Origin of the sequence: Pelagibacterium lacus (assembly GCF_003345525.1) — a bacterium.
GTDB lineage: Bacteria > Pseudomonadota > Alphaproteobacteria > Rhizobiales > Devosiaceae > Pelagibacterium > Pelagibacterium lacus.
Map to the genome: position 1 here is coordinate 1 of NZ_QQNH01000019.1, position 48,970 is coordinate 48,970.

The following is a 48,970-nucleotide window of genomic DNA, read 5'->3' on the forward strand; positions in this document are numbered from 1 at the left end:
CGCGCGACCCACTTCCTAAGCTTCTTGCAACTCGCCGCAGCAATGCTGTGGATGCGATGAATGTCGATTCAGCCTAGACGTTTCGGCCGTTAGGCCGGAACGGTGGTGCCGATATCGAAGGTCGCGATCTCGTTGGCGAAGGCCAGCTTGGCGTCCACCGAGCCGCGCTCGATATCGGCCGCCCGGGCGACCAGCGCGCGGAAATCGACGATGGCCGTATTGGCTTCGGCCACCGGCAGGGGTTCGCCTTCATAGCGCGCCGCGAAGCGCGCCGCCACCCGGCCCAGAAGCGCCAATATGGCGGCATTGTCGCGGTCCTTGCGGGCCAGGCCCTGCGCCATTTTGTGGAATTCCAGATAGGTCCTCACACCGCCATTCTGATCGTCAAGCCATGCACGAAGGTCTTGCACGCTGGTTCTCCTGTTGCTTTGTATCGTGACGGGCACGGAAAAACGGGCTGTATATCAAAAGTGAGACGCCGAGGGAAGGGCCGGCCGGGCCGATAGGGTTCGCTGCGCCCGGATTGCACCTTTGCCCCCGACCGTTCGACGGCCCTTCGCCCCTGTCGGCCTCTCGCCGCCCGGGCAGGTCACTCCCGCGCCGGCAGAAGAATCGGCAGGATTTTCCGCCCTTCCCGCCGCTGCCAATCCGCAATCCGCCCGGTGCCCGCTGCTTTCCTGCGACACAAACACCGCTTCCGGCGCTGCAATTCCCATTGACAAGTGTTCGGGCTTGGAGCAATGTCTCAAAAATGAGACAGATACGGATTTCCGATGATCGTGCAGAGCCCGCCGCCTTCGCGCCGACGGTGGTGGATGCGGATGCGCGCGTCGTCGCCAATGATTGGGTGAATGCCGAGTACAAGCTGCTTGTGCTCGATGCGGGGCCGGGCGCCGCCGCGGCGCGGGCCGGGCAGTTCTTTAATATCGAATGCCCGGCGACCGGCGAGGACCAGCCCTTCTTCCGCCGCCCCATGAGCACCTATGCCGCCGATCCGGCCACCGGACAGGTCGAATTCCTCTACAAGGTCACCGGCGCCGGCACGCGCGGTCTGGCGACGCTGGTGTCCGGAGGCAGCGTGCGCATTCTCGGCCCGCTCGGGGTTGGCTTTTCGCTGCCCCGGGGTGTGCGGTCCATCGTCGTCCTGGGGCGCGGGGTCGGCCTTGCCACCCTCGCCCCGCTGGCCGAGCTGGCCCGCGCCCGAGGGGTGGCCGTCACCGCCATCGTCAGCGCGCGCAGCCCCGAACACCTCCTCTCCGTCGCCCGCTTCGAGGCGGCCGGAGCGCGGGTCGAAATCGTGCTCGACAGCGACGGCAGCAGCGCGCCCGCCAATGTCGAGGCCCTGTTGCGGCGCCTCCATGCCGAGGGGCGTGCCGATGGCTTTTACACCTGCGGCTCCAACCGCCTGATGGTGCTGATGCAGAGGCTCGCGGCCGAGCTGGGCGTGTTCGGCGAGGTCGCCATGGAGCAACAGATGGCCTGCGGGCTGGGCATGTGCTTTTGCTGCGTGCGCAATTTCAACGTTGGGGGCGAAACCGTCGCCAAGCGTGTATGCTGGGACGGTCCGGTCTTTCCGCTGGCGGAGGCGACGTCATGGTAGATCTTGCAACCGATCTGGGGCGCGGCCTCGTCCTCGCCAATCCGGTGATGCCCGCGTCCGGCACCTTTGCCGAAGGGCTCGCCAAGGTGGTAGATCTCAACGCCATCGGCGCCCTGGTCACCAAGACCATCACCGCCGAGCTGCGCGGGGGCAATCCGGTGCCGCGCGTTTCCGAGGTGGGCAATGGCATGCTCAACTCCATCGGCATCCCCTCCAAGGGCATCGACTATTTCCTCGCCGAGACCCTGCCGTTCTTCCGCCAGTTCTCCAGTCCGCTGATCGTCTCGGTTTCCGCGCCCAGCGTCGAGGCCTTCGCCCGCGCCGCCGAACGGCTCAACGCGGACGGCATCGCCGGCATCGAGGCCAATATCTCCTGTCCCAATATCGAGGAGGACGGCAAGGCCTTCGCCATGCGCCCCTCGACCACCGAACAGGCCATCGCCGCCATGCGCCGGGTCACCGACCTGCCGCTCTGGGCCAAGCTCACCCCCAATACCGGCGACATCGCCGCCGTGGCGCGCGCCGCCGAGGCGGCGGGGGCCGATGCGCTGGTGGTCGCCAACACCATTCTGGCCATGGCCATCGATATCGAGACCATGCGCCCCACCCTGGGCAATGTCATGGGCGGGCTGTCCGGCCCGGCCATCAAGCCCATCACCCTGCGCATGACCTATCAATGCGCCCGCGCCGTTTCCATTCCGGTCATCGGCTGCGGCGGCATTTCCACCGCCAGCGACGCCGTCGAATATCTCCTGGCCGGGGCCGGCGCCGTGCAGGTGGGCACCGCCACCTTCCTGCGCCCCCACGCCATGACCGAGGTGATCGCCGGCATCGCCGCCTATTGCGAGCGCAAGGGCATTGCCCGCATGGCCGATTTCGCCGGGGCGCTCGATACCGGCATGCGCGAACCGGACGTGATGGAGGCGGCACAATGAGCATTGCGGCGTCCATCGGAGACAGCCACTGGGCCCTGGTCGAGGACGAGGCCGAACTGGCCGAGGCCATTTTCGCCCGCCTTGCCGAGGAGACCGGCGACGGGGTCGGCATCACCCGCGAATGCTATTCGGACCGCGAGGACGCGGCGCTGGGCATTTTCTCGGAAGTCGCCCTCGCCCATGGCTGCGTCATCGATACCGATCCGGCCGGCAATCTCGTCGTCCGCCTTCCCGGCGATGACGGCACCCGTCCGGCCCATTATATCGGCTCGCACGCCGATTCCGTGCCCCAGGGCGGCAATTACGATGGGGCCGCCGGCATCGTCGCCGGACTGCTGTGCCTCATCCGCATCCAGCGCGCCGGGCGCGACCTCACCACCCCCGTGCGGGTGCTGATGCTGCGCGGCGAGGAGAGCGCCTTTTACGGCCGGGCCAATATCGGCTCGCGCGCCCTGTTCGGCCTCATCGACGACAAGGACCTCGCCGCCCGTTCGCGCGGCAAGGGCCGCACGCTGGCCGAGGCCATGGAAGCGACCGGCATCGATACCGGCCCGATCCGCGAGGGCGCGATGCTGTTCGACCGGGACAGGGCCGTCAGCTATCTCGAACTCCATATCGAGCAGGGCCCGGTGATGGTCGACCGCGACCTGCCCGCCGCGGTCGTTTCGGGCATTCGCGGCAATCTGCGCCATCGCCGCGTCGTCTGCCGCGGCGAGGCCGGCCATTCGGGCACCATTCCCCGCTGGCTGCGCAAGGACGCCGTCTTCGCCTTCGCCGAACTCATCGGGCGGCTTGACGAGCACTGGCGCGTGCTGCTCGAACGCGGCCTCGACCTCGTCGTCACCACCGGCATCGTGGGGACCGATCCTGATGAGCATGCCATCAGCCGCATCCCCGGCGAGGTGATGTTCTCCTTCGAGGTGCGCAGCCAGAGCCATGACACCCTCGAGGGCTTCTACGAGCTTTTCCGGTCCGAGTGCCGGGCGGTCGGGCAGCAGCGCGGCGTCGTCTTCGAGTTCGACGACCGGGTCTACACACAACCTGCGCGCATGAATGCTAATTACATAGAACTTTTGACCGCATCAGCCGCACAAAGTGGCCTCGAAACACAAACATTGGCGTCCGGAGCGGGCCATGACGCCGCCGTCTTCGCCAATGCCGGCATCCCCTCGGGCATGGTTTTCGTCCGCAATTCCAACGGTTCCCACAATCCCCACGAGGCCATGGAGATCGCCGACCTCATCGCGGGCACCGAAATCCTCCACAGGGCCGTCACCTCAAGCAACTGATTTCAATATCCTTTCGGTTGAGAACCGGAAAATCGTACGGCTCTTTGTTGACTGGACTTCGGACACAAGGGTATAGCGGGACGGTTGCACTGGAGCTCGACCATTTCGGCGGCGCTGGACCCCTTGTCCGGCGGCCGTGATTTCGCGCGACCGCATGACAAGAGATGAAGGACCCCCCTCTTATGAGCACATTGCGCCTCGGCGACGACAAGAAGGCCATCGCCCGCCAGACCGCCCGTATGATGTTGGAAATCAACGCGATTCACTTCAACGCCGAGCATCCATTCGTCTTCACGTCCGGTTGGGCCAGCCCGGTTTATGTCGATTGCCGCAAGCTGATCTCCTACCCCCGCCTGCGCTCTGCGCTGATGGATCTGGCCGCCCACACCATCGCCACCGAGATCGGTTACGAATCGATCGACGTGATCACCGGCGGCGAGACCGCCGGCATTCCCTTCGCCGCCTGGATCTCCGACAAGCTGATGCTGCCCATGCAGTATGTGCGCAAGAAAGCCAAGGGGTTCGGCCGGAATGCTCAGATCGAGGGTGAAGTCGTCACCGGCGCCCGTACCCTGCTGGTCGAGGACCTCGCCACCGATGGCCGCTCCAAGGTGATGTTCGCCGACGCCCTGCGCAAGGCCGGCGCCCAGGTCGACCACTGCTTCGTGGTGTTCTTCTACGACATCTTCCCCAAGAGCCACGACCTGATGAAGGAGCTGGGAATCGAGCTCCACTACCTCGCCACGTGGTGGGATATCCTCGATGCGGCCAAGGAATCCGGTCATTTCGACACCCGGACGCTCGACGAGGTCGAGAGCTTCCTTAACGATCCCGCCACCTGGTCCTCGGCCCATGGCGGCATTTCCGAATTCGCACCGGCCAGCCAGGGCTGACCCGGCACCACCGCAGAGTGTACAAGGGGCTGCCCGGCGGGCGGCCCCTTTTTTCATGGCCTACGGCGCCAGCATGCGCGGCAGGAACATAGAGATATCAGGCAGATAGCTGATCACCAGCAGCGCAAGCAGGTTGGCGACGATAAAGGGGACGATGCCAGAGATGATCTTGGAAACCGATTCTCCCAGCGTCGACGATGCCACGAAGATATCGAGCCCGAAGGGCGGGGTAATCATGCCGATACAGGTGTTGAGACAGACGATGATGCCGAAATGGATCGGGTCGATGCCAAAGCTCAGCGCCACCGGGAACAGCGCCGGAACGAGGATCAGCATGGTCGAATTGGGATCGATGAACATGCCGGCCACGAGGAACAACAGGTTCACGATCAAAAGGAACACGATCCAGTTGGCATCGATCGCCCTGAGGAAATCGATCACCAGCGTCGGCAGTTGCGCCAGCGTGATGAAATAGGCCACGATCGATCCCATGGCCAGGAGCACGAAAATCGTGCCGGTGGTGATCGCGGCGCCAGTCGCAACCTTCAGGATGTCGCGCCATTTCATGTGGCGATAGATGAACACCTCGACGATCAGCGCATAGACCACGCTGACCGCCGCTGCTTCGGTCGGAGTGAAAACCCCCGAATAGATGCCGCCCAGCATGACCACCGGCAGGCCCAGGGCCCATACGCTGCGGCCCACGACCCTGATCCTCTCCTTCCACGGCATCCGCTCATCGCCGGTCAACCCGTTGCGATACGCATAGATCAGCACATAGGCGGCAAAGACCAGGGCGAGGAAAATCCCCACCACGAGGCCAGCGGCAAATAGCGATGCCACCGAGGTCCCGGTGAGCCAGGCATAGATGATCAGCGTGATCGAAGGCGGGATCAGCAAGGCCACTTCGGCCGAGGACACGATCAACCCGAGCGAGAACTTGTCGGAATAGCCCTGCCGCTTGAGTTCGGGATAGACGATGCCGCCCAGGGCCGCGACCGTCGCCGGGGCCGAGCCCGAGACCGAACCGAATGCGGCGGCGGTTGCGACCGTGGTCAGGCCCATGCCGCCCCGGCGATGGCCGAGAAACGCACTGACGAGGCCCGTCAGATGCCGGGCGATGGAGCCTTTGGACATGATCTCGGCGGCAAAGATGAAGAAGGGGATCGCCAGCAGCGTCGAGTGGTTGATCCCGCCTACGATCCGCTGCCCGTAGATCAGGTCCGGTATGGTGGAATAGAAGAATTCCTTGGTCAGTATCCCCGGCAGCCCGAGAACGATGAGCATCTCGAAGCCGAGAAAGAGCAGCGCCATGGCGCCGATGAGAATGGCGGCGATCAACATCTCAGTGCGCGGCTCCGGAGGATTGTGACCAGCGCTGGATCAATCCGAAAAGACTGAGCGCATAGCGAAAGGCCAGGAGCAGAAATCCCACCGGCAATGCGTAATAGAGGACGGCCGCCGGGATCCGCAGCGTGGGACTGAACTGGCCGGTCCGGCCCACATTCTGCGCCATTTCGAAGCCGACCCAGGCGATATAGACCGTCAGCAGCACCCCGACGAGATCGATGGCCCGCCCGACCCAGACGCGGATAGCGGGGTTCAGCCGTTCGAGAAAGGTGGTCATGGCGATCTGCCGGCCTTCCTGCAGGGCCAGGCCAAGGGACAGGAACACCAGCCAAACCATCATGTAGCGCGCGCCTTCATCGACCCAGGCGACGTTGCGGGAAAAGCTCGGCATGATCTCGCGCACCAGCACGCCGCCGACCGTCAGCGCCACCATGGTGAGCATCAGCAACGCGAGGGCAATACGCTCGAAGGACGACAGGATTGCGATCGCCCGGCTCAATTTCGGATATGGAGTCATTGCAGAGGCCCATCCCCTGGAACTGGAAAGAACAAGGCGCCAGGGCCATCGACCCCGGCGCCAAAGTGCAAGCGGCGGCGCGCGCCCCGGCGTGGTCGGTGCTACTCGCCGACGATCTCGGCGTATTCGGCCTCGTAGATATCGACGATCTGCTGCCCCACATCGCCTGCCCCGGCGAGGTAGGCGTCGCGGGCCGGACCATACATCGCTGCGCGGAACGCGGACCGCTGCTCGTCGTCAAGCTCGTAGATGGTGATATTGCTGGCCCGGATGGCTTCGAGAGCAGTTTGCTGGGCGGCTTCCTTGAGCGCTTCAGTTTCCGGCCGCACTTCCTCGAAAGCCTCCATGATCACCGTCTGATAGTCCTCCGGCAAGGAGTCCCACCAGCCCTGGTTGAACATCACGATATCCTCATTGGCGCCGTGCTCGGAGACCAGGAGATATTTCTGCACTTCCTGGTACTTCATGGTCGCGATGGTATCGAGTGCGTTTTCCTGGCCATCGATAACGCCGGTCTGCAGGGCAGTGTAAAGTTCGCCGAACGGCAATGCGATCGCCGATGCGCCGACGGCATTGAACTGCTCGATCAGCACCTGCGAATCCATTACGCGGAAGCTCTGGCCGGCAAAGTCCTCAAGAGCAGCGATATCCTCGTTGGAGGTCATCGACTTGCGGCCATTGGGCCAGATGGCGATGGCCTTCAGCCCCAAGGGGGCGAAGCTGTCCAGGACGGCCTGGCCGAACGGGCCACTCCGCAGGGCATTCGCCGCGTCCAGATCCGCCGGGTAGAGGAAGGGGACGTCGAGAATGGAGACGGCGGGGTTGAACCCGGCGAGGAAAGCGGCCGGAGAAACCGTGCCTTCCATCAATCCAAGCTGTGTTCCCTCATTCATCTCGCGCGCCTGACCGAGCTGGCCAGCCGGGAAAAGCTGGAATATGACGGCGCCATCGGTGCGTTCGGAGACCAGATCGGCAACCATCTGCAAACCCTGATGGCGGGGTTGCTGATCGGATTCCAGATGGCCGATCCGGGCAACGAATTCCTGCGCCGAGACCGGAAGAGCGCCGATAAGAACGGAGACGGCGACGGCCGAAGCCAGCATGACACGACGGTTCATGGAGTTCCCCCTTTGTGGTGACACCAAAGCTTTCTCTACATGAGAAGACACTCGTGTCGTAAGGCCTGTCAAGAACGTTCGCAAGAGAGGCGGGCCGGCATATGCGCGCAGCCTTCGCGGCACATTATGGCGCTGGGTGGGAAAGCGCCAGCGTCATCATGGCCGGCTCTGATGCGCCTGCCCGTTTCAGACAGGCCTCTATATGGATGACGATCTCGGCGCTCTCACTGTCGAGACAGACAATCACCAGGCCTGCCGGTTCGGCCACGGTTCGCCCTGCCCTCTCCGCCGTCGCCAGCGCCGACGTGTTGCTGTCGGATATGCCGATATGGCACCCCGTGACCCCCTCGAGGGCCATAAGGCGATCGGCGATGCCCGCCGCATCCTCCGGCCGATCGACAAACCGTCCGACTGCCACATGTCGTCCTGGCGCTTCTCCGCGGCCAACCGGGAATGACCCCACGCAGCGCGCATTATTGCGGTATGACGCCATAACCCGTCGGGTCCAGGGAGTGGGTGCGTTGAGCCTGTCGATATATGCCGGGGAGGCCGCCACATCTGCATTCTCAAGGACATAGAGAGTGAAAAAGCGCGGCTTCGCGCGTTCATTGTTCCAGCGCTGGCCGCTCAGAAATCCCGGGATGGACAGGCGTTCCGGCATATGTTCCTGCCGATGCCAGGCGATGAAGTCCTCCTCTGCGCCAGGCGCGACATCGTTCCAGATCGCCACAAAGCCCAGACCGGCAATAGTCATCCTCAACCTCGATCGCGCGATAGACGGCCCTTCCGGCTTTACGCCAAATGAAACGCCTTTCGCAATTCCCCCTTCGCGGGGAGTTGCCGGGATTGGTGCTGCGGATTATTCATGATCATGTCGGCGTCGGTTCGAGGCGATGGCCGGAACTGCGAGTTGCCGATGAACGCCTATACGATCGATGACCTCAAAACCCTGGCCCAGCGCCGCGTCCCGCGCATGTTCTTCGACTATGCGGATTCCGGTTCGTGGACGGAAGCAACGTATCGCGCCAATGAGGCGGATTTTCAAAAGCTGCTGTTTCGTCAGCGCGTCGCCGTCGACATGACCAACCGCACGCTCGCCTCGACCATGATCGGCGAGGACGTCTCCATGCCGGTGGCCATCGCTCCCACCGGCTTTGGCGGCATGCAACATCCCGATGGCGAGATGCTTGGGGCAAAGGTAGCCCGTGCCTTCGGCATTCCCTTTACCCTTTCGACCATGAGCATCTGCTCGATCGAGGACGTTTCGGAAGCCATAGGCGGCGCGCCGTTCTGGTTCCAGCTCTATGTCATGCGCGATCGCGATTTCATGCACAACCTGATCGACCGGGCCAAGGCGGCCGGGTGTTCGGCCCTGGTGTTGACGCTCGATCTCCAGATTCTCGGCCAGCGCCACAAGGACCTGCGCAACGGCCTCTCGGCGCCGCCGAAAATCAATGCCAATACGTTCTGGCAGCTCGCTTCACGCCCGCGCTGGTGCCTTTCCATGCTTGGCACAAGGCGGCATACCTTTCGCAATATCGTCGGCCATGCCAAATCCGTGGCCGACCTCTCCTCCCTCTCCTCCTGGACGGCCGAACAGTTCGACCCGCAGCTTAGCTGGCAGGACATCGCGTGGATCAAGGAGCGCTGGGGCGGAAAGCTGATCCTCAAGGGCATCATGGATGCGGAGGATGCACGCCTCGCCGCCGCGTCGGGCGCCGATGCGCTGATCGTCTCCAATCATGGGGGCCGCCAGCTCGACGGGGCGCCCTCCTCCATCGCCGCCCTGCCGGCCATTGTCGAGGCTGTGGGCGAAAAGATCGAGGTGCATATGGATGGCGGCATCCGCTCGGGCCAGGATGTGATGCGGGCCCTCAGCCTGGGCGCCAAGGGTGTCTATATCGGCCGCTCCTGGCTCTATGGCGTTGGTGCAGGCGGCGAAGCAGGCGTCAGGACCGTCCTCGACATCATCCGCAAGGAACTCGACCTCACCATGGCCTTTTGCGGCGAACGCGACATCCGTAATGTCGGCCGCCACAACCTCGTCAATCCGGACGTGCTCAAGTTGTGAACGACATAGTCAAACGGCGCCCCGGAAGGCGCCGTTCGAAAGCTCAGTGGCCGGGGACCGGCTCGGCACCCACCGGCTCCTGAGGCGGACGCCGGATGAAGAATGCCGCCACGATCGCGAACAGCGAAATGACAGCGCCGCACAGGAAGGCAAGCTGGATGCCCTGGGACATGGCCGGGATGGCCGGAACTCCCTCGGACACCAGATCGGCCGTGCGCAACGTCATCAGCGAGACGAACAGCGCAATGCCGGCCGCGCCCGCCACCTGCTGAATGGTGCCGATCACCGCGCTGCCGTGCGAATAGAGCTTGCGCGGCAGGGAGCCGAGGCTCGAGGTGAACAAGGGCGTGAACATCAGCGACAGCCCGATGCTGAGCACCACGTGCAGCCCAAGCAGGAACGGGATGGCCGTGTTCTGATTGAGCGTGGTCATGGTCCAAAGCACGGCCGAAACCAGCGTCGTGCCCGGCACGAGCAGGACGGTGGGGCCGAAGCGATCGAACAGCCGCCCGACGAAAGGCGCCATCAGCCCCATGACCAGCCCGCCCGGCAGTAGCAACAATCCGGTCTGGGAGGCATCGAGCCCCAGAACATTCTGCATGTAGATGGGCAACAGGATAAGCGACCCGAACATGGCCATCATGGAAATGCCCATCATCAAGACGCTGATCGAGAAGATCCGCGCCTTGAAGGTCCTCAGGTCGAGCAGCGCGGCATCCCGCTTTTGCAGCGAGAACTGGCGGGCGATGAACAAGCCCAGCGCTACCACGCCGACGACAACCGGCAGCCACGACGGGAAGGGCATGGCCCCGCCCGCATGGGAAGCCTCACCGCCCAGGCTGGACAGGCCATAAACCAACCCCCCAAAGCCGAGCGCCGACAGGAGGACCGACAACAGGTCGAGCGGCGCCTTGGTGGGCGTGGTGACATTCTGAATCCGGGCCGCGCCCAGAGCCAGGGCCGCGAGGGCAATGGGGAGAACCAGGTAGAACATCCAGCGCCATTCGAGATGCTCGAGGATGAAGCCGCCAATGGTCGGGCCGAGCGCAGGCGCGACCGAGATGACGATCGAGATGTTGCCCATGGTGCGGCCACGGGACTGCGGCGGCACCAGGTTCATGACTGTGGTCATCAGCAGCGGCATCATCACCGCCGTACCGCAGGCCTGCACGATGCGGCCGACCAGCAGCACCTCAAAACCCGGCGCAAAGCCCGAGAGCAAGGTGCCGGCGCTGAACAGCGACATGGCAAGGATAAATACGGGGCGCGTATTTAGCCTCTGCAGCAGATAACCGGTGATCGGGATCACCACGGCCATGGTCAGCATGAAAGCGGAGGTCATCCACTGCGCCGACCCGGCGGAGATATCGAGATCGTGCATCAGGTGCGGAATGGCTACGCTCATGATGGTTTCGTTGAGGATCACCACGAATGCCGATACCAGCAACAGGCCGATGACCAGCCGATTGCGGGCCGAGTGATCTGGCTCGCCCAAAGGCGTATGGGGCGCGGAGGCGCCGTTCACATCTGTCGGTGACATTGGATATCTCTTGGTCTGGCGAACCCGCCGCTTCAGCAGGCCCGCGAAATTGGGTCGTGTTCTTTCTGCCTGTCGCCGCGCAAAGTCAACCCGATATCGGGCATGGACTTCATTCTTTGCGCGCGTGACCGAAAAAATTAAAAGGTTGCCCTCGCGGCGATATGGGCCTTCACTGCCTGATCCGGCCTTTGGGCCGGACAGACTTCAGGAGTAAAGCCGCTGCGCTGTCTTGGAGGAGGTGTAGCGGGCCACACCAAGGGAAGAGGTTCATCATGCATTTTTTTGGCCGCGGCGGGGCTTTGCTGTCCGCCGCTCTCCTTTCGTCCGTGCCCGTCTGGGCCCAGGACGTTCCGCAACCCGAAAATACGACAGCCATCGCCGATAACGAATCCGTGAGGGCTCAGGACTTCATGGTGGCATCGGCCCATCCCCTTGCCACGCAAGCCGGCTATGACGTGCTGGCGGCAGGGGGCAGCGCGGCAGACGCCGCCGTGGCAGTGCAGACCATGCTCGGACTTGTCGAGCCGCAAAGCTCAGGGCTTGGCGGCGGGGCTTTCCTAGTCTATTTCGATGCCCAAAGCGGCGCGGTCAGCACGTATGACGCCCGCGAGAAAGCGCCGCTCGCCGCCGACGGCACCTATTGGATCGGCGAGAACGGTGAGCCGATGGCCTTCATGGATGCGGTTATCGGTGGCCGCTCGGCCGGCGTTCCCGGCACGCCCATGCTGCTCGAGCGGCTGCATGCCGATCATGGCACCATGGACTGGGCCGATCTGTTGCTACCGGCCATCGATACTGCCGACAACGGCTTCCAGGTCTCCCAGCGCATGGCGGATTCGGTTGCCAATGCGCAGGGGCTGGATACCTTCGTCGAGGCTTCGGAATATTTCCTGCCCGGCGGGGAGCCGATCGCCGAAGGGTCGACCCTCACCAATCCGGCCTATGCCGATACGCTGCGCCTCTATGCCGAGGAGGGCTCCGCGCCCTTCTATACCGGCGAGATCGCCCAGGATATCGTCGCGGCGCTCAACACCAACATCAATCCCGGCATCCTCACCATGGAGGATTTCGAGGCCTATGACGTCGTCATGCGCGACCCGGTCTGCATGGATTATCGCGGCTATGAAATCTGCGGGATGGGACCGCCCTCCTCGGGGGCCCTGGCGGTGGGGCAGATTCTGGGCGTGCTCGAGCACTTCGACCTGCCGTCCATGGAGGATGGGGTGGAGTTCCGGCATCTGTTCGCCGAGGCCTCGCGCCTGGCCTTCGCCGATCGCGGGCTCTATCTGGGCGACAGCGATTTCGTCGACATTCCGGAAGGCTATCTCGACGAGGCCTATCTTGCCGAACGCAGCGCATTGATCGATCCGGACGCATCAATGGGCATCGCCGCTGCCGGTGTTCCTCCCGGATGGGATGAAGCCGCCCTCGCCTCCGACATCGAGCGCCCGCGGGCCGGGACGTCGCATTTCGTGATCGTCGACTCCGAGGGCAATGCGATTTCCGCGACAACCACCATCGAGAGCGGTTTCGGCAGCCGCGTGATGACGCGGGGCTTCCTGCTCAACAATGAGCTGACCGACTTCTCGTTCACCGCCGAGGCGAACGGCGCTCCGATTGCCAACCGTGTCGAGCCCGGCAAGCGCCCGCGCTCGTCCATGGCTCCGACCATCGTGCTTGAGGACGGACAGCCCATCCTGTTGACCGGTAGCCCCGGCGGCGCGGCGATCATCCACTATACCGCGCTGTCTCTGGTCGCCTTGCTCGACTGGAACATGGACCCGCAGGAGGCGATCGATCTTCGGCATGTGACCAATCTCAACGGGCGTACCAATGTCGAAGAAGGAGAAGGCGCGGAAGACCTGGCCGCCGGACTGGAAGCACTGGGCCATGAGGTGGCCATCACCAACCTCAATTCCGGGCTTCATGTCATCGCCATCACGCCCGATGGCCTGATCGGCGCTGCGGACAAGCGGCGCGAAGGCACGGCAATGGGCGAATAAACCGCTTGATACGAATACGATGCCGGCGGTTTCCGCCGGCATTTTGCGTTCAGGCCGGCAAGGTGCCGCCCAGGGCCAGGGTCAGTTCCCTGGCCGCTTGGGCGACCAGTTCTCCAAGATCGTGGGCCCGCTTCTCGGTGACCCGCACCGCGAGTCCCGAGACCGAAATCGCGCACAGGGCCTCGGCCTGCACATTGTGGACCACGGCGGCGACGCAGCGCAGGCCAATGACGTTTTCCTCGTCGTCAACGGCATAGCCCCGCTCGCGGATGACGGCGATGTCTCGGCGCAGCGCGGCAACCGAGGTGATCGAGCGTTCAGTGACCTTGCGCAAGCCGTATTGCCTGACAATGGCTTCGATATCGGCGTCGGGATAGCTGGCCAAAATGGCCTTGCCCATGCCTGAGCTGGCCATGGGCGCTCTGCCCCCAACCCGCGTGATAGCCCGCATGATCTCGCGGCTTTCGACCTGGGTGAGCACCACGACCTCACCATCATCCACCACGCCCAGATTGGCTGTTTCGCGCGTCTGGTCGCGGAGCCGGCGCAGGACAGGCAGCGCCGGCGCCACGAAGTTGCGATGGCGCACGAAGCTCGCCCCTATGGTGAACGCGCCCCGCCCCACATGCCACAGGCCATCCGAGCGATCGAATTCCACGAAGCGGCGCTGTTCGAGCGTGGTCAGCAGGCGATGGGTTGTGGAGACAGAGAGGCCGGTACGCCGGGCGAGATCGGTCAGGCGCTGCCCTTCCTCGTCTTCACCCAACACTTCGAGCAGCGCCATCGCCCGTTCCACCGACTGCACCGTTCCGCTGCGCTTTGCATCATCCGCCATCAAACCCTCCGATCCCGACAGCAATACTCAAAACAAGACGCCCGCGCCATTTTTAGGCACGGGCGTCCGAAATACGTTGATCGTCGTCGATCAGCGCTTGGAGGCCAGCTTTCCGACTTCCACCTTGGCAGGGACCCAATCGTCAAAGGACAGGTCGCGCTCGCCATGCTCGTCGCGGATGGAGGTCTGCAGTCCCATCCGGTTGAGCAGGCCAAGGAAGGGCTGCGGGGGCAGTTCTTCCACATTGACCATCTTGTGCACGTCCCAGGTGCCCTTGGCGACGAGGATCGCCGCGGCCACCGGCGGCACGCCGGCAGTGTAGGAAATCCCCTGGCTGCCGACTTCGGCATAGGCGTCTTCGTGATCGGCGACGTTGTAGATGAAGACCTCACGGTCCGCGCCGTCCTTCTTGCCCTTGACCAGATCGCCAATGCAGGTCTTGCCCGTATATTCCGGGGCCAGCGACGAGGGATCGGGCAACACGGCCTTCACCACCTTGAGCGGCACCACTTCGACGCCTTCGGCCGTCCTGACCGGCTGCTCGGACAGTAGGCCGAGATTTTTCAGAACCGTGAAGACGTTGATGTAGTGCTCGCCAAAGCCCATCCAGAAGCGGATATCGGGCACATCGAGATTACGCGAGAGCGAATGCAGTTCGTCATGCCCCGAGAGGTAGGACGTGCGTTCGCCCACCACCGGCAGATCGTCGGTGCGAGAAATCTCGAACATCTCATTGGTCTGCCACTGGCTGTTCTGCCACGTGTAGACCTTGCCGGTGAACTCGCGGAAGTTGATTTCGGGATCGAAATTGGTCGCGAAATACTTCCCGTGGCTGCCGGCATTGATGTCGATGATATCGATGGAGGAAACCTCGTCGAAATATTCATCGACCGCGAGGGCTGCATAGGCGTTGACCACGCCGGGATCGAACCCGGCGCCGAGCACGGCGGTGATCCCCGCCTTCTCGCAGCGTTCACGGCGCTTCCACTCGTAATTGCCGTACCAGGGCGGCGTTTCGCAGACCTTATCGGGGTCCTCGTGGATGGCCGTGTCGATATAGGCCGCACCGGTCTGGATGCAGGCTTCGAGCACGCTCATATTGATGAAGGCGGAGCCGACATTGATCACGATCTGGGATCGCGTCTTGGCGATCAGGGCCTTGGTCGCCTCGATATCGAGGGCATCCAGCTCATGGGCCTTGATGATGCCGGGCTTTTTCAGCGCCTTCTTGTCGAGGACGCTTTTGACGATGCTTTCGCACTTTTCGAGTGTGCGCGAGGCAATGTGGATATCCCCGAGCACGTCGTTGTTCTGTGCAGCCTTATGGGCGACGACCTGCGCCACACCTCCCGCACCGATAATCAGAACGTTCTTTTTCACTTCTCACGTATCACCTTTTCAGAGGTTGAACCAAGCTACGCGACGCTGTCGAAATCGGGATCTCACCCCAGGGTTACGACAGGCTCCGCGCGTAGTCCTCAAACGTGAACTCGCGAACGAGTTCCACCTGTCCGTCCAGGTGACGTACCGCGATAGACGGCATCTGGACCCCGTTGAACCAGTTCTTCTTGACCATGGTATAGCCGCCAGCATCGAGGAACGAGATACGGTCCCCTGCCTTAAGCTCGGTTTCGAACTGGAACTCTCCAAAAATGTCCCCGGCAAGACAGGTTTTACCGCAGACAATATAGGTGTGTGGCCCGGTGTTGGGGGCCACGCTGGTATACTCGCCGTAAGTCAGCAGATCGAGCATATGCGCTTCGGTCGAACTGTCAACGATAGCTACGTGCTTGCCGTTGTACACCGTGTCGAGCACGGTGACTTCCAGCGTCGTCGACTTGGTGACCGAAGCCTCGCCCGGCTCAAGATAGAGCTGGATGCCGTAGCGTTCGCTCATCGCCTTCAAGCGCTGCGCGAGCTTGTCGATCGGGTAATCGTCGCCGGTGAAGCGGATTCCGCCCCCGAGGCTAACCCATTCCAGCCCATGCAGAATGTCGGCGTAGCGCTCCTCGATGGTCTGCAGGAGCGTATCGAGGCTGTCATACTCGTCATTTTCGCAGTTGAAGTGGAACATCACCCCGGAAATGCGATCGAGGACCGGCCGGACGCGCTCCAGATCCCACTCGCCCAGCCGCGAAAACGGCCTTGCGGGGTCCGCAAGAATGAAATGCGAATGGGAAATGCCCGGATTGAGCCGCAATCCGATCTTCTTGCCCTGCGCCTCCGCCTTGTCGGCGTAGCGCTCGAGCTGGCTGACCGAATTGAAGATGATCTTGTCGCAGGCCTCGATCGCCTCGTCGATCTCGTGATCGGCCCAGGCCACCGAATAGGCATGGGTCTCCCCGCCGAATTTGTCGCGGCCGAGCTTGACTTCATAGAGCGATGAGGAGGTCGTGCCATCCATGTGCTCGCGCATGAGGTCGAAAACCGACCACGTGGCGAAGGCCTTGAGCGCAAGAACGCATTTAACGCCCGATGCCTGACGCAAATACGATATTTTTTCCAGGTTTCGGAGAAGTACCGATTTGTCGAGCAGATAATAGGGAGTCTGTAGCGTCAATTCTTGCGATCGAACCTCCTTGGTCCCTTTTCAAAAAGGGGCGCGGGCACAAAAAAACTCCGCCGGGCAATGGCGGAGACACATCATCTAAACACTGACTCGCCGGGATACAAGCCTCGGCGGGAAAAAATTATCCCTTTGTTCCCCAACGTTTGGCCCGGAGGCTCGGCTGGGCTAGAGAAGACCAATCACGGGAAGACAGCATGATGCGCACCATTTTCGTCATCGGGATCGGCACCGGAAATCCGGGACATATGACCGCGGACGGCATTGCAGCCCTGTGCAACGCCGATGTGGTGTTCGTGCCCACTAAGGGCGAGGAAAAGGCGCGCCTCGCCGCGGTCAGGCGCCAGATCATCGCGCGATATGGCGCAAAGCCGCGACTGGTCGAATTCGCGCTGCCGGTGCGGGACGAGACGGTGACGGACTATGCCGAGCGCGTCAGCGATTGGCACGAGGCGATTGCCGGCCAGTATCGCCATATGATCGCGGCCATGGGGGAAGGCGAAACCGGCGCGCTGCTCGTCTGGGGCGATCCGGGCCTCTACGATTCTACCCTGAGGATTCTCGAACGGGTCGCCGCCATGGGAGGACGGTTCACTCTGCGGGTCCTGCCGGGGATCACAGCCATCCAGGCCTTGACCGCGGCTTTTGCCATTCCGCTCAATACGGTCGGGAACCCGGTCCATATCACGACGGGACGGCTGCTTTCCCGGGGCTTTCCCGAGGGTGCGGACAGCGTCGTCGTTATGCTGGACGGCCGCAAGGCCTATGCGGCGCTCGATGCGAAGGACCTCTACATCTATTGGGCCGCCTATGTGGGGATGGACGAGGAAATCCTCATCGAAGGCCCGCTGGCCGAGACGCGCGACGCCATCACCGCCGCACGCGACGCAGCCAGGGCGCGGCATGGATGGGTGATGGATATCTATCTGCTGCGCAAGACCGTGTGACGGCGCCGCAGGGCCTATCTCCGGCTTCTGCGGCTTGGTAAGAGAAACCATGAACGCGCATCCCTTTTCCCCGCCCCTGCCGCGCGGCGCCTGTCCGACGCTGGAAACGCCCATGGCGGTCGCGGACGGGCTTCTCGCCCGCTTCCGCCCCGTCGAGGGGCTTTCCCCCCGGCAGGCCCGCGCGCTGGGCACGGCAGCCGAGGTCCATGGCAATGGGCTGATCGAAGTGACGGCGCGCGGCAACCTCCAGGTGCGGGGGCTGACGCCGGAGAGCGCCGCTGGATTTCGGGCGGATCTGGCGGCGGCAGGTATTGCCGCGCAACCGGCTCCAGCCATCGAGATATCGCCACTGGCGGGGGATGACCCCAAGGAGCGTACCGATCCCCGGCCACTGGCCCACGCCCTGCGCACGGTGTGCAACGCGGCGCTGGACGGCGCGCCGCTCTCGCCCAAGCTGTCGATCGTGCTGATCACCGGCGGTCAGGTGCTGCTCGATGGGCTCAAGGCCGATATCCGCCTTGTGGCGCACCAAGACCGCTGGGGGCTGGAACTGGGCGGCACGATGCTGGGCGCGCTGCCGGAGCGTGCCGTTCCCGCTGCGGTGGCGACGATTCTGGCGCTGCTGCAAAAGCACGGACCACGGGCCCGGGCGACCGATCTGGCGCCCGGTGAGGTCGTTCATATCCTCGGTGGGCTGGCGCCGCTCGCCCATGCCGATATCCGCCCTCCGAACGCCATGCCGGGGCCGCTCAGCCTCACATCCGGTTCCCCTGCCCTGCGCATCGGCCTGCCCTTCGGCCAGGTCCGCGGGCGGCACCTGGAGGAACTGGCGCAGATCATGGAGGCGTACGGGATAGCCGAAGCCCGCCCGGCGCCGGACAGGACGCTGATCCTGCTGGGCTTTTCCGCCGGAGCCTTGCGCGATCTGGCGCCGGCGCTCGCGGCGCGGGGCTGGTGGACGCGGCCCGAAGCGGCCGGCACGGGCCTCTCGATCTGCTCTGGCGCCGAGCGCGGACCGGACGGCATCATCCAGTCGGCCGAACTGGCCCAGGCGCTTTGCGCCGCCGCGCCCGGGCTGATCGACGGATCGTTCCACATCCATGTCGCGACCTGCGACAAGGGTTGCCCGCATGCGGGGCGGCCGGGCGTGGTGCTGGACGGCCAGCGGCTGCGGCTCTATCGCGATGCGACCAGAAAGCCGTTTGCAACGCTCGACCCGGGGGCTATGGAAGCGTCCATCCGTTCACTGGCCCGGCGAATCCGCGACCACCGCCAACCCGGCGAGTCGACGCTTTCGGTTCTGGGCCGACTGGGGGAATGATGACCGACTACGACTATATCCGGGACGGGACCGAAATCTATCGCCAGTCCTTTTCCATCATCCGGGCCGAGGCCGACCTCGGCCGGTTTTCCGAAGAGGAGGCCGACATCGCGGTGCGGATGATCCATGCCTGCGGCATGGTGGAAGCGGCGCAACACTTTCATTTTTCACAAGGATTCGTCACCGCTGCCCGCACGGCGCTGGAGCGCGGCAAGCCGATCTTCACCGATGCCGAGATGGTGGCGCGCGGTGTCACCCGGGCCCGCCTGCCGGGCGACAATGAAGTGATCTGCGAAGTGCACAACCCGGAAACCCCTTATCTTGCACAGGATTACGGGACGACCCGCTCGGCGGCGGCGCTCCATATCTGGCTGCCGCGCATGGAGGGCGCGGTGGTGGCGATCGGCAATGCGCCCACCGCCCTGTTCCACCTCCTCGAGCTATTGCGCGACGGCGCGCCCAGGCCGGCGGCGATCATCGGCATGCCGGTGGGCTTCGTCGGGGCGGCGGAGTCGAAACAGGCGCTCAGGGACAATTCCTATGGCGTTCCCTTCGCCATCGTCACGGGGCGGCTGGGGGGGAGCGCCATGACGGCGGCGGCGCTCAATGCGCTGGCGAGGCCGGGGATATGACGGCGTCCCGAGGCCGGCTGATCGGCGTGGGCACCGGCCCCGGCGACCCGGAATTGCTGACGTTGAAGGCGGTGCGGGCGATCGGGGAAGCCGATGTGATCGCGCATTTCCTCAAGCGCGGCCGGGCCGGCAATGCGCGGACAATCGTCGCGCCGCACTGGCGGCAGGAGGCGATCGAATTGCCGCTGGCCTATCCGGTAACGACGGAAATGGACCGGCATGGGGAAGACTACAAGACGCAGATCGGTGCGTTTTTCGACGATGCGGCGGCGCGGATTGCGATTCATCTCGATGCCGGCCGGTCGGTGGTGGTGCTGTCGGAGGGCGATCCCTTCTTTTACGGCTCCTACATGCACGTTCACGCGCGATTGGCCCCACATTACCAGACCGAAGTGGTGCCGGGGATAACTTCCTTGTCCGGATGCTGGTCGCAGGCCGGGGTGCCGCTGATGCAGGGGGACGATATTTTCACCGTATTGCCCGGAACGCTTGAGGTTTCGGTGCTTGCGGCGCGGCTGGCGGAGACCGATAGCGCGGTGATCATGAAGGTGGGGCGCAACCTGCCCAAGATTCGCCAAGCGCTTGTGGCGGCTGGGAAAATGGACGGCGCGATCTATGTGGAGCGCGGGACGATGGCCGATGCCGTGGTGCAGCGCCTGGCCGAGCGCGACGACGCCCCGGCCCCCTATTTCAGCCAGGTCCTGGTGCCGGGCTGGAAGGACCGGCCATGAGCGGCGTGCTGTATGTGATCGGGCTAGGGCCCGGAAATGAAAGGCAAATTACGCCCGAGGCGCGCGAGGCGATCGCGAAATCGAGCCATTTTTTCGGCTATAAACCCTATGTGGAGCGGCTCCAATTGCGGGCCGACCAGACCGCCGTGCCATCGGACAATCGCGAGGAGCTCGACCGGGCCGGAGCGGCGCTGACGCTGGCGGCGGAGGGCAAGACCGTGGCGGTGGTCTCGGGGGGCGACCCGGGAATTTTCGCAATGGCATCAGCGGTTTGCGAGGCGATCGACACGGGGCCCGAGGCCTGGAAAACCGTGGCGCTGCGGGTGGTGCCGGGGGTGACGGCGATGCTGGCGCTGGCGGCGAAAGTGGGGGCGCCGCTGGGGGCGGATTTTTGCACCATTTCGCTCTCGGACAACCTAAAGCCCTGGAATATAATCGAAAAACGCCTCAGGCTGGCGGCAGAGGCGGAATTCTCCATCGCGATCTACAATCCGATCTCCAAGGCGCGGCCCTGGCAATTGGATAAGGCTTTCAATATCTTACGCGAGATTCTGCCGGGCGAGATTCCGGTGGTCATCGGACAGGCCATCGGGCGTCCAAACGAGGCGATTGTGGTCACGACACTGGAAAAAGTCCGCGCACAACAGGCGAATATGGCCTCGACATTGCTGATTGGAACACGCTTGTGGCGTGTAATTAGCATTTATAACGCGCCATGTGTGGTCTACGCGCCGCGCTCCGTCCCGGGGGGTGAAAAATGAACGAACGCTGGCTGACCATAGTGGGGATCGGGGAGGACGGCCTCGACGGGCTGACCGACCTCACCAAGGCGCGAATCGCCGACGCGGAAGTGGTGTTCGGCGGGCAGCGGCATCTGGAGATGATCGCCGGGATGAACCTCGCCGAGCAGCGGCGCTGGCAATCGCCCATCGAGATTTCGGTGGAGGAGGTGGCGCGGCTGCGCGGGCGCAAGAAGGTGTGCGTGCTGGCCAGCGGCGACCCGTTCCATTTCGGCATCGGGGCGACGCTGGCGCGGCTGATCCCCGGACGGGAGATGCGGGTCATCACCTCCCCCTCTGCCTTCTCGCTGGCGGCGGCGCGGATGGGCTGGGCCTTGCAGGAGGTGACGGTGCTCTCGCTGCACGGGCGCCCCATCGAGCTGGTGCGGCGGCATCTGCATGAGGGGCGCAAGATATTGGCGCTGACCTCGGATGGCGAGGGGCCGGCGGAGATCGCGGCGCTGCTGGACGAGGCCGGGTTCGGACCGAGCGGGCTGACGGTGCTCGAAGCCTTGGGCGGACCGCGCGAGCGGGTGCGCGACACCACGGCCGCCGATTTCGACCTCGAAGGGGTTTCGCCCCTCAACGTGCTGGCCATCACGGTGCGGGCCGGGGCCGGCGCGCGCATGCTGCCGCTGACGCCGGGCCTGCCGGACGACTGGTTCGACCATGACGGGCAGATCACCAAGCGCGAGGTGCGCGCGCTGACGCTGGCGGCGCTGGCGCCACGGCGCGGGGAGACCCTGTGGGATATCGGCGCCGGCTCGGGCTCGGTGGCCATCGAATGGATGCTGATGGACCCTTCGCTCGCGGCCATCGCCATCGAGCACGTGCCCGAGCGGATCGACCGCATCGCCGAGAACGCGGCGCAACTGGGCGTGCCGGGGCTGACGATCCGGCGCGGCAAGGCCCCCGAGGCGCTGGACACACTGCCCGCCCCGGACGCGATCTTCATCGGCGGCGGGGGAATCGATGACGGGGTGGTGGACGCCGCGATCGAAGCGCTGAAGCCCGGCGGGCGGCTGGTGGCCAATGCGGTGACGCTGGAAATGGAAGCCCTGCTGGTGCTGTTGCAGCAGCAGATGGGCGGAAGCCTCACCCGCTTGCAGATCGCGCGGGCCGAAACGCTGGGCACGATGAGCGGGTGGCGCCCGGCCATGCCGATCACCCAATGGGCCTGGACCAAATGAGCGTCCATTTCATCGGCGCCGGCCCCGGCGCCGCCGACCTGATCACCGTGCGCGGACGCGACCTGCTGGCCCGGTGCCCGGTGTGCCTTTATGCCGGGTCCATCGTGCCCAAGGCGATGCTGGACTGGTGCCCGCCCGGGGCGCGGCTGGTCGACACCGCCCCGCTGTCGCTGGACGAGATCGAGGCCGAATATCTGGCGGCAGACGCCAATGGGTTGGAGGTGGCGCGGCTGCATTCGGGCGATCTCTCGATGTGGAGCGCGGTGGCCGAACAGATCCGGCGCCTCAAGGCGCATGGCATCGCCTATACGCTGACGCCGGGGGTGCCGGCCTTCGCGGCGGCGGCGGCGGCGCTGGGGGAAGAGCTCACCAAGCCGGGACTGGCGCAGAGCCTCGTCCTGACGCGGGTTTCCGGGCGGGCCTCGCCCATGCCGGAACGCGAAACGCTGGGGCGGTTCGGGGCGACTGGGGCGACGCTGGCCATCCATCTGGCCATCCATGCCATCGACCGGGTGGTGGACGAGCTGACCCCGCTCTATGGCCCTGATTGCCCGGTGGCCGTGGTCGCCTGGGCGAGCTGGGAGACGGAGCGCATCGTCCGGGGCACGCTGGGCGATATCGCGGCAAGGCTCGCGGCGGACCCGATCGAGCGCACGGCGATCATCTTCGTCGGCCCGACGCTGGACGCCGAGGGGTTCGAGAACAGCGCGCTCTACGACGCGGCCTATCAGCGGCGGTTCCGGGGCCGCGAATAGGCCGATTGCCTTTGTGGTGCGTTCCAGCGCACCATCGGGGCGACGATTCCGCAATCTTGCAGCGATGGCCCGATGACCGCCGAACCCCGATCCGCGCTAGAGTCCGATTTCGCTTCGTTGAATCGGAATCAGACTCCAAGTCTTTATTTTATCGTGAAATCGAACCGGAAAAGTCTGCAACTTTTCCTGATCTCACTCTAATGCGCACCAGACGCTTCCTGGTTTCCGAGTATGCCGTCCTCGTCGCGCTGGGGCTGGCCAGCCTGCTGGCGCTGGTGTTTTTCGACATCGCCGACAATGTGATGGAGGGCAATACGCGCGAGGCGGACATGGCGGTGCTCAACCTGTTCCGGGTGCCCGGCGACCCGTCGCAGATCATCGGGCCGGTGTGGCTGCACGAGGCGGTGCGCGACCTCACGGCGCTGGGCAGCGGCACGGTGCTGACCATCATCGTCACCATGGCGGCGCTGTGCCTCCTGCTGCTCAACCAGAGGCGCGGGGCGGTGCTGATCGTCGTCGCGACGCTGAGCGGGACGCTGCTCTCCAATACGCTCAAGCTCGGCTATGCCCGCGAGCGGCCCGATTTCGAAACCATTTATGCGACGCTCACCAACAGCTTCCCCTCGGGCCACGCCATGCTGAGCGCGGTGACCTTCCTGACGCTGGGCGCGCTGCTGGCCCGGTTCGCCGGGCCGTTGCGGCTCAAGATCTTCCTGTTCGCGGCGGCCATCGTGCTGACCCTCGCCATCGGCGCCAGCCGCATCTTTCTCGGCGTCCACTATCCCAGCGACGTGATGGCCGGATGGGCGCTGGGCGCCGCATGGGCCCTGATGTGGAGCGGGGTGGCCGCGTTCCTGCAACGGCGGCGGATGCTCTCCGGTCTGGGCAAGGGCCAAGATTAGGCTTGGCCAAGCTGGGGCAAATCGGACATGGTTGGCTCCTGACACGCAATCGGACCGGGAGCCCTGATGGCCGCCTACATATTGCGCCGCCTGTTGCTGATGATCCCGACGGTGCTGGGGATCATGGTGGTGAGTTTCCTCGTCGTCCAGTTCGCGCCGGGCGGGCCGGTGGAGCAGGCCATCGCCCGGTTCTCGGGCACCGAGGTTTCGGCGCTGTCGCGGGTGACCGGCTCGGCGCAGGGGGATTTTTCCGGCCAGAGCGGGGTCGACACCTCGGGGGCGAGCGCGGCGGGCAGCGGCAACGAGGTGCAATCGACCTATCGCGGGGCGCGCGGGCTCTCACCGCGCTTCATCGCCCAACTCGAGGCGCAATACGGCTTCGACCGGCCACCGGTCGAGCGGTTCTTCAAGATGATGGGCGACTATCTGCGCTTCGATTTCGGGCGATCGTATTTCCGCGACATCTCGGTGATCGACCTGGTCAAGGAAAAGATGCCGGTCTCGATCTCGCTGGGGCTGTGGATGACGCTGATCTCCTACGGGATATCGATCCCCCTCGGCATCGCCAAGGCGGTGCGGGACGGGTCGCGGTTCGACATCTGGACCTCGGGGGTGGTGATCGTCGGCTATGCCATACCGGGCTTCCTGTTCGCGATCCTTTTGATCGTCCTCTTCGCCGGGGGGAGCTTCTGGTCGCTGTTTCCCTTGCGCGGGCTGACCTCGCCCGGCTTTGCCGCCATGCCGTGGTATCAGCAGATCCTCGACTATGCCTGGCACATGACGCTGCCCATCGCCGCCATGGCGCTGGGGGCGTTCGCGACGACGACGCTGCTGACCAAGAATTCCTTCCTCGACGAAATCCGCAAGCAATATGTGGTGACGGCGCGCGCCAAGGGGCTGAGCGAGAACCGGGTGCTGTACGGCCATGTGTTCCGCAACGCCATGCTGATCATCATCGCCGGGTTTCCGGGCGCGTTCATCGGGGCGTTCTTCGGCGGGTCGCTGCTGATCGAGACCATTTTCTCGCTGGACGGGCTGGGGCTGTTGGGCTTCCAGTCGGTGGTGACGCGGGATTATCCGGTGGTGTTCGCCACGCTCTATATCTTCTCGCTGGTCGGGCTGGTGCTGGGGCTGGTATCCGACCTCACCTATATGTGGATCGATCCACGGATCGATTTCGAGACGCGGGGGGTCTAGGTGGCGCACTCGGCGATCAACCAGCGCAGGCTGGACAATTTCCGGCGCAACCGGCGGGGGCATGCCTCGTTCTGGATCTTCATCGTCCTCGTGGTGGTGACGCTCTTCGCCGAGGCGATCGCCAATGACCGGCCGCTGGTCGCCTATTACAAGGGCGAGGTGCTGTTTCCGGTGGTGGTCGACTATCCGGAGAGCAAGTTCGGGGGCTTTCTCGCCCAGACGCAATATCGCTCGGGCTTCATCCAGCGCGAGATCGAGGCCAATGGCTGGATGGTCTGGCCGCTGGTGCGCTATTCGCACCGCACGGTGGACGACGCCCTCCCCCGCCCCGCGCCCAGCCCGCCAAGCTGGATGATGCGCGCCGAGGACAATTGCGCGCGCTATCGCGAGGGGGTGGCCGATCCGGGCTGCACCTTCGGCAACATGCACATATTGGGCACCGACGACCAGGGGCGCGACGTCTTCGCGCGGCTGGTGCACGGGTTCCGCATCTCGGTGCTGTTCGGGCTGGTGCTGACGGTGCTCTCCTCGGTGGTGGGGGTGGTGGCGGGGGCCATCCAGGGCTATTTCGGCGGCTGGACCGACCTCATAGCCCAGCGGTTCATCGAAATCTGGACCTCGATCCCCTCGCTCTATCTGCTGCTGATCATCTCCAGCGTCATCGCGCCCAGCTTCTGGGTGCTGCTGGGGATATTGCTGCTGTTCTCCTGGGTGGCGCTGGTGGGCGTGGTGCGGGCGGAATTCCTGCGCGGACGCAATTTCGAATATGTGAACGCGGCGCGGGCGCTGGGGGTGGGCAATGTGACCATCATGTTCCGGCACCTCTTGCCCAATGCGATGATCGCGACGCTGACCTTCATGCCGTTCATCCTGGGGGGCTCGATCACCACGCTGACGGCGCTCGACTTCCTCGGCTTCGGCCTGCCGCCGGGCTCGCCCTCGCTGGGGGAATTGCTGGCCCAGGGCAAGAACAACCTGCAGGCCCCCTGGCTGGGGCTCACGGGCTTTGTGGTGATCTCGGCCATGCTGAGCCTTCTGGTCTTCGCCGGCGAAGCGGTGCGCGACGCCTTCGACCCGCGCAAGACGTTCGGGTGATGGGAATGGCGGGGAAAACCCACTATATTGCACAGCAGGACCCGATGGAGCGCGCGATGAACAAGATCGTTCTCCACCATTACCCGGTGGACAAACTGCCCGAAGACCTGCGGCGGCATTTTTCGCGCGGGGGATCGGTGACGCTCGAGGTGGTGGAGGAGAGGACTGACGAGCCCGAACAGAGCGTGGAAGAGCTCGTGCGGGCCATGCGTGCCCGCCATGCCGGGCGCTTGCGCAGCCAGGAGGATATCGTCGCGGAAATCCGCGCCCTTCGGGACGAATGGGACGACTGATTTGCCGTTCGAAAAAATCTATCTCGACAGCAATGTCTTCATCTCGGTTGCGGCCGGTGAAGTCAGCGGGATCGGTGCGGCTGTCGTCCAATTTGCTACGACTGCCGCGCCCAGCCCAAAGTTCGCGACCAGCGAGCTGGCCTTGTCGGAAGTGCTGGTGCATCCGTTTCGCTTCAATGACACCGTACTGGCGTCGCAATACCGATCGCTCATTGTGGGGCATAGCTGGATCGAGGCGCTGGCCGTCGAGCGCGAAATCCTCATCGAGGCGGCAGCGCTTCGCGCTCGCAATGGCTATCTCAAGCTGCCCGACGCCATCCATATCAGCACGGCGCTAGCGTGCGGATGCAGCCACATGCTGACCGACGACCGGCGGCTGCGGGACGCCTATGCGTCATGGTCCGGTGACGCCAGGCTGGCGATCATCCGGCCGACGCTGGAAACGCTCGATGCCATTCTGGCGTGGGTTCGCGCATGACAACTCCCCTGCTGGCGGTTGAGGATCTCGAGGTGGCGTTCCGGGTGGGGGAGCGGAGCGTTGCGGCGGTGAAGGGGGTGAGCTTTGCGGTGGCGCCGGGGGAGACGCTGGCGCTGGTGGGGGAATCGGGGTCGGGCAAATCGGTGACGGCACTGTCGGTCCTCAGGCTGCTGCCCTATCCGGCGGCGTCGCATCCGCGCGGGCGCGTGCTCTACAAGGGCGAGGACCTGCTGGCGGCGGACGAGAAGGCGCTGCGGCGGGTGCGGGGCAATGGCATCTCGATGATCTTCCAGGAGCCGATGACCTCGCTCAATCCGCTGCACACCATCGAAAAGCAGATCAGCGAGGTGCTGTCGATCCATCGGGGGCTGGGCCGGGCGGCGGCGCGGCGGCGGGTGCTCGACCTGCTCGAGGCGGTGGGGATCGACGCGCCGGAAACCCGGCTGGGCGCCTTTCCGCACCAGATATCCGGCGGGCAGCGCCAGCGGGTGATGATCGCCATGGCGCTGGCCTGCGAGCCGGACCTTCTGATCGCCGACGAGCCGACCACGGCGCTGGACGTCACGGTGCAGGCGCAAATCCTTACCCTCCTCAAGGAATTGCAGGCGCGGCTGGGCATGGCGATGATCTTCATCACCCATGATTTGGGGATCGTCCGGCGCATGGCCGACCGGGTCTGCGTGATGCAGAACGGGGAGATCGTCGAGCGCGGCACCACCGAAGCGCTGTTCGCCGCCCCGCAGCACGCCTATACGAAGCAATTGCTGTCGAGCCAGCTGAGCGACGCCGCGCCGCCGGCGGCGCGCGACGATGCCGAAACGGTGATGGCGATCGACGACCTCAAGGTATGGTTCCCCATCAAGCGCGGGCTGTTCAAGCGCGTGGTGGGCCATATCAAGGCCGTGGACGGGGTGAGCGTCACGGTGCGGGCCGGGGAGACGCTGGGGATCGTCGGGGAATCGGGATCGGGCAAGACGACGCTGGGGCTGGCAGCGCTGCGGCTGATCGCATCGGAAGGCCGGATCGTCTTTCTCGGCGAGGAGTTGCAGCGCAAGGGCTCGCGCGCCATGCGGCCCTATCGCGCCGACATGCAGGTGGTGTTCCAGGACCCCTATGGCTCGCTGTCGCCGCGCATGACGGTGGGCGACATCATCGCCGAGGGGCTTAGGGTGCATGACAAGGGCCTCTCGGACCGGGGGCGGGACGAGCGGGTGGTCACGGCCCTCACCGAAGTGGGGCTCGACCCGGAGACGCGGCACCGCTATCCGCATGAATTTTCCGGCGGGCAGCGCCAGCGCATCGCCATTGCACGGGCCCTGGTGCTGGAGCCCAAATTCCTCATCCTCGACGAGCCGACCTCGGCGCTCGACATGAGCGTGCAGGCGCAGATCGTCGATCTGTTGCGCGGCTTGCAGGCGCGGCACGGGCTCACCTATGTGTTCATCTCGCACAATCTGCGCGTGGTGCGCGCCATGGCCGGACGCGTGGTGGTGATGCAGGGAGGCAAGATCGTCGAACAGGGCCCGACGGCGGAGATTTTCGAGAAACCCAGCCATCCCTATACGCAAACCCTGCTCGCCGCGGCGCTCGATGACGGGTGAAGGCCGAATAAAGGAATGCGCCCCCCTCGCCTTTTTCGGCCAGCGGGATAAAATCGATACGAGTCCCGCCAGAGGATCCCAGGAGGACGCCATGAAACCCCTTGCCCTTGCCGCCGGCCTGCTGGCCGCTCTTGTCGCCACCCCGCTCATGGCGCAGGAGGCGGAGGGATGGCGCCACGCCATCAGCATCGACATGGAGCCGCGCTACGAAGCGGGGTTCACCATGTTCGACTATGTCAATCCCGACGCGCCCAAGGGCGGCACGGTGCGGCTGTCGGCGCTGGGCGCGTTCGATACGTTCAACCCCATCCTGCCGCAAGGCCAGGCGGGATCGGGGCTGGGGCTGGTCTATGAGACGCTGATGACCGACAGCCTCGACGAGACCTCGGTGAGCTATGGGCTGCTGGCGGAAGCGCTGCGGGTCGCGGAGGATTTTTCCGCGGTCACCTTCCGGCTCAACCCGCGCGCCCGCTGGGCCGATGGCGAGCCGGTGACGGCCGAGGACGTGCTGTGGAGCTTCGAGACGGTGACGGAAATCTCACCGATCTACGGCGAATATTATGCCTCGGTGGACGGGGCGGAGATCACCGGCGAGGGCGAGATCACCTTCCATTTCTCGGAGACGGGCAATCGCGAACTGCCCTTCATCATGGGCCAGCTTCTGGTGCTGCCCAAGCATTGGTGGGAGGGCACCAATGCGCGGGGCGAGCCGCGCGATATCGGCGCCTCGACGCTGGAAATGCCCATGGGCTCGGGCCCTTATGGGATGAGCAGCTTCGATGCGGGGCGCACCATCACCTATACGCGCGACCCCGATTACTGGGGGGCCGCGGAGCCGGTCAATGTGGGCACGGCCAATTTCGACGAATACCGGATCGAATATTTCCGCGACACCACGGTGATGTTCGAGGCCTTCAAGGCCGACCAGTTCGACTGGTGGACCGAAAACATCGCGCGGCGCTGGGCGACCAGCTATGATTTTCCCGCCGTCACCGACGGGCGGGTGGTGCTGGAGGAGTTCGAGAACGGCTTCAACCGGTCGGGGGTGATGTGGGGCTTCGTGCCCAATCAGCGGCTGGAGAAGTTCCAGGACCCCAATGTGCGCGCGGCGCTCAATTATGCGCTCGATTTCGAGGAGCTGAACCGCACGCTGTTCTACGAGCAGTATCAGCGGATCGATTCCTACTTCTTCGGCACCGAGCTGGCGGCCGGGGACGGCCCGCCCGAGGGGCTGGAACTGGCCATTCTCGAAGAGGTGCGGGACCTCGTGCCCGCTTCGGTGTTCACGGAGCGCTTCACCAATCCGGTGGGCGGCAGCGAGGACAGTTTGCGCGAAAACCTGCGCGAGGCGCTGCGCCTGTTCGGGGAAGCGGGCTATACGTTGGACGGCAACCGGCTGGTGGACGCCAACGGCACCCAGTTCGGCTTTGAAATCCTCTCCTATGACAATGTCATCGAGCCGCTGGTGCTGCACTGGGCCAACAATCTGGGGGCGATCGGGGCCAATGTGACGTTCCGGGTGGTCGATACGGCGCAATACACCAATCTGGTGCGCAGCTTCGACTATGACGTGATCTATACCCGCTGGGCGCAATCGCTGTCGCCGGGCAATGAGCAGCGCTATTTCTGGGGCTCCTCATCGGCCGAGGAGCAAGGGTCGCAGAACTATGCCGGCATCGCCGATCCCGGGGTGGACGCGCTGATCGACCGTATCGTGCGCGCACCGGACCGCGAGACGCTGGTGGCGGCGACCCATGCCCTCGACCGGGTGCTGCTGGCCATGCACAATGTGGTGCCCAGCTATACCATCACCTATGCAAGGACGGCGCGGTGGGACCGGTTCGACCATCCCGAGACGCTGCCCGAATTTGCCATCGGGTTCCCCGATATCTGGTGGTGGGACCAGGAGAAGGCCGCCGCGACCGGCGGCTCCAATCGATAATCCCGACGCGGCCCGGCCCCACCGGGCGGCGTTCCCCAAGTGAGTAGGACTGCATGATGGATCAAGACGTCCTCGTCATCGGCGCCGGGATCGTAGGCGTTGCAACGGCCATTCACCTGTTGCGGCGCGGCCGCAGCGTGCTGCTGATCGACAAGAACGCGCCGGGGCGGGAAACCTCGTTCGGCAATGCGGGGATCATCCAGCGCGAGGGGGTGCGGCCGCATGCGTTTCCGCGCGACCTGCGCACGCTGATGCAGGTGGGGCTGCACCTCTCGACCGCCGCGCGCTACGACCCCTTCGCCCTGCCCCGCGTCACCCCGGCCCTGCTGCGCTACTGGTGGGAATCCGAGCCGCATCACTATTCGCATGTGGTGCAGAGCTACGCGCCGCTGATCGGGCGCTCGATCATCGAGCATGAGGACCTGATCACCGCCTCGGGGGCCGAGGAGCTGGTGATCAAGAAGGGCTGGTATCTGACCTTCCGCACCGATGCGAAGCTGCGGAAAGAAGCGGAGAAGGCCAAGACCGACTATGAGCTCTACGGCATCAACCACCGGGTGGTGGACGGGGCCGAGCTGGCACAGATCGAGCCCGATTTCCAGGAAAGGCTGGCCGGGGCCATCCATTGGGAGGACCCCTGGACCATTCGCGACCCCGGCGCGCTGGTGACCAAATATTTCGAGCTGTTCATCGCCATGGGCGGACGCTTTCTCGGCGGGGAGGCCAAGGGGCTGGAACAGGATGGCGGCGGCTGGTCGGTTTCGGTGGACGGCACGCGGCACAAGGGGCGCGAGGTGGTGATCGCGCTGGGGCCGTGGGCACCGGAAATGCTCGAGCCGCTGGGCTATCGCCTGCCGCTGTTCGTCAAGCGCGGCTACCACATGCATTACGGCACCAAGGACGGGGCCACGCTCAACAACTGGCATATCGATGCCGAGATCGGCTATCTTATCGCGCCGATGCAGCGGGGCATCAGGCTGACCACGGGCGCCGAATTCGCCCTGCGCGACGCGGCGCCCAGCCCGATCCAGCTCGGACGGGCCGAACGGACGGCGCGGGGGCTGTTCCCGCTGGGCGAACCGCTCGATCCGCATCCCTGGAAGGGGGCGCGGCCCTGCACGCCGGACATGATGCCGATCATCGGCCCGGCGCCGCGGCATCGCGGGCTGTGGGTGGGGATCGGGCACGCCCATCACGGGTTCACCCTGGGCCCGGCCACCGGGCACCTCCTGGCGCAGGTGATGACCGGGGAACAGCCAGCCATCGATATCGCGCCGTTCGCGATGGATCGGTTCCTCGGCTCAAGGCGGCGGTAGGGGGTTTATCAGGGAACAAAGCCCAGGCTAGGGCGTTTGAGGGCCGGACGCAGGCGTTTTTCGCGCTATTCATTCAAAACATTTCAACGTCAGGGGATCATCAACCATGTCGCGCAATAGTTTGTACCTCTTGATCGGGGCGCTCGTCGTCGTGGTCATCGGCTTCGGCATCTATGCCTATCAGCAGGAAAGCCAGCCCGATGGGGTGGCGATCGAATTCAACGAGAACGGGGTTTCGGTGGAAGCCAATTGAGCCGGTGATTGCCCTCGGGCCTTCAAGCGCCTAAAGGAGCAGGCATCTTGATCCCGAGGATGCCATGCAAGACGCTCCGCTACCGCCCGCCCTGCCCCGCCATATCGTCGAGGACGGCGTGCGGCGGGCCTTCGTCGAGGATCTGGGACAGGCGGGCGACCTCACCACGCAGGCGACCATCGGCCCCGATGCCACGGCACGGGCAGAGATCGTCAGCCGCGCGGACGGGGTGGTGTGCGGCATCGACTTCGCGCAGGCGGCGTTCGCGCTGATCGGGCCGGGACTCGCGGTGGAGGTCGCCAGGGGCGACGGCGCGGCGGTCACGGCGGGCGATACGGTGCTCACCGCGGCTGGAAACGCGCGGGCGCTGCTGGCCGCCGAGCGGACGGCGCTCAATTTCATGACGCATCTGAGCGGCATCGCCACGCTCACCCGGGCCTTCGTGGCCGAGACGGCGGGACACGCCACCCGCATCTGCTGCACGCGCAAGACGACGCCCGGCCTGCGGGCGGCGGAGAAATACGCGGTGCGCTGCGGCGGCGGCTACAACCACCGCTTCGGGCTGTCGGATGCGATCCTCATCAAGGACAATCACATCGCGGTGGCCGGGGGCGTGGGAGCGGCGGTGGCGGGCGCACGGGCCTTTGCCGGGCATCTGGTGGCCATCGAGGTGGAGGTCGACACCCTCGACCAACTCGCCGAGGCGCTCGACGCCGGCGCGAGCGCGGTGCTGCTCGACAATATGGACGACGCCATGCTGGCCGAAGCGGTGGCCATCACCGGCGGCCGGGCAAAGCTCGAAGCCTCGGGCAATGTGACGCTGGAGCGGATCGCCGCGATCGCGGCCACGGGGGTCGACTATATCTCGACCAGCCGCATCACCATGGCAGCCACCCCGCTCGACCTGGGCCTCGACATCGTCCTCGACTGACGCGTTTTTGCCGCAGGCGTGTCGTACGCATTGCGCGACAAACGTCATTGATATATAGGCGCGGCATATTCTCGCTCAGCATATGGTTAAACGCACATGAACGTTCGTACCTTGTGCCTTTCGATCCTCCATTCCCGGGAGGCGAGCGGCTACGAGATCCGAAAACTCTGCACCGAGGGCAATGGCTCCTATTTTGTCGAAGCGAGCTTCGGGTCGATCTATCCGGCCCTGGCCAAGCTCGAGGAAGAGGAACTGGTCACCTCGCGGGTGGAGCACCAGCCGGGCAAGCCGAGCAAGAAGATCTACGCGATCACCGAAGCGGGGCGCATCGCCTTCATCGATGCGCTGCACGAGCCGCTGGGCGAGGACGTATTTCGCAGCCCCTTCCTGCTGTTCGCTCTGTTCGCCAACCTGGTCGATGCCGATCTGGTGGAAGAGCGGGTCAAGGCGCGGATCGCCGAACTGGACGTGCAGATCGCCGAATTGCGCCGCATGCAGGCCGAACTGGACGACCCGCACTGCCAGACCGAACACGACAGCCCTGCCAATGGCGCATGGGTGCTGCGCTACGGTTTGGCTTGCCTCGAGGTTGCGCGTGCGCAATTGCATTCCCACATGGACTCCCTCATTGCCACAGCGCGGCCGAGCCGCGGCGTAGCGCAAGCAGCTGAATAAAGGCGCGCTCGATGCGATTTCTTACTTCCTTTGGTTTGTCTTTCCTCATCCTCCTCGCCGCGGCCGGCTGGTTCGCCAGCGGCACGCTGGTCATGGGCGGCCAGGGCCCCGGCAATGGGGAAACCTCGATCATCACCCTCATCGAGGGCGAAGAGCACGGGCCGATCGCCACGGCGCTGAGCGATGCGGGAATGCTGGTCGAGCATTCCCCGGAAGAGGTCGAGCTGGCGCGCATGACGGTGGCCGAGCGCGTGGCCCAGAACGCCAATTCCGCCGCGCCCGAAGTGTCGGTGCGGACCCAGACCTTTTCGCTCCAGCCCATGCCGATCGAAGTGACCCTGCGCGGCCGCACCATGGCCAAGGCCAATGTCGCCGCCATGGCCGAGACGGCGGGCGTGGTCAATACGGTGCATGTGGCCAAGGGCCAGCGGGTGGAAATCGGCGACCTGCTCTGCACCATCGCGCCGGGCACACGGGCCGCCGCCGTGGCCCAGGCGGAAGCCAGCGTCGCCCAGGCCGAGGCCGGGCTGGCGCAGGCCCAGCTCGATTTCAACACCAATGCCGAACTGCGCGAGCGCGGGCTGGCCCCGGCCAACACCGCCGCGGCGGTCGAGGTGGCGCTCTCGGGCGCCCGCGCCCAGGTGAGCGCGGCCCAGGCGGCGCTCGACAATGCCCAAGCCGAGATGGACCGCACGCGGATCACCGCGGAAGTGGCCGGACTGGTGCAGGCGCCGATCGCCGTGCAGGGCTCGATGCTGGGCCAGGGCGGCACCTGCGCCACCATCGTCGAGCTGGACCCGATCGTCTTCTCCGGCTCGGTGGCCGAGGCCAATATCGGGCTGGCGCGCACCGGGCTCGAGGCCCATCTGCGGACCGTCAACGGGCAGACCGCCGAGGGCACGGTGACCTATGTGGCCGCTTCAGCCGATGACGCGACCCGCTCCTTCCCGGTGGAGATCGAATTCCCCAATGCCGATTTCTCGATCCGCGACGGCATCACCGCGCAGGCGACCGTCGAGATGGGCACCCTGCCCGGACATTTGCTGCCGCAATCGGTCTTGACCCTCAACGACGAGGGTGTGCTGGGCGTGCGGGCGGTGGAGGACGGCGTGGTCGCCTTCCACGCAGTGACCATCGTCTCGGACAGCCGTGACGGCGTCTGGGTGACGGGCCTGCCGCAAAGCATCGACATCATCACCATCGGGCAGGAATTCGTGACCGACGGACAAAGGGTCAGGGCCGGCGAAGCCGCGCCGGCCGAACAAGGCGAACCTGCATGACCAATTTCATCGAACGCATCCTGCGCATGCCGCGCGTCGTGATGACCGTCATGGCGCTGCTGCTCCTGGCCGGCGGGCTCTCCTACTCGGCGCTGCCCAAGGAAAGCTTCCCGGCCATCGACGTGCCCTATCTCTACGTCTCGATCAGCCAGACGGGGATTTCGCCGCGCGACGCCGAGAACCTGCTGGCCAAGCCCGCGGAAGAGGAACTGGCCGACCTCGACGGGCTGGTCAATATGAGCTCGACCTCGACCACCGGGCATGCCTCGGTGATCCTCGAATTCGACACCAATGTCGACGTCAACCAGGCGGTCGCCGATACGCGCGCCAGGCTCGACGCCATCAAGGCGGCGATCCCCGACGACGCCATGGACCCCACGGTCACGGAAATCGACATGGTCGGCTTCCCGATCCTCTCGGTGGCCGTCTACGGCAATGTGTCCGAGCGCGAGCTGGTGCGGCGGGCCGAGCAGCTCCAGACCGCGCTCGAAGGCATCGAGCCGGTGCGCGAGGTGACGCTTTCGGGCGCGCGCGACGAGGTGGCCGAGGTCAGCATCGACCTGTTGCGGCTCGAAGCCTACAACCTCACCGCCAGCCAGTTGTTCGACGCGCTGGCGCGCAACAACATGGTGATCCCCGGCGGCACGCTCAACACCGGCCAGGGCTCGTTCAACATCGAAGTGCCCGGACTGATCCAGAGCGCGCAGGACGTGTTCGAGCTGCCGATCAAGACCGATGGCAACACGGTGGTGACCTTCGGCGACGTGGCGAGCGTGACCCGCACGCTGGAGGACGCGACCGAATACACCAATGTGAACGGCTCCCCCGCCCTGATCCTGGGGGTGAGCAAGAAGGTCAACACCAATATCATCGAGGTGTCCGACCAGGCCCGCGCGGTGACCGAGCAGGTGGCGGCGCAATGGCCGGACGGGGTGGAATACAGCTTCTTCCTCGATCAGGCGGAAACCACCACCCATCTGTTCCGCTCGCTGGAAGCGGCGGTGATCACGGCGGTGGCGCTGGTGCTGATCACCTGCGTGGCGGTGCTGGGGGTACGGGCGGCCTTCATGATCGGCATGTCGATCCCGCTCTCGTTCATGATCGCCTTCCTCTACATGGAAATGACCGGCATGACGATCAACATGATGGTCATGTTCGGGCTGGTGATCGCCGTGGGCGTCCTGGTCGACGACCCCGTGGTGGTGGTCGAATATGCCGAGCGAAAATTGCAGGAGGGGGTTCCCAAGAAGGAAGCCTTCATCCAGGCGGTGCACAAGATGTTCGTGCCGGTGGCCGGCGCGACGGCGACGACGCTCGCCGCCTTCGTGCCGCTCCTGTTCTGGCCGGGCATCATCGGCAAGTTCATGAGCCACCTGCCCACCATCGTCATCGTGGTGATGTGCGCCTCGTTCGTCTCGGCGCTGATCTTCATGCCGGTGATCGGGGCGATCATCGCCTCCACCCATGTGGACCCCAAGGCCAAGGAAGCCGCCGACACGGTGATGTATCCCGAAAAGTTCCACCCCAAGAAGGTGCGGGGCGTGACGGGAATCTATGTGCGCATGATGTCGGTGCTGCTGCGCTGGCCGATCCCCACTCTGCTGGTGGGCTTCGGCGTGGTGTTCGGCATCTTCATCGCCTATGCCAACAACCCGACCGGGGTCGAGGCCTTCCCCGAATCCGAGCCCGAATACGCGACGGTGGCGGTCGTGGCGCAGGGCAACTATTCGCCCGAGGAAATCCGCGACATGCTGGTCGAGGTCGAGGACGAACTGATGCAGGTGGTGGGCGTCCAGGACATCATCATGCAGTTCGGCACCACCGGCGCCATGGGCACCATGCCCCCCGACACGGTGGGCAATTTCCAGCTCCAGCTCGTCGATTACAACAATCGCGTGCGGGCCAACGAGATCTTCGCCGACATCCGCGCGCGGGTGGCCGACATCTCGGGGCTGCAGGTGCAGGTGTTCGGGGCGGAAAGTGGTCCGCCGGCCGGCAAGGACATCAACATGCGGGTCGAGGGCACCAATTACGACGACCTGGCGCCGGTGGTGGCGCGCGTCGTCGACTATCTGGAAAACGAGCTACCCAATACCAGCGATATCGAGGATGGACGCCCCTCCCCCGGCATCGACTGGCAGATCACCATCGACCGGGTGGAAGCGGCCCGCTACGGCATCGGGGTGCGCGAACTGGCGCCCTATGTGCAGCTGGTGACGGGCGGGGTCAATATCGGCACCTATCGCGACCAGGATACCGGCGACGAGCTCGACATCAAGGTGCGCCTGCCGCAGGAAGAACGCACCTTCGACGCGCTCTCCTCGATGCGCATCGCCACGCCCAATGGCATGGTGCCGGTGTCGAACTTCATCGAACGCCATGCGGTGCCCAAGGTGGCCAATATCGAGCGGCGCAACCAGACCTATGTGATGCCGATCGCGGCCAGCCTCACCAATCTGCCCGAGGACGTCTTCCCCGCCCAGCGGGTGGCCGAGTTGCAGACCTGGCTGGACGAGCAGGAATGGCCGGAGGGGATCACCTTCGCCTTTGGCGGCGCCGAGGAGCAGATGGGGGACGCCAACGCCTTCATCGCCCAGGCGTTCGGCGCGGCGCTGTTCATGATCTTCCTCATCCTGCTGCTCGAGTACAACAGCTTCTACCAGGTGATGGTGACGCTCTCGACGGTGCTGATGTCGGTGGCCGGCGTGCTGCTGGGCATGATGGCCACGGGCATGAGCTTTTCGGCGATCATGACCGGGCTGGGCATCGTCGCTCTGGCGGGGATCGTGGTGAAGAACGGCATCGTCCTGATCGACACCTATAACGAGTACAACCGCCACAAGAAGGTGGAGCCGGTGACGGCCATGCTGCTCACCACCGCACAGCGCGTGCGGCCGGTGCTGCTCACCGCCTTCCTCACCGCGCTGGGGGTCATCCCCATGTGGGCCAATGTGGAGTTCGACTTCATCCGCCGCGAGATCGTGGTGGGCGGCATCGCCGGGTCGTGGTTCGTCCACCTGTCGGCGGCGCTGGTGTCGGGGCTGTTCCTCTCCACGGCGCTGACGCTGATCATGGTGCCGGTGATGGTCACCGCCCCCAGCGTCATCAAGCGCCAGATCGGCAGCCTGTTCACCACCATCTTCCGGCGCCGCAAGGACGCGGCGGCGGCAGCGGCGGTGCCCAGCGGGTTCGACGGGGTGGCGGTGGAAATGCCGGTGGCCGAGGATGGCGAACCGCGCCATGTGGTGACCAAGGACACGCCGCTGGTCGAGCACAATGAGAACGGTGTGACCATCCTCTCAAGGCGCCCGGCCGCGGAATAGGATCAACCTTTTTCGCCAGCAAGTTTTTGGGGCTCCCGGACATCCGGGGGCCCTTTTTTATTGCGGCTGCAGAACCGGGCGGCGGGTGACGAAGCCTTCGGGATCGTCCTCGGCGGCGCGCAGGCGCTCGGAGGCCTCGGCGGCCTCGCGCTGGCGGTTCCACATCTGGGCGTAGAGCCCGTCGGCGGCGAGAAGCTCGGCATGGCGGCCGCGTTCGGCGATCACCCCGTCGCGCAGGACGATGATCTCGTCGGCATCGACCACGGTGGACAGCCGGTGGGCGATGACCAGCGTGGTGCGTCCGCGCGAGACCGTATCGAGGGCCGACTGGATCTCGCGCTCGGTCTGGGTATCGAGCGCCGAGGTGGCCTCGTCGAGGATGAGGATGGGCGGGGCCTTCAAAATGGTGCGGGCGATGGCGACGCGCTGCTTCTCGCCGCCCGAGAGCTTGAGCCCGCGCTCGCCCACCTGGGTATCGTAGCCCTGGGGGAGCCCGTCGATGAACTCGCCGATCTGAGCCATGCGGGCCGCCTCGGCCACCTCTTCATCGGTGGCGTCGGGGCGGCCATAGCGGATATTGTAGGCGATGGTGTCGTTGAACAGCACCGTATCCTGCGGGACCATGCCGATGGCGGCGCGCAGCGAGGGCTGCGTCACCGCGCGCACGTCCTGCCCGTCTATGGTGACGCGGCCGGAGATGGCGTCGTAGAAGCGATAGATGAGCCGCGAAAGGGTCGACTTGCCGGCCCCCGAGGGGCCCACCACGGCGATGGTCTTGCCGGCCGGGACGGTAAAGCTCACGCCCTTGAGGATGGGGCGATCGGCATCGTAATGGAAATGGACATCTTCGAAGGCGAGGACTGGGCCGGTGAGGTCGAGCGCCTTGGCGTCGGGGGCGTCGGCGATTTCGGGCTGCTGGTCGAGCAGGTGGAACATCGCCTCGATATCGGCCAGGCCCTGGCGGATCTCGCGATAGACGAAGCCGATCTGGTTGAGGGGGCGGTAGATCTGCATCATGAAGGTGTTGAGCAGCACGAAATCGCCCACGGTCAGATCGCCGGCGACCACGCCCTGAACCGACATGAGCGAAAGCACCACCATACCGGCCCAGAAGATCACCCCCTGGCCGAAATTGAGAAAGCCCAGCGAGGTCCAGATGCGGGTGGCGGCGCGCTCATAGCCGATCATGGCGGTATCGAAGCGCCGGGCCTCCAGCGCCTCATTGCCGAAATATTTCACCGTCTCGAAATTGAGCAGACTGTCGACCGCCTTGGCATTGGCGTCGGTGTCGCTGTCGTTCATGTCGCGGCGAATGGCGATGCGCAGATTGGACGCCCAGACCGTGAACAGCATGTAGAGCACCACCATGGCGGCGAGGACCAGCACATAGGCCACGCCGAACAGCCACGCGAAGATGATGCCGACGATGAGGAATTCGACCAGGGTGGGCGCGGTGTTGAGCATGGTGAAGCGCACGATGGTCTCGATGCCCTTGGTGCCGCGCTCGATCACCCGGCTGAGCCCGCCCGTCTTGCGCTGGAGGTGGAAGCGCAGGGAGAGCTGGTGCATATGGGTGAAGGTGCGATAGGCCAGCTGGCGCACCGCGTGCTGGCCGACCCGGGCGAACAGGACATCGCGCAATTGCTGGAAGCCGGTATCGACGATCTGGCCCAGGCCATAGGCGAGGACCAGGATGGCCGGCACCGAGAGCCCGACGATCAGCCCGGCCTGGGGGCCCGAAACGCCCAGGCTGTCGACGACGCCCTTATAGGCGAAGGGCACCAGCGTGCTGGCGATCTTGGCCAGCAGCAGGGCGCCGATGGCCAGCACCACGCGCCAGCGCAGATCGGGGCGGTCGGCGGGCCACATATAGGCCCACAGGTTGCGGATGGTCGAAAGGACGGCGCTGTCGTCGGCGCTGACCGATGTTCTGGGCGCTGAGGCCATGGCGGGGCTTTCGTCGGATAGAGCCGTCAGGCGGCGGGCTGGGGCCGGGACGCGCGGGCGCAGGACGCCGCATCGGTTCCCAATTGGTCGAAATAGCGTTCCATGGCGCCGGTGAAGCCGGAGAGCCGGTCATGGCGAACGCGGTAATTGTTGCGGGTGCCCTGGGCGTGGCGCTCGATCACCCCGGCATCGAGCAGCACCTTGAGATGCTGGGACACGGTGCTCTGGGCGAGATCGAGGCAGTCGGTCACGTCGTTGCAGCAGCACGAATCGGCCCGGGCGGAGAGGATGCGCAGGATTTCGAGCCGAACCGGGTGGCCCAGGGCGCGCATCATGGCGGCGATTTCATCTTCGGACATGGGTGAGGCTTGCATCGTCTGTTGACGATAAAGAAAAGCCGCGCCCATGGCAAGCCGGGCGCGGCGGAGGGGTGTCAGAGCTCGCCGGTCTCGCCGCCGATCACCGCATCGGTGCCGGGCAAATCGAACACCTGGCCGGGATAGATGAGGTCGGGATTGCGGATCTGGTCCTCATTGGCCTCGAAGATCTGCGTATAGCGGATGCCCTCGCCATAGACGCGGCGGGCGATGGACCACAGATTGTCGCCCTGGCGGATGATGGCGAGGCCCGAGGTGGTGCGGCCACCCTCGGCGGTGACCCCGACCAGAACGGGGACGTCGTCCTGCGGTGCCTCGACGGGCTGCGGAGCGGGCTCGGCCACGGGCGCTTCGGGGGCTTGCGGGGCGGGCGCTGCCGGGGCCGGTTCGGGCGGCGTCTCGGCCTGCACGGGGGCTGGCGCGACCGGTGCCGGTGCCGGCGCGGGAGCGGCGGGGGCCGGGCTTTCGGCGACCGCGACGGGCTCATCGGCGATTTCGGCGGGCAGGTCGAGGACGAAATCCACCTCGGCGCGGCCGATCACCACGCCGGCGGCATCGAGCATGTCGGCCCGCACGCGCTGGCTGGCCTCGTCAAGCGCGCCGACCGCCTCCACGAGCCAGCGGCCACCGCGCACCGAAGTGCTGCCAACCAGTTCGTTATCGACATAGAGGCGGATGGTGGTGCCGTCCTCCCCTACCCCGGCGAAGAAATTGCGATCGCCATCGATCTCCACCGCATCGATGCTGGGCGGCACCACGGCGAGCGCGGCGGGCGGCTGTTGCACCTCCGGGGCGGGCTGCTGGAGCACGGCGGTTTCCACCGGCTGCGGCGTGGCGGGCGCGGGTTCGGCGGGAACCGGCGTCGCCGGGGCCGGCGAAGGCTCGGGGAGCGCGGCGGGGCTGACGGGGGCGGCAGGTTCCGGCTCGGCAGGCGCTTGCGCGACCACGGCCTCGGCCGGCGCGGGGGCTGGTGCGGCGATGGCGGGTTCGACAGGCGTCGCGGGGGGCGAAACCGGCTGCGGGACTTCCGGGGCCTCGGTGACGGCGGCGCTGGCGGCGGGCTGCTGGGGCGCGGGCGCCACGGCCTCGGCGGCGGCGGCGGGCGCGGGGGCCGGTTGCGGCGCTGCGGGGGCAGGCTCGGCCACAGGTGCTGCGGGAGCGGCGGCCACCGGCGCAGGGGCGGCGGGGGGTTCGGATTGCGCTTCGAGCGGCGCTGGGGCCACCGGCTCGGGTGCGGCCAGGGTTTCGGCCGGGGCTGCTACGGGCACAGCGGGCGCCTCGGCTTCAAGCGGCGCTGCGGGCGCCGGCTCGGGCGCTGCCAGGGTTTCGGGCTGCACTGCTACGGGCGCGGCGGGCGTTTCGGCTTCGAGCGCGGCGACGGCAAGGGGTTCGGCGGCGGGCTGCGGGGCGGGGTCGATCGCGGCCGCCGCGGCGGGGGCCGGCTCGGGCCGGTCGAGGCCCTGAAGAATCTCGCTGGCCTCTCCGGGGGCCGAGGCGATGACCAGGGGCTCGGTGATGCGATCGTCCTGCACGACGACGATGACGGAGGTGTCGGCATAGGCGCCGCTTTCGACGTCGAGCACGCGCAGTTCGATCCCGCCGGCCGGCAGGGGCTGGTCGGTGACGAACACCCAATCGCCCGCCGCATCGGCGGTTTCGGTGCCCAGGGCCTCCTCATCGGCGAAGAGCTGAATCTGGCCGGCCGGCGAGCCGGTCCCGGCGATGACGGCGGAGCCATCGGGCTCAACGCGCACGATATCGAAATCGGGAGCGGACGTGGCGGGCGCGGCGTCGGCCTCGACGATGGCGGCGCTTTCGGGCTCGGCCGGGGCGTCGGCCACGACCTGGGCGGGGGTGCCGCCAAGAAAGGTTTCGCTCATGCAAGCGGCGAAATCGCCCCGCTGGACGCAGGCGAGGGTCTGCGGACCGGCCAGCACGCCGATAACGACGACGCCTGTCGCGGCAGCGGCGCCCAGAGCAAGCATCAGGGGAGAAAGGGGACCGGCCAGAATGCCCTCCGTTACGTGTTCAGGGGCCGCCGCACCGGCCCGTTCAAAAAATGTTATCCCCTTTGGCTGCGAAGACGCTTGAGGGTCACGAATCCATCTTCATCAGCTTGTAGGTAAACGATTCATACAATGCCTCGAATGAGGCATCAACGATGTTGGGCGAAACGCCCACGGTGAACCAGCGCTCGCCGCTGGCGTCGCGGCTCTCGATCAGCACACGGGTGACCGCGCCGGTGCCACCGTCCAGGATACGCACCTTGTAGTCGACCAGTTCGAGATCGTCGATGCGGGCCGAATACTTGCCCAGATCCTTGCGCATGGCGAGGTCGAGCGCGTTGACCGGGCCATTGCCCTCGGCGACCGACATCAGCATTTCGCCATCCACGTCGATCTTGACCACCGCCTCGCAGACGGTGACGAGATCGCCCCGCGCATTGTGGCGGCGCTCGATGGCGGTGCGGTAGCTGGTAACATCGAAAAAGCTCGGCAGCGTGCCCAACAGCTTGCGGGTGAGCAGGTAGAAGGACGCCTCGGCGCCGTCATAGGAATAACCGCGCGCCTCGCGCTCCTTGACCTGGCGCAGCAATTTGTCGAGCAGCGGATCGGTCTTGTCCATGGCGATGCCGAAGCGCTTGAGCGCGGTCAGGAGGTTGGACTTTCCCGCCTGCTGGGACACCATGATGGCCCGCTCATTGCCGACGCTTTCGGGCGCCACATGCTCATAGGTCGAGGGGTCCTTGGCGATGGCGGAGGCGTGGATGCCGGCCTTGGTGGCAAAGGCCGCGGCCCCCACATAGGGCGCCTGCCGGTTGGGCGCGCGGTTGAGGAATTCATCGAAGGCCCGCGACACATGAGTGAGGGTTTGGAGCCGTTCGGGGGTGATGCCGGTCTCGAATTTTTCGGCAAACACGGGCTTGAGCACCAGGGTGGGGATCAGGGTGACGAGATTGGCGTTGCCGCAGCGCTCACCCAGCCCGTTGAGGGTGCCCTGGATCTGGCGCACCCCGGCGCGGACGGCGGCCAGCGAATTGGCCACCGCCTGGCCGGTATCGTCATGGGCGTGGATGCCCAGCCGGTCGCCCGGGGCGACGCTGAGCACATCGGCGACGATCTCCTCGATCTCGGAGGGCATGGTGCCGCCATTGGTGTCGCACAGCACCACCCAGCGGGCCCCTGCTCCCAGCGCCGTGCGCACGCAATCGAGGGCATAGGCGCGGTTGGCCTTGTAGCCGTCGAAGAAGTGCTCGCAATCGACGAAGGCCTCCTTGCCTTTAGACACCGCCGCGGCGACGCTTTCAGCAAGGCTTTTGAGGTTTTCCTTGGTGGAGATGCCGAGGGCGAGCTTGACCTGATGGTCCCAGGCCTTGGAGACGTAGCACACCGCATCGGCGCTGCAATTGACCAGATCGGCGATGCCGGGATCGTTCTCCACCGAACGCCCGGCCCGCCGCGTCATGCCGAAGGCGACGAACTGGGCGTTGGTGGTGCGCTTTTCGGAAAACAGCGCGGTATCGACCACATTGGCACCGGGATAGCCTCCCTCGATATAGTCCAGCCCCAGCCCGTCCAGCAATCCGGCGATGGCGATCTTGTCCTCGAAGGAGAATTCGACGCCGGTGGTCTGGGCGCCGTCGCGCAGGGTGGTATCGAAAAGATAGAGGCGTTCCTTGGTCATAAGCAGTCCTGAGTTAGTTCCTTATTTTATCGCGTTTCGCTTGCGCGGCCCTTCGGGTCCGAACCGGAAAACCGTTTACACTTTTCCTGGAAACGCTCTGGTCAGTCCGGCCCGTGGCACACGGCTTCGATGTTGTGCCCGTCGGGATCGAAGACGAAGGCACCGTAATAGTGAGGGTGGTAGATGGCGCGCAGGCCCGGCGCGCCATTGTCGCGGGCCCCGGCCTTGAGGGCGGCGGCGTGGAAGGCATCGACATCGGCCCGCGATCTGGCCGCAAAGGCGATGTGCAGCTTGCCGGTGCAGCGTCCTCCGGCGCTGAGCCAGAATTCGGGCTTGTCGGCGCCATAGCCGGCCAGCATGCCCTGCGGGGTTTTGAACTCCTGCAGGCAGCGATAGCCGAGGGTGGCGAGCACGGAATCGTAAAATCCGCGCGTCCTCCCGTAATCGGCGACGCTCAGTCCGAAATGGTCGATCATGGTCATGGCTCCTCCCTTTCTGGCCAATGGTCCGTGTCGTGATCGGGGTGTTGAAAATTTTCCATGCCGGCATAGGCGGTCTTCTCGGCGTCCAACTTGGCAATCGGACGACTGCGGACAGCCGGAAGGGTATCCAGCGCCGGATGCGCGCATTCGGGCGCCAGCGCGAAATCGACCTCCAGCACGGCGGGATCGTCGAAAGAGCCGAAGGTGAACGAGGTGGTCTCGTCGTTCCACACAAAGGACAACGGCGTGCCGCATGCGGGGCAAAATCCGCGCTTCGCCAGCGTGGAACTCTGGAAATAAGCCGGCGCGCCACGCGTCCATGTGATCGAGCCGGTCGGAGCGGTGGCAAAGGCGCCAAAGAGGCCACCTGTCGCCTTCTGGCACATGCGGCAATGGCAGACCGAGGTGTGCTCAACCCCGCCCGCGATGCGATAGCGCACCGCACCGCATTGACAGCCGCCGGTATGCGCGTCCCGGCTCATCTTTGCCTCGGGGTGGGCGACCAGGCGTCGGTGTCGCGGTCGGGGTGCTGGTGGTTGCTGGCTCTGATGGCGGCGGCCCAGGCCTCGTGGCCGGCTTCGGTCGCCCCGCCATCCTCGATGGCGGTGATGGTCTCGAACCAGGGCATTTTCCCTTCCGTGCCCGTATGGCCGCCGGGCGGGAAAGCGCCGGGAGTATCCAGCGAGCCGATGGTGAAATTGGTGCGGCCGTTATGCACGTCGTGATAGAAGAGCGGCGTGCCACAATTGGCGCAGAAGCCGCGCTCCACATGCTCGGAACTGCGCCACACGGCGGGCTGCCCCCGCGTCCAGGCGATGGCGTCGTCGGGCGCGGCGACGAGGGCGGCGAAGATGTTGCCCACCGCCTTCTGGCACATGCGGCAATGGCACAGATGGGCATTGTCGTGCATCTCGGTGGCATGATAGCGCACCGCGCCGCACTGGCAGCCGCCGCTCACCTCCATATCGATCCTGTTCATAGGGGCTCCTCCCGGGGTGGCCAGGTTTCGGTATCGTGATCGGGGTGTTGGTTGGAATGGATGCCGGCCATGAAATCGCGCCATTCATCGGTGGTTTCTCGGACCGGCAGGGCGGTCAGCCGCTCGAAGAAGCCGAGCTTGTCGGCGCGGTTGACCTGGATTTCGGGCGGCACCTTTTCGGGCTCGTCGAAGGCGCCGATGGCCAGTTCGAGCCCGAACTTGGTCTCGTAGGCCAGCGGGGTGCCGCATTCGCCGCAAAAGGCGCGGCGGGCGGCGTCCGAGGACTGTAACCATTTGGGCTCGCCCCGCGTCCAGCGGCCATCATGGGTGGTGACCAGGGGGCCGAAAAAGCTGCCGAAGGCCTTCTGGCACATGCGGCAATGGCAGATCGAGCCGCGGCCGACCAGCTTGGTGGCGAATCGGACGGCGCCGCATTGGCAGCCGCCGGTGAGGTCTTCAGCCATGGGTCTTCTCCTCGAGCCTGTGCCACACCGTATCGAGCACGCCATCGCGGTTGGCGGCGAGTTCATCGTTCCAGAAGCGCTGCACCGAAAAGCCCTTGGCCTCGAACCAGCGGTCGCGGGCCGGATCGGTGGCGCTTTCGGCGTGCTGAGAACCGTCGAGCTCGATGATGAGCCGGGCGGAATAACAGACGAAATCGGCGATATAGGGCCCGATGGGGACCTGGCGGCGGAATTTGTACGGCTCCAGGCGGCGATCGCGGAGGATAAGCCACATCTGCCGTTCGGGCTCGGTGGGGTTGGCGCGCATGGTTTTGGCGAAGCCGCGATGGCGGCGTGGGGTTTCATGACGCCATTGCGTGCCGGCCGGTTTCAGGCGTTCCAAACCGATGGTGCGGTTTGGGGCGGGGGCTGCGCACCCCTCATCCGTCTCGGACCTACGGTCCGATCCACCTTCTCCCTCAAGGGGAGAAGGAAGAGTGTTCCCCGGCGTCTGCTTGCCGCTCATCGCCTTACCTCCCATTTGGTACGCTTTTCGCCGGTTTCGGGGTCCTTGTAGTCGAGGAGGGCGATGCCGGCGGCGGCGAGTTCGGAGCGCAGGGCGTCGGCGGTGGGGAAGTCGCGGGCGGCGAGGGCGGCGAGGCGCTGGGCGACCTTGGCCGCGATGGCCCCGTCATCGGCGGTTGACGAGCGGATCAGGCTGTCGGCGGAGAGCCCGAGAAAGCCCAGGGTGGCCGCGAGGCTGGCGGCGGCTGCGGGCTCGCCGCGATTGGCGGCGCGGGCCAGGCCGTCGAGAACCGTCGCCACGCGGGAGAAGTTGAGGTCGTCGGCCAGTTCGGCAATAGCCGAGGGGTCGGGGACAGCCCCGGATTCTGCCGCGCTCGCGGCGCGCTGCCAGCCGGCGAGGCGGTTCTCCGCCTCCTCCAGCCGGGCGCGGGAGAAATCGATGGGCTCGCGGTAATGGGTCATCAGCATGGCGAGGCGCAGCACGTCGCCCGGCCAGGCGCGGCCGCCAAAGGCATCGGTTTCGAGCAGGTCGTGAATGGTGACGAAATTGCCCTCGGACTTGCTCATCTTGCGGCCCTCGACCTGAAGATAGCCGTTGTGCATCCAGTAATTGGCCATCACCGGCGTGCCATGGGCGCAGCGGGACTGGGCGATCTCGTTCTCATGATGGGGGAAGATCAGGTCGAGCCCGCCGCCATGGATGTCGAACTGGGTGCCGAGAAAGGCCTCGCTCATGGCCGAGCATTCGATGTGCCAGCCGGGGCGGCCTCGACCCCACGGGCTGTCCCAGCCGGGCTCCTCGGCGCTGGAGGCCTTCCAGAGCACGAAATCGGCGGGGTTCTCCTTGTGGCTGTCCACCGCGACGCGGGCCCCGGCGATGTTGTCGTCGAGATTGCGGCCGGACAACTGGCCGTAGTCGGGCATGGACGCGACGCGGAACAGCACCTCGCCCGCCGCCTCATAGGCATGGCCCTTGTCCACGAGGCGCGCGATGATGGCGATCATGCCCTCGATATGCTCGGTGGCGCGGGGTTCGACGGTGGGCTGCAGGCATCCGAGGGCGGCGACGTCCTTGTGGAACTGGCCGGCGGTCTTCTCGGTCACGCGGCGGATGGCGGCGTTGAGGGGCAGATCGGGGTAATCGCGCAGGGCGCGGGCGTTGATCTTGTCGTCGACGTCGGTGATGTTGCGCACATAGGTGACGCGGTCGGCGCCATAGACATGGCGCAGCAGGCGGAACAGCACGTCGAAGACGATGACCGGGCGCGCATTGCCGATATGGGCGAAATCATAGACGGTGGGGCCGCAGACATACATGCGGACATTGGCCGGATCGAGAGGGGTGAACTCCTCCTTCTGCCGGGTCAGCGTGTTGGTCAGCTTCAGGCGCGGCGTCGTCATGTGGTACGGGTCCCCAGGCGTGTGCGGTCCCGCTGGCAGCGGGTCCAATCCTTATGTGGGGATGACGAAAACCGCGCCGCCAACGAAGGTCAGCGGATAATGGTGCAACCGAAAATGCAAATCGGGTCAACGGTTTTCATGGGCGGCACAATGGACGCGAAAAAACCGCAAATCAAGACAGAAATTGGGGACGACGCCGACACGCCGTCCCCCTCATAGTCTGACTTTGGAGTCGATCGGACGTCTGAGCGGCGCTTTGTCTTGCCGGAGCCACGCCGTTGGACGAGCGTTGCACGGGAAAGGGGGACTCCGCCACCGCTTCACGCAAGTGTGAGAGGGGGCGGGGGTTTGCGTCTGCGGCCCCACCCCACCCCTAACCCCTCCCCGTCAAGGGGAGGGTGATTTCCGGGGCTTGGGGAGGGTGGTGGCAATATCACAGGCAGCGGTATGGGCCACAGCCCCACCTCCCGCACCGCACTGCTTCCCTCCCCCTTGCGGGGAGGGATTGAGAGTGGGGGGCCGGCGAAGCCGGCAGCGTCATGATCGCCGACGCTTGCGCCTCGGGCCCCACCCCACCCCTCCCCGTCAAGGGGAGGGTGATTCCGGGGCTTGGGGAGGGTGGAGGCAATGTCACAGGCAGCTGTATCGGAGACCCACAGCCCCACCTCCCGCACCGCACTGCTTCCCTCCCCCTTGCGGGGGATTGTTCATGTTGGACTCGCGAGTTGCTTTCGCGCGAGGAAGATGTCGAGAGTGATGTGGAGCATTTCGAGT

Annotated in this window: 45 protein-coding genes; 26 read left to right on the forward strand and 19 right to left on the reverse strand. The window is 65.3% G+C overall.

Annotation, left to right across the window (positions count from 1 at the left end):
- Window positions 1–89: 89 nt before the first annotated feature.
- On the reverse strand, window positions 90–410 hold the full coding sequence (locus DVH29_RS12175) for a hypothetical protein (protein WP_147276081.1): 321 nt from the start codon (window positions 408–410) through the stop codon (window positions 90–92).
- Between the two features lie 341 nt (window positions 411–751).
- On the opposite strand from DVH29_RS12175, the gene DVH29_RS12180 reads away from it, so the two are divergent.
- The 4 genes from DVH29_RS12180 (at window position 752) to DVH29_RS12195 (ending at window position 4,717) form a co-directional block, all read left to right on the forward strand.
- Window positions 752–1,600, forward strand: a complete 849-nt coding sequence (locus DVH29_RS12180; RefSeq protein ID WP_114646459.1) for a dihydroorotate dehydrogenase electron transfer subunit — start codon at window positions 752–754, stop codon at window positions 1,598–1,600.
- Window positions 1,594–2,535, forward strand: coding sequence for a dihydroorotate dehydrogenase (locus tag DVH29_RS12185; RefSeq protein WP_114646460.1), 942 nt, complete (start codon window positions 1,594–1,596; stop codon window positions 2,533–2,535). The genes DVH29_RS12180 and DVH29_RS12185 overlap by 7 nt, the downstream gene beginning before the upstream one ends.
- The gene (locus DVH29_RS12190) at window positions 2,532–3,824 is read left to right on the forward strand and encodes a hydantoinase/carbamoylase family amidase (protein ID WP_114646461.1); all 1,293 of its coding nucleotides are present in this window, start codon (window positions 2,532–2,534) and stop codon (window positions 3,822–3,824) included. Before DVH29_RS12185 ends, DVH29_RS12190 begins: the two co-directional genes overlap by 4 nt.
- A 182-nt stretch (window positions 3,825–4,006) precedes the next feature.
- Window positions 4,007–4,717, forward strand: coding sequence for an orotate phosphoribosyltransferase (locus tag DVH29_RS12195; protein ID WP_114646495.1), 711 nt, complete (start codon window positions 4,007–4,009; stop codon window positions 4,715–4,717).
- 60 nt (window positions 4,718–4,777) lie between these two features.
- Here DVH29_RS12195 and DVH29_RS12200 read toward each other — a convergent pair whose 3' ends face one another.
- From DVH29_RS12200 to DVH29_RS12215, 4 genes are all read right to left on the reverse strand, one after another.
- Entirely contained in the window at window positions 4,778–6,061 is a 1,284-nt protein-coding gene (locus DVH29_RS12200; RefSeq protein ID WP_114646462.1) for a TRAP transporter large permease, read from the reverse strand.
- Window position 6,062: 1 nt separating this feature from the next.
- Window positions 6,063–6,584, reverse strand: a complete 522-nt coding sequence (locus DVH29_RS12205; RefSeq protein WP_114646463.1) for a TRAP transporter small permease — start codon at window positions 6,582–6,584, stop codon at window positions 6,063–6,065.
- Window positions 6,585–6,685: 101 nt separating this feature from the next.
- Window positions 6,686–7,702: a TRAP transporter substrate-binding protein gene (locus tag DVH29_RS12210; RefSeq protein ID WP_114646464.1), complete on the reverse strand. Its 1,017-nt coding sequence runs from the start codon at window positions 7,700–7,702 to the stop codon at window positions 6,686–6,688.
- A 124-nt stretch (window positions 7,703–7,826) separates the two neighbouring features.
- Window positions 7,827–8,456 (reverse strand): DUF4286 family protein, encoded by a 630-nt coding sequence (locus tag DVH29_RS12215; protein ID WP_114646465.1) that lies wholly within the window; start codon window positions 8,454–8,456, stop codon window positions 7,827–7,829.
- Window positions 8,457–8,618: 162 nt separating this feature from the next.
- On the opposite strand from DVH29_RS12215, the gene DVH29_RS12220 reads away from it, so the two are divergent.
- On the forward strand, window positions 8,619–9,773 hold the full coding sequence (locus DVH29_RS12220; protein ID WP_114646466.1) for an alpha-hydroxy acid oxidase: 1,155 nt from the start codon (window positions 8,619–8,621) through the stop codon (window positions 9,771–9,773).
- A gap of 43 nt (window positions 9,774–9,816) precedes the next feature.
- On the opposite strand, the gene DVH29_RS12225 is transcribed toward DVH29_RS12220, so the two are convergent.
- Complete coding sequence (locus tag DVH29_RS12225; protein ID WP_114646467.1) at window positions 9,817–11,313, reverse strand: MDR family MFS transporter; 1,497 nt, start codon at window positions 11,311–11,313, stop codon at window positions 9,817–9,819.
- 272 nt (window positions 11,314–11,585) lie between these two features.
- On the opposite strand from DVH29_RS12225, the gene ggt reads away from it, so the two are divergent.
- Complete coding sequence (gene ggt, locus DVH29_RS12230; RefSeq protein ID WP_114646468.1) at window positions 11,586–13,316, forward strand: gamma-glutamyltransferase; 1,731 nt, start codon at window positions 11,586–11,588, stop codon at window positions 13,314–13,316.
- 49 nt (window positions 13,317–13,365) lie between these two features.
- Here the strand turns inward: ggt and DVH29_RS12235 are convergent, their stop codons facing one another.
- The 3 genes from DVH29_RS12235 to DVH29_RS12245 all read right to left on the reverse strand — a co-directional run bounded on the left by DVH29_RS12235 (window position 13,366) and on the right by DVH29_RS12245 (window position 16,711).
- A complete protein-coding gene (locus DVH29_RS12235; protein WP_114646469.1) occupies window positions 13,366–14,151 on the reverse strand; it encodes an IclR family transcriptional regulator in 786 nt (261 codons plus the stop codon).
- 90 nt (window positions 14,152–14,241) lie between these two features.
- Window positions 14,242–15,531, reverse strand: a complete 1,290-nt coding sequence (locus DVH29_RS12240) for a saccharopine dehydrogenase family protein (protein ID WP_114646470.1) — start codon at window positions 15,529–15,531, stop codon at window positions 14,242–14,244.
- 73 nt (window positions 15,532–15,604) lie between these two features.
- On the reverse strand, window positions 15,605–16,711 hold the full coding sequence (locus DVH29_RS12245; RefSeq protein WP_114646471.1) for a carboxynorspermidine decarboxylase: 1,107 nt from the start codon (window positions 16,709–16,711) through the stop codon (window positions 15,605–15,607).
- 206 nt (window positions 16,712–16,917) lie between these two features.
- Between DVH29_RS12245 and cobF the strand changes: the two genes are divergently transcribed.
- The 20 genes from cobF to DVH29_RS12340 all read left to right on the forward strand — a co-directional run bounded on the left by cobF (window position 16,918) and on the right by DVH29_RS12340 (window position 38,358).
- On the forward strand, window positions 16,918–17,664 hold the full coding sequence (gene cobF / locus DVH29_RS12250; protein WP_114646496.1) for a precorrin-6A synthase (deacetylating): 747 nt from the start codon (window positions 16,918–16,920) through the stop codon (window positions 17,662–17,664).
- Window positions 17,665–17,713: 49 nt separating this feature from the next.
- On the forward strand, window positions 17,714–18,985 hold the full coding sequence (locus DVH29_RS12255) for a ferredoxin-like domain-containing protein (protein ID WP_114646472.1): 1,272 nt from the start codon (window positions 17,714–17,716) through the stop codon (window positions 18,983–18,985).
- The gene (locus DVH29_RS12260; protein ID WP_114646497.1) at window positions 18,985–19,617 is read left to right on the forward strand and encodes a precorrin-8X methylmutase; all 633 of its coding nucleotides are present in this window, start codon (window positions 18,985–18,987) and stop codon (window positions 19,615–19,617) included. Before DVH29_RS12255 ends, DVH29_RS12260 begins: the two co-directional genes overlap by 1 nt.
- The gene (locus DVH29_RS12265) at window positions 19,614–20,348 is read left to right on the forward strand and encodes a precorrin-2 C(20)-methyltransferase (RefSeq protein ID WP_114646473.1); all 735 of its coding nucleotides are present in this window, start codon (window positions 19,614–19,616) and stop codon (window positions 20,346–20,348) included. Before DVH29_RS12260 ends, DVH29_RS12265 begins: the two co-directional genes overlap by 4 nt.
- Window positions 20,345–21,109: a precorrin-3B C(17)-methyltransferase gene (locus tag DVH29_RS12270; RefSeq protein WP_114646474.1), complete on the forward strand. Its 765-nt coding sequence runs from the start codon at window positions 20,345–20,347 to the stop codon at window positions 21,107–21,109. The genes DVH29_RS12265 and DVH29_RS12270 overlap by 4 nt, the downstream gene beginning before the upstream one ends.
- Window positions 21,106–22,317, forward strand: a complete 1,212-nt coding sequence (gene cbiE / locus DVH29_RS12275; protein WP_114646475.1) for a precorrin-6y C5,15-methyltransferase (decarboxylating) subunit CbiE — start codon at window positions 21,106–21,108, stop codon at window positions 22,315–22,317. Before DVH29_RS12270 ends, cbiE begins: the two co-directional genes overlap by 4 nt.
- Window positions 22,314–23,072 carry a precorrin-4 C(11)-methyltransferase gene (gene cobM / locus DVH29_RS12280; protein ID WP_114646498.1) on the forward strand — a complete coding sequence of 253 codons (759 nt, stop codon included), beginning with the start codon at window positions 22,314–22,316 and terminating at the stop codon, window positions 23,070–23,072. The genes cbiE and cobM overlap by 4 nt, the downstream gene beginning before the upstream one ends.
- A 200-nt stretch (window positions 23,073–23,272) precedes the next feature.
- Window positions 23,273–23,974, forward strand: coding sequence for a phosphatase PAP2 family protein (locus DVH29_RS12285; RefSeq protein ID WP_114646476.1), 702 nt, complete (start codon window positions 23,273–23,275; stop codon window positions 23,972–23,974).
- Between the two features lie 66 nt (window positions 23,975–24,040).
- Window positions 24,041–25,171 (forward strand): microcin C ABC transporter permease YejB, encoded by a 1,131-nt coding sequence (locus tag DVH29_RS12290; RefSeq protein ID WP_114646477.1) that lies wholly within the window; start codon window positions 24,041–24,043, stop codon window positions 25,169–25,171.
- Complete coding sequence (locus DVH29_RS12295) at window positions 25,172–26,266, forward strand: ABC transporter permease (protein ID WP_114646478.1); 1,095 nt, start codon at window positions 25,172–25,174, stop codon at window positions 26,264–26,266.
- A 56-nt stretch (window positions 26,267–26,322) separates the two neighbouring features.
- Window positions 26,323–26,559 (forward strand): hypothetical protein, encoded by a 237-nt coding sequence (locus DVH29_RS12300; RefSeq protein WP_245944971.1) that lies wholly within the window; start codon window positions 26,323–26,325, stop codon window positions 26,557–26,559.
- A gap of 1 nt (window position 26,560) precedes the next feature.
- Window positions 26,561–27,037 (forward strand): type II toxin-antitoxin system VapC family toxin, encoded by a 477-nt coding sequence (locus tag DVH29_RS12305; protein WP_158541660.1) that lies wholly within the window; start codon window positions 26,561–26,563, stop codon window positions 27,035–27,037.
- Complete coding sequence (locus DVH29_RS12310) at window positions 27,034–28,638, forward strand: ABC transporter ATP-binding protein (RefSeq protein WP_114646481.1); 1,605 nt, start codon at window positions 27,034–27,036, stop codon at window positions 28,636–28,638. Before DVH29_RS12305 ends, DVH29_RS12310 begins: the two co-directional genes overlap by 4 nt.
- A gap of 91 nt (window positions 28,639–28,729) precedes the next feature.
- Window positions 28,730–30,580, forward strand: a complete 1,851-nt coding sequence (locus DVH29_RS12315; RefSeq protein WP_114646482.1) for an extracellular solute-binding protein — start codon at window positions 28,730–28,732, stop codon at window positions 30,578–30,580.
- A 56-nt stretch (window positions 30,581–30,636) separates the two neighbouring features.
- The gene (locus DVH29_RS12320) at window positions 30,637–31,896 is read left to right on the forward strand and encodes an NAD(P)/FAD-dependent oxidoreductase (protein WP_114646499.1); all 1,260 of its coding nucleotides are present in this window, start codon (window positions 30,637–30,639) and stop codon (window positions 31,894–31,896) included.
- A gap of 106 nt (window positions 31,897–32,002) precedes the next feature.
- On the forward strand, window positions 32,003–32,149 hold the full coding sequence (locus DVH29_RS16500) for a hypothetical protein (RefSeq protein WP_199562586.1): 147 nt from the start codon (window positions 32,003–32,005) through the stop codon (window positions 32,147–32,149).
- A gap of 64 nt (window positions 32,150–32,213) precedes the next feature.
- On the forward strand, window positions 32,214–33,080 hold the full coding sequence (nadC, locus tag DVH29_RS12325) for a carboxylating nicotinate-nucleotide diphosphorylase (RefSeq protein WP_114646483.1): 867 nt from the start codon (window positions 32,214–32,216) through the stop codon (window positions 33,078–33,080).
- A 96-nt stretch (window positions 33,081–33,176) separates the two neighbouring features.
- The gene (locus DVH29_RS12330; RefSeq protein WP_199562587.1) at window positions 33,177–33,755 is read left to right on the forward strand and encodes a PadR family transcriptional regulator; all 579 of its coding nucleotides are present in this window, start codon (window positions 33,177–33,179) and stop codon (window positions 33,753–33,755) included.
- Between the two features lie 11 nt (window positions 33,756–33,766).
- A complete protein-coding gene (locus tag DVH29_RS12335; RefSeq protein ID WP_114646484.1) occupies window positions 33,767–35,035 on the forward strand; it encodes an efflux RND transporter periplasmic adaptor subunit in 1,269 nt (422 codons plus the stop codon).
- The gene (locus DVH29_RS12340) at window positions 35,032–38,358 is read left to right on the forward strand and encodes an efflux RND transporter permease subunit (RefSeq protein ID WP_114646485.1); all 3,327 of its coding nucleotides are present in this window, start codon (window positions 35,032–35,034) and stop codon (window positions 38,356–38,358) included. The genes DVH29_RS12335 and DVH29_RS12340 overlap by 4 nt, the downstream gene beginning before the upstream one ends.
- A gap of 57 nt (window positions 38,359–38,415) precedes the next feature.
- Here the strand turns inward: DVH29_RS12340 and DVH29_RS12345 are convergent, their stop codons facing one another.
- The 10 genes from DVH29_RS12345 to cysS form a co-directional block, all read right to left on the reverse strand.
- Window positions 38,416–40,305, reverse strand: a complete 1,890-nt coding sequence (locus DVH29_RS12345; protein ID WP_114646486.1) for an ABCB family ABC transporter ATP-binding protein/permease — start codon at window positions 40,303–40,305, stop codon at window positions 38,416–38,418.
- Window positions 40,306–40,331: 26 nt separating this feature from the next.
- Window positions 40,332–40,664, reverse strand: a complete 333-nt coding sequence (locus tag DVH29_RS12350) for an ArsR/SmtB family transcription factor (RefSeq protein ID WP_245944972.1) — start codon at window positions 40,662–40,664, stop codon at window positions 40,332–40,334.
- Window positions 40,665–40,738: 74 nt separating this feature from the next.
- On the reverse strand, window positions 40,739–42,667 hold the full coding sequence (locus DVH29_RS16620; protein WP_114646488.1) for a LysM peptidoglycan-binding domain-containing protein: 1,929 nt from the start codon (window positions 42,665–42,667) through the stop codon (window positions 40,739–40,741).
- Window positions 42,668–42,776: 109 nt separating this feature from the next.
- Window positions 42,777–44,366, reverse strand: a complete 1,590-nt coding sequence (cimA, locus tag DVH29_RS12360; protein WP_114646489.1) for a citramalate synthase — start codon at window positions 44,364–44,366, stop codon at window positions 42,777–42,779.
- 101 nt (window positions 44,367–44,467) lie between these two features.
- Window positions 44,468–44,842: a VOC family protein gene (locus tag DVH29_RS12365; RefSeq protein WP_114646501.1), complete on the reverse strand. Its 375-nt coding sequence runs from the start codon at window positions 44,840–44,842 to the stop codon at window positions 44,468–44,470.
- A 2-nt stretch (window positions 44,843–44,844) separates the two neighbouring features.
- Window positions 44,845–45,330, reverse strand: a complete 486-nt coding sequence (locus DVH29_RS12370) for a GFA family protein (protein ID WP_114646490.1) — start codon at window positions 45,328–45,330, stop codon at window positions 44,845–44,847.
- Complete coding sequence (locus DVH29_RS12375) at window positions 45,327–45,827, reverse strand: GFA family protein (protein ID WP_114646491.1); 501 nt, start codon at window positions 45,825–45,827, stop codon at window positions 45,327–45,329. The genes DVH29_RS12370 and DVH29_RS12375 overlap by 4 nt, the downstream gene beginning before the upstream one ends.
- On the reverse strand, window positions 45,824–46,291 hold the full coding sequence (locus DVH29_RS12380; RefSeq protein WP_114646492.1) for a GFA family protein: 468 nt from the start codon (window positions 46,289–46,291) through the stop codon (window positions 45,824–45,826). Before DVH29_RS12380 ends, DVH29_RS12375 begins: the two co-directional genes overlap by 4 nt.
- The gene (locus DVH29_RS12385) at window positions 46,284–46,673 is read right to left on the reverse strand and encodes an endonuclease domain-containing protein (protein WP_245944973.1); all 390 of its coding nucleotides are present in this window, start codon (window positions 46,671–46,673) and stop codon (window positions 46,284–46,286) included. The genes DVH29_RS12380 and DVH29_RS12385 overlap by 8 nt, the downstream gene beginning before the upstream one ends.
- A gap of 119 nt (window positions 46,674–46,792) precedes the next feature.
- On the reverse strand, window positions 46,793–48,196 hold the full coding sequence (gene cysS, locus DVH29_RS12390) for a cysteine--tRNA ligase (protein ID WP_114646494.1): 1,404 nt from the start codon (window positions 48,194–48,196) through the stop codon (window positions 46,793–46,795).
- Window positions 48,197–48,970: the final 774 nt, after the last annotated feature.

Coding starts and splice junctions, on each gene's coding strand:
- DVH29_RS12225 (WP_114646467.1), bottom strand. CDS start 11,313: ATGTCACCGACAGATGTGAACGGCGCCTCCGCGCCCCATACGCCTTTG.
- DVH29_RS12260 (WP_114646497.1), top strand. CDS start 18,985: ATGACCGACTACGACTATATCCGGGACGGGACCGAAATCTATCGCCAG.
- cobF (WP_114646496.1), top strand. CDS start 16,918: ATGCGCACCATTTTCGTCATCGGGATCGGCACCGGAAATCCGGGACAT.
- cysS (WP_114646494.1), bottom strand. CDS start 48,196: ATGACGACGCCGCGCCTGAAGCTGACCAACACGCTGACCCGGCAGAAG.
- DVH29_RS12375 (WP_114646491.1), bottom strand. CDS start 45,827: ATGAACAGGATCGATATGGAGGTGAGCGGCGGCTGCCAGTGCGGCGCG.
- DVH29_RS12380 (WP_114646492.1), bottom strand. CDS start 46,291: ATGGCTGAAGACCTCACCGGCGGCTGCCAATGCGGCGCCGTCCGATTC.
- cimA (WP_114646489.1), bottom strand. CDS start 44,366: ATGACCAAGGAACGCCTCTATCTTTTCGATACCACCCTGCGCGACGGC.
- DVH29_RS12185 (WP_114646460.1), top strand. CDS start 1,594: ATGGTAGATCTTGCAACCGATCTGGGGCGCGGCCTCGTCCTCGCCAAT.
- DVH29_RS12270 (WP_114646474.1), top strand. CDS start 20,345: ATGAGCGGCGTGCTGTATGTGATCGGGCTAGGGCCCGGAAATGAAAGG.
- DVH29_RS12265 (WP_114646473.1), top strand. CDS start 19,614: ATGACGGCGTCCCGAGGCCGGCTGATCGGCGTGGGCACCGGCCCCGGC.
- DVH29_RS12365 (WP_114646501.1), bottom strand. CDS start 44,842: ATGATCGACCATTTCGGACTGAGCGTCGCCGATTACGGGAGGACGCGC.
- ggt (WP_114646468.1), top strand. CDS start 11,586: ATGCATTTTTTTGGCCGCGGCGGGGCTTTGCTGTCCGCCGCTCTCCTT.
- DVH29_RS12235 (WP_114646469.1), bottom strand. CDS start 14,151: ATGGCGGATGATGCAAAGCGCAGCGGAACGGTGCAGTCGGTGGAACGG.
- DVH29_RS12340 (WP_114646485.1), top strand. CDS start 35,032: ATGACCAATTTCATCGAACGCATCCTGCGCATGCCGCGCGTCGTGATG.
- DVH29_RS12330 (WP_199562587.1), top strand. CDS start 33,177: ATGAACGTTCGTACCTTGTGCCTTTCGATCCTCCATTCCCGGGAGGCG.
- DVH29_RS12205 (WP_114646463.1), bottom strand. CDS start 6,584: ATGACTCCATATCCGAAATTGAGCCGGGCGATCGCAATCCTGTCGTCC.
- DVH29_RS12215 (WP_114646465.1), bottom strand. CDS start 8,456: ATGACTATTGCCGGTCTGGGCTTTGTGGCGATCTGGAACGATGTCGCG.
- DVH29_RS12200 (WP_114646462.1), bottom strand. CDS start 6,061: ATGTTGATCGCCGCCATTCTCATCGGCGCCATGGCGCTGCTCTTTCTC.
- DVH29_RS16500 (WP_199562586.1), top strand. CDS start 32,003: ATGTCGCGCAATAGTTTGTACCTCTTGATCGGGGCGCTCGTCGTCGTG.
- DVH29_RS12370 (WP_114646490.1), bottom strand. CDS start 45,330: ATGAGCCGGGACGCGCATACCGGCGGCTGTCAATGCGGTGCGGTGCGC.
- DVH29_RS12310 (WP_114646481.1), top strand. CDS start 27,034: ATGACAACTCCCCTGCTGGCGGTTGAGGATCTCGAGGTGGCGTTCCGG.
- DVH29_RS12335 (WP_114646484.1), top strand. CDS start 33,767: ATGCGATTTCTTACTTCCTTTGGTTTGTCTTTCCTCATCCTCCTCGCC.
- DVH29_RS16620 (WP_114646488.1), bottom strand. CDS start 42,667: ATGCTTGCTCTGGGCGCCGCTGCCGCGACAGGCGTCGTCGTTATCGGC.
- DVH29_RS12220 (WP_114646466.1), top strand. CDS start 8,619: ATGAACGCCTATACGATCGATGACCTCAAAACCCTGGCCCAGCGCCGC.
- DVH29_RS12290 (WP_114646477.1), top strand. CDS start 24,041: ATGGCCGCCTACATATTGCGCCGCCTGTTGCTGATGATCCCGACGGTG.
- nadC (WP_114646483.1), top strand. CDS start 32,214: ATGCAAGACGCTCCGCTACCGCCCGCCCTGCCCCGCCATATCGTCGAG.
- DVH29_RS12195 (WP_114646495.1), top strand. CDS start 4,007: ATGAGCACATTGCGCCTCGGCGACGACAAGAAGGCCATCGCCCGCCAG.
- DVH29_RS12300 (WP_245944971.1), top strand. CDS start 26,323: ATGAACAAGATCGTTCTCCACCATTACCCGGTGGACAAACTGCCCGAA.
- DVH29_RS12180 (WP_114646459.1), top strand. CDS start 752: ATGAGACAGATACGGATTTCCGATGATCGTGCAGAGCCCGCCGCCTTC.
- DVH29_RS12210 (WP_114646464.1), bottom strand. CDS start 7,702: ATGAACCGTCGTGTCATGCTGGCTTCGGCCGTCGCCGTCTCCGTTCTT.
- DVH29_RS12190 (WP_114646461.1), top strand. CDS start 2,532: ATGAGCATTGCGGCGTCCATCGGAGACAGCCACTGGGCCCTGGTCGAG.
- DVH29_RS12285 (WP_114646476.1), top strand. CDS start 23,273: ATGCGCACCAGACGCTTCCTGGTTTCCGAGTATGCCGTCCTCGTCGCG.
- DVH29_RS12345 (WP_114646486.1), bottom strand. CDS start 40,305: ATGGCCTCAGCGCCCAGAACATCGGTCAGCGCCGACGACAGCGCCGTC.
- cbiE (WP_114646475.1), top strand. CDS start 21,106: ATGAACGAACGCTGGCTGACCATAGTGGGGATCGGGGAGGACGGCCTC.
- DVH29_RS12315 (WP_114646482.1), top strand. CDS start 28,730: ATGAAACCCCTTGCCCTTGCCGCCGGCCTGCTGGCCGCTCTTGTCGCC.
- cobM (WP_114646498.1), top strand. CDS start 22,314: ATGAGCGTCCATTTCATCGGCGCCGGCCCCGGCGCCGCCGACCTGATC.
- DVH29_RS12350 (WP_245944972.1), bottom strand. CDS start 40,664: ATGTCCGAAGATGAAATCGCCGCCATGATGCGCGCCCTGGGCCACCCG.
- DVH29_RS12320 (WP_114646499.1), top strand. CDS start 30,637: ATGGATCAAGACGTCCTCGTCATCGGCGCCGGGATCGTAGGCGTTGCA.
- DVH29_RS12255 (WP_114646472.1), top strand. CDS start 17,714: ATGAACGCGCATCCCTTTTCCCCGCCCCTGCCGCGCGGCGCCTGTCCG.